Origin of the sequence: Rothia santali (assembly GCF_024199905.1) — a bacterium.
GTDB lineage: Bacteria > Actinomycetota > Actinomycetes > Actinomycetales > Micrococcaceae > Rothia > Rothia santali.
On the sequence record NZ_JANAFB010000005.1, the window covers coordinates 56,587 to 107,523 of the forward strand.

The 50,937-nt window shown below is 73.0% G+C and carries 42 protein-coding genes, 1 tRNA gene, 1 pseudogene and 1 riboswitch (1 of these 45 only partly in view); of the genes and pseudogenes, 18 read left to right on the forward strand and 26 right to left on the reverse strand.

The annotated features are described in order from the left end of the window. On the reverse strand, positions 1–724 hold the 5' portion of the coding sequence (locus NBM05_RS03375) for an IclR family transcriptional regulator (protein ID WP_254165118.1). 32 nt of this gene lie to the left of the window's left edge; the window shows 724 of its 756 coding nt (coding positions 1–724); its start codon is at positions 722–724; its stop codon lies off the left edge, out of view. A gap of 109 nt (positions 725–833) precedes the next feature. After that, entirely contained in the window at positions 834–1,925 is a 1,092-nt protein-coding gene (locus tag NBM05_RS03380; RefSeq protein WP_254165120.1) for a D-2-hydroxyacid dehydrogenase, read from the reverse strand. A gap of 103 nt (positions 1,926–2,028) precedes the next feature. Here NBM05_RS03380 and NBM05_RS03385 point away from each other — a divergent pair, with 103 nt between their 5' ends. Next, positions 2,029–2,925, forward strand: coding sequence for an NAD(P)-dependent oxidoreductase (locus NBM05_RS03385; RefSeq protein ID WP_254165121.1), 897 nt, complete (start codon positions 2,029–2,031; stop codon positions 2,923–2,925). 37 nt (positions 2,926–2,962) lie between these two features. Here the strand turns inward: NBM05_RS03385 and NBM05_RS03390 are convergent, their stop codons facing one another. Continuing rightward, positions 2,963–3,928: a GNAT family N-acetyltransferase gene (locus tag NBM05_RS03390; protein ID WP_254165122.1), complete on the reverse strand. Its 966-nt coding sequence runs from the start codon at positions 3,926–3,928 to the stop codon at positions 2,963–2,965. A gap of 16 nt (positions 3,929–3,944) precedes the next feature. Beyond that, positions 3,945–5,327: a glycine--tRNA ligase gene (locus NBM05_RS03395; protein WP_254165123.1), complete on the reverse strand. Its 1,383-nt coding sequence runs from the start codon at positions 5,325–5,327 to the stop codon at positions 3,945–3,947. Between the two features lie 100 nt (positions 5,328–5,427). Between NBM05_RS03395 and NBM05_RS03400 the strand changes: the two genes are divergently transcribed. Next, on the forward strand, positions 5,428–5,658 hold the full coding sequence (locus NBM05_RS03400; RefSeq protein ID WP_254165124.1) for an RNA-binding S4 domain-containing protein: 231 nt from the start codon (positions 5,428–5,430) through the stop codon (positions 5,656–5,658). A gap of 92 nt (positions 5,659–5,750) precedes the next feature. Here NBM05_RS03400 and NBM05_RS03405 read toward each other — a convergent pair whose 3' ends face one another. The 3 genes from NBM05_RS03405 to NBM05_RS03415 form a co-directional block, all read right to left on the reverse strand. Continuing rightward, the gene (locus NBM05_RS03405; protein WP_254165125.1) at positions 5,751–6,404 is read right to left on the reverse strand and encodes an alpha/beta hydrolase; all 654 of its coding nucleotides are present in this window, start codon (positions 6,402–6,404) and stop codon (positions 5,751–5,753) included. A gap of 137 nt (positions 6,405–6,541) precedes the next feature. Beyond that, a complete protein-coding gene (gene metX, locus NBM05_RS03410; RefSeq protein ID WP_254165126.1) occupies positions 6,542–7,717 on the reverse strand; it encodes a homoserine O-acetyltransferase MetX in 1,176 nt (391 codons plus the stop codon). Positions 7,718–7,733: 16 nt separating this feature from the next. After that, positions 7,734–9,110, reverse strand: coding sequence for a bifunctional o-acetylhomoserine/o-acetylserine sulfhydrylase (locus NBM05_RS03415; RefSeq protein ID WP_254165127.1), 1,377 nt, complete (start codon positions 9,108–9,110; stop codon positions 7,734–7,736). 133 nt (positions 9,111–9,243) lie between these two features. Next, positions 9,244–9,359, reverse strand: a riboswitch (SAM riboswitch). A gap of 165 nt (positions 9,360–9,524) precedes the next feature. On the opposite strand from NBM05_RS03415, the gene NBM05_RS03420 reads away from it, so the two are divergent. Both NBM05_RS03420 and NBM05_RS03425 read left to right on the forward strand, forming a co-directional pair. Continuing rightward, the gene (locus NBM05_RS03420) at positions 9,525–10,913 is read left to right on the forward strand and encodes an amino acid permease (RefSeq protein ID WP_254165129.1); all 1,389 of its coding nucleotides are present in this window, start codon (positions 9,525–9,527) and stop codon (positions 10,911–10,913) included. Next, complete coding sequence (locus NBM05_RS03425; protein WP_254165130.1) at positions 10,910–13,108, forward strand: S9 family peptidase; 2,199 nt, start codon at positions 10,910–10,912, stop codon at positions 13,106–13,108. Before NBM05_RS03420 ends, NBM05_RS03425 begins: the two co-directional genes overlap by 4 nt. A gap of 222 nt (positions 13,109–13,330) precedes the next feature. Here the strand turns inward: NBM05_RS03425 and gatB are convergent, their stop codons facing one another. The 9 genes from gatB to NBM05_RS03470 form a co-directional block, all read right to left on the reverse strand. Next, positions 13,331–14,833, reverse strand: a complete 1,503-nt coding sequence (gene gatB / locus NBM05_RS03430) for an Asp-tRNA(Asn)/Glu-tRNA(Gln) amidotransferase subunit GatB (protein ID WP_254165131.1) — start codon at positions 14,831–14,833, stop codon at positions 13,331–13,333. Then, a complete protein-coding gene (gatA, locus tag NBM05_RS03435; RefSeq protein WP_254165132.1) occupies positions 14,830–16,431 on the reverse strand; it encodes an Asp-tRNA(Asn)/Glu-tRNA(Gln) amidotransferase subunit GatA in 1,602 nt (533 codons plus the stop codon). Before gatA ends, gatB begins: the two co-directional genes overlap by 4 nt. A 9-nt stretch (positions 16,432–16,440) precedes the next feature. Next, the gene (gene gatC, locus NBM05_RS03440; protein ID WP_254165133.1) at positions 16,441–16,737 is read right to left on the reverse strand and encodes an Asp-tRNA(Asn)/Glu-tRNA(Gln) amidotransferase subunit GatC; all 297 of its coding nucleotides are present in this window, start codon (positions 16,735–16,737) and stop codon (positions 16,441–16,443) included. Between the two features lie 226 nt (positions 16,738–16,963). Further along, on the reverse strand, positions 16,964–17,701 hold the full coding sequence (locus tag NBM05_RS03445) for a transglycosylase family protein (protein WP_373689271.1): 738 nt from the start codon (positions 17,699–17,701) through the stop codon (positions 16,964–16,966). A gap of 389 nt (positions 17,702–18,090) precedes the next feature. Then, positions 18,091–20,319, reverse strand: a complete 2,229-nt coding sequence (gene ligA / locus NBM05_RS03450) for an NAD-dependent DNA ligase LigA (RefSeq protein ID WP_373689274.1) — start codon at positions 20,317–20,319, stop codon at positions 18,091–18,093. 2 nt (positions 20,320–20,321) lie between these two features. Beyond that, on the reverse strand, positions 20,322–21,500 hold the full coding sequence (locus NBM05_RS03455; protein WP_309248103.1) for a PP2C family protein-serine/threonine phosphatase: 1,179 nt from the start codon (positions 21,498–21,500) through the stop codon (positions 20,322–20,324). Beyond that, positions 21,497–22,636: an adenylate/guanylate cyclase domain-containing protein gene (locus NBM05_RS03460; protein WP_254165135.1), complete on the reverse strand. Its 1,140-nt coding sequence runs from the start codon at positions 22,634–22,636 to the stop codon at positions 21,497–21,499. Before NBM05_RS03460 ends, NBM05_RS03455 begins: the two co-directional genes overlap by 4 nt. Before the next feature lie 127 nt (positions 22,637–22,763). Further along, positions 22,764–23,261, reverse strand: coding sequence for a PH domain-containing protein (locus tag NBM05_RS03465; RefSeq protein WP_254165137.1), 498 nt, complete (start codon positions 23,259–23,261; stop codon positions 22,764–22,766). Further along, positions 23,258–24,220: a biotin--[acetyl-CoA-carboxylase] ligase gene (locus NBM05_RS03470; protein ID WP_254165138.1), complete on the reverse strand. Its 963-nt coding sequence runs from the start codon at positions 24,218–24,220 to the stop codon at positions 23,258–23,260. The genes NBM05_RS03465 and NBM05_RS03470 overlap by 4 nt, the downstream gene beginning before the upstream one ends. Positions 24,221–24,474: 254 nt before the next feature. Here NBM05_RS03470 and NBM05_RS03475 point away from each other — a divergent pair, with 254 nt between their 5' ends. The 3 genes from NBM05_RS03475 (at position 24,475) to NBM05_RS03485 (ending at position 26,674) form a co-directional block, all read left to right on the forward strand. Further along, entirely contained in the window at positions 24,475–24,759 is a 285-nt protein-coding gene (locus NBM05_RS03475; protein WP_254165139.1) for a YciI family protein, read from the forward strand. A 66-nt stretch (positions 24,760–24,825) separates the two neighbouring features. Beyond that, positions 24,826–26,457 carry an acyl-CoA carboxylase subunit beta gene (locus NBM05_RS03480; RefSeq protein WP_254165140.1) on the forward strand — a complete coding sequence of 544 codons (1,632 nt, stop codon included), beginning with the start codon at positions 24,826–24,828 and terminating at the stop codon, positions 26,455–26,457. Positions 26,458–26,482: 25 nt separating this feature from the next. After that, positions 26,483–26,674, forward strand: a complete 192-nt coding sequence (locus NBM05_RS03485; RefSeq protein ID WP_254165141.1) for an acyl-CoA carboxylase subunit epsilon — start codon at positions 26,483–26,485, stop codon at positions 26,672–26,674. 1,385 nt (positions 26,675–28,059) lie between these two features. Here NBM05_RS03485 and NBM05_RS15570 read toward each other — a convergent pair. The 3 genes from NBM05_RS15570 to NBM05_RS03505 all read right to left on the reverse strand — a co-directional run bounded on the left by NBM05_RS15570 (position 28,060) and on the right by NBM05_RS03505 (position 30,044). Continuing rightward, positions 28,060–28,863 carry a CHY zinc finger protein gene (locus NBM05_RS15570; RefSeq protein WP_309248104.1) on the reverse strand — a complete coding sequence of 268 codons (804 nt, stop codon included), beginning with the start codon at positions 28,861–28,863 and terminating at the stop codon, positions 28,060–28,062. A gap of 138 nt (positions 28,864–29,001) precedes the next feature. Then, a complete protein-coding gene (locus tag NBM05_RS03500) occupies positions 29,002–29,664 on the reverse strand; it encodes a DUF1345 domain-containing protein (protein ID WP_254165142.1) in 663 nt (220 codons plus the stop codon). Positions 29,665–29,882: 218 nt separating this feature from the next. Continuing rightward, complete coding sequence (locus tag NBM05_RS03505) at positions 29,883–30,044, reverse strand: hypothetical protein (protein ID WP_254165172.1); 162 nt, start codon at positions 30,042–30,044, stop codon at positions 29,883–29,885. 534 nt (positions 30,045–30,578) lie between these two features. Here NBM05_RS03505 and NBM05_RS03510 point away from each other — a divergent pair. Next, positions 30,579–32,087 carry a bifunctional 3'-5' exonuclease/DNA polymerase gene (locus tag NBM05_RS03510; RefSeq protein ID WP_254165168.1) on the forward strand — a complete coding sequence of 503 codons (1,509 nt, stop codon included), beginning with the start codon at positions 30,579–30,581 and terminating at the stop codon, positions 32,085–32,087. 105 nt (positions 32,088–32,192) lie between these two features. Here NBM05_RS03510 and NBM05_RS03515 read toward each other — a convergent pair whose 3' ends face one another. Next, positions 32,193–32,957, reverse strand: a complete 765-nt coding sequence (locus NBM05_RS03515) for an NUDIX hydrolase (protein ID WP_309248105.1) — start codon at positions 32,955–32,957, stop codon at positions 32,193–32,195. After that, positions 32,947–33,831 carry an endonuclease III gene (gene nth, locus NBM05_RS03520; protein ID WP_254165143.1) on the reverse strand — a complete coding sequence of 295 codons (885 nt, stop codon included), beginning with the start codon at positions 33,829–33,831 and terminating at the stop codon, positions 32,947–32,949. The genes NBM05_RS03515 and nth overlap by 11 nt, the downstream gene beginning before the upstream one ends. A gap of 205 nt (positions 33,832–34,036) precedes the next feature. Between nth and acs the strand changes: the two genes are divergently transcribed. After that, positions 34,037–35,974 carry an acetate--CoA ligase gene (gene acs, locus NBM05_RS03525; RefSeq protein ID WP_254165145.1) on the forward strand — a complete coding sequence of 646 codons (1,938 nt, stop codon included), beginning with the start codon at positions 34,037–34,039 and terminating at the stop codon, positions 35,972–35,974. Positions 35,975–36,024: 50 nt separating this feature from the next. Further along, the gene (aroQ, locus tag NBM05_RS03530; RefSeq protein ID WP_254165146.1) at positions 36,025–36,456 is read left to right on the forward strand and encodes a type II 3-dehydroquinate dehydratase; all 432 of its coding nucleotides are present in this window, start codon (positions 36,025–36,027) and stop codon (positions 36,454–36,456) included. A 114-nt stretch (positions 36,457–36,570) separates the two neighbouring features. On the opposite strand, the gene NBM05_RS03535 is transcribed toward aroQ, so the two are convergent. Next, on the reverse strand, positions 36,571–37,749 hold the full coding sequence (locus NBM05_RS03535) for a MarP family serine protease (protein WP_254165147.1): 1,179 nt from the start codon (positions 37,747–37,749) through the stop codon (positions 36,571–36,573). 316 nt (positions 37,750–38,065) lie between these two features. Between NBM05_RS03535 and NBM05_RS03540 the strand changes: the two genes are divergently transcribed. Then, a complete protein-coding gene (locus tag NBM05_RS03540; protein WP_254165148.1) occupies positions 38,066–38,743 on the forward strand; it encodes a Crp/Fnr family transcriptional regulator in 678 nt (225 codons plus the stop codon). Between the two features lie 63 nt (positions 38,744–38,806). On the opposite strand, the gene NBM05_RS03545 is transcribed toward NBM05_RS03540, so the two are convergent. Genes NBM05_RS03545 through NBM05_RS03555 form a run of 3 tightly spaced genes read right to left on the reverse strand, consistent with a single transcriptional unit; the run spans position 38,807 to position 40,461 of the window. Continuing rightward, entirely contained in the window at positions 38,807–39,790 is a 984-nt protein-coding gene (locus NBM05_RS03545) for an NUDIX hydrolase (RefSeq protein WP_254165149.1), read from the reverse strand. Continuing rightward, a complete protein-coding gene (locus NBM05_RS03550; RefSeq protein ID WP_373689272.1) occupies positions 39,777–40,268 on the reverse strand; it encodes a RidA family protein in 492 nt (163 codons plus the stop codon). Before NBM05_RS03550 ends, NBM05_RS03545 begins: the two co-directional genes overlap by 14 nt. Beyond that, on the reverse strand, positions 40,261–40,461 hold the full coding sequence (locus NBM05_RS03555; RefSeq protein WP_254165151.1) for a DUF4177 domain-containing protein: 201 nt from the start codon (positions 40,459–40,461) through the stop codon (positions 40,261–40,263). The genes NBM05_RS03550 and NBM05_RS03555 overlap by 8 nt, the downstream gene beginning before the upstream one ends. A 143-nt stretch (positions 40,462–40,604) precedes the next feature. Here NBM05_RS03555 and NBM05_RS03560 point away from each other — a divergent pair, with 143 nt between their 5' ends. From NBM05_RS03560 to NBM05_RS03590, 7 genes and pseudogenes are all read left to right on the forward strand, one after another. Then, on the forward strand, positions 40,605–42,767 hold the full coding sequence (locus NBM05_RS03560; protein ID WP_254165153.1) for a transglycosylase domain-containing protein: 2,163 nt from the start codon (positions 40,605–40,607) through the stop codon (positions 42,765–42,767). Between the two features lie 6 nt (positions 42,768–42,773). Then, positions 42,774–43,853, forward strand: coding sequence for a metallophosphoesterase (locus NBM05_RS03565; protein WP_254165155.1), 1,080 nt, complete (start codon positions 42,774–42,776; stop codon positions 43,851–43,853). Between the two features lie 62 nt (positions 43,854–43,915). Then, positions 43,916–46,018, forward strand: a complete 2,103-nt coding sequence (locus tag NBM05_RS03570) for an ABC transporter ATP-binding protein (protein ID WP_254165157.1) — start codon at positions 43,916–43,918, stop codon at positions 46,016–46,018. Beyond that, complete coding sequence (locus tag NBM05_RS03575; RefSeq protein WP_254165159.1) at positions 46,011–47,846, forward strand: ABC transporter ATP-binding protein; 1,836 nt, start codon at positions 46,011–46,013, stop codon at positions 47,844–47,846. The genes NBM05_RS03570 and NBM05_RS03575 overlap by 8 nt, the downstream gene beginning before the upstream one ends. An 86-nt stretch (positions 47,847–47,932) precedes the next feature. After that, positions 47,933–48,006: transfer RNA gene (locus tag NBM05_RS03580), tRNA-Pro, on the forward strand. A 244-nt stretch (positions 48,007–48,250) separates the two neighbouring features. Continuing rightward, positions 48,251–49,315: an NAD(P)-dependent alcohol dehydrogenase gene (locus tag NBM05_RS03585; RefSeq protein ID WP_254165161.1), complete on the forward strand. Its 1,065-nt coding sequence runs from the start codon at positions 48,251–48,253 to the stop codon at positions 49,313–49,315. A gap of 83 nt (positions 49,316–49,398) precedes the next feature. Further along, positions 49,399–50,463, forward strand: a pseudogene (locus tag NBM05_RS03590) (FAD-dependent oxidoreductase); the annotation flags it as partial. Positions 50,464–50,498: 35 nt separating this feature from the next. On the opposite strand, the gene NBM05_RS15960 reads toward NBM05_RS03590, so the two are convergent. Further along, a partial coding sequence (locus NBM05_RS15960) for an alpha/beta fold hydrolase (RefSeq protein ID WP_254165162.1) occupies positions 50,499–50,937 on the reverse strand: 439 nt, incomplete at its 5' end.

A 50,937-nucleotide genomic window follows, 5' to 3' on the forward strand; every position in this document is an offset into this window, starting at 1 on the left:
TGTTGGTCAGAGACGAGACCAGGGTGAGGAGCGCCTCGCCCACCTCGCGGATGCGCTCCGGCGTCGCCTCGGAGGCGAGGATCGAGGCGCCGACGGCCATCGGCGCGTCGGCCGGGTTCCACGGCGCGAGGGGCACGGCGATCCCGACGATCCCCGGGTGCACGCCCTCCTGGTCGATCGCGTACCCGCGCCCGCGCGCCCGCTGCAGGGACGCCAGCAGGTGGGGCGCGTCCTGGACCGAGTGCGGCGTGAGGCGGGGGAAGGCCGAGGGATCCGCGCAGCGGGCGGCGACCTCGGCGTCGTCGAGCTCGGACAGCAGGGCCTGGCCCACCGCGGTCGACGCCGCCGGGAAGCGGGAGCCGACGCCGGCGGAGAAGCGGAACGGCGCCCGGCCCTCGTGACGGGCCAGGTAGATGACGTCGGAGCCGTCCAGGATCGCGATCTGCACGACCTCCCGGGCGAGCGAGGGCGAGTCGCCGCACAGGTCGTAGAAGGAGCGCAGCTGGTCGAAGCCGGAGAGGTAGGCGCCGGCCAGGTCCAGGACGGCGCGGCCTAGGCGGTAGCCGTTCGGGCGCCGGCCGATCAGGTGGGCCTCCTCGAGGGCGACGCAGACCGCGAGCGTCGAGGACTTCGCGGCGCCCAGGCCCGCGGCCAGCTCGTGCAGCGGCACCTCCCGGCCGGGGGAGGCCGCGAGCAGGGCGAGCAACTGCGCCGCGCGCCCCACGGCCGGGGCTCCCCCGCCCGACGGCGCGGGCGCGGCGGCCGGCGTCGTCGCGCTCTCCGGCGGCGTCGGCGCGCTTCCCGGCCTCGACGCCGTCGTCGTGCTCTCCGGCCTAGTAGAACTCAACGGTGTCCACCACGTTGCGCAGCCGGCCGCCGTCGATGAAGGCCCGCAGGTTCTCGATGAACAGCTCCGTGATCCGCCGCGGCTCGTGCTCGCTGAGCGCCGCGTTGTGGGGGCTGATCAGCACCTGCGGATGGTTCCAGAGGGGGCTGTCCTGGGGCAGCGGCTCGCGGGCCGTGACGTCGAGGGCGGCGAATCCCACCGAGCCCGCCTCCAGCGCGCGCACCAGCGCCGGCTCGTCCACCACCGTGCCGCGCCCTACGTTGACCAGGACCGCACCCGGGCGCAGCGCCCCGAGCAGCTCGGCGCCGACCAGGCCCTCGGTGCTCTCGGTCCCGGGCAGCGTGACGACCAGGGCGTCGACCTCGCCCGCCACCCGCGCGAGGTCCTCCAGCGGGACCATGGCCTCGACGTGCTCGGCGGGGCGGCCGCTCCGGGAGGCGCCCCAGACGCGCGCCCCCAGGGCGGAGAACTTGGCCGCGGCGGCCCGGCCGATCCCGCCCATCCCGAGGATCAGGACCGTCATCTCGGACAGCTGGGACATGAGCCAGCGCCGCTGCGGCCAGTTCCGCTCCGCCCGGTCCCGCTCGAGCCGCGGCAGCCCCTTGGCGCCGGCGAGGACCCCGAACAGGGCGAACTCGGCGAGCGGCTCGCCGTGGATGCCGGCCGAGGTGGTGACGACGACGCGGTCCAGCTCCTCCCGGTCCAGCCCCGCGGCCTTCAGCTGCGCGCCGCCCCCGGCCGCCATCGTCTGGACCCACCTCAGGCGCGGGTTGGCGCGCACGGTGCGGCGCAGCTGGGCGGGGTCGGTGTCGGGGATGCCGTAGAGGACGTCGGCGGAGTCCACGAGCTCCTCGAACTCGCGCTGCTGCCGCTCGGACCGCTCGAAGGCCGGGTCCCCGCCGTGGTCGGCCGGGAAGCGCATCGGCCGGTAGAGGTCCTGACGCCGCAGCACCTCCGCGCGCGGCTCGGACTCCTCGATGAGGCGGCACAGCTCCTCGTCGACCCAGGAGCCTACGGCCACCCGGACCCTGCCGTCCCCGCCTCCGGGCTCGCCCCGCGTCGTCGCGTCGTCGGTCATCGTTCCTGCTTCCCCTCGTGAGACACCCATCACTGGAAGTGTAGACGCTGTTCAGCATTTTGAATATCATTCAAGAAAGAATCCGCTGCAGAAGGGCGCGAGGATGGGTGCTGCACACGAGGAGACGTCCGCTTCCCCCGCCGTGGGGGTGATCGGCCTGGGCGCCATGGGCTCCCCCATGGCGCGCCGCCTGGCCGGGGCGGGGCGCGGCCCCGTCATGGTGTCCGCTCGCAGGCCGGAGCAGGCGGAGGACGCCCTCGCCGCCGGCGCCCGCTGGGCGGCGAGTCCGCGCGAGCTCGGCGCCCGGTGCGACGTCCTGCTCTCGATGCTCCCCGACCTCCCCCAGCTGCGCTCCGTGCTCGAGGGCCCGGAGGGGTTCCTCGCCGGGGCGGCCGGGCGGGAGGTCCTCGTGATCGTCGGCTCGACGTCCTCGCCCACCGGGGTCCGCGAGCTCGCCGAGGATCTGGGCACCCGCGCGCGGGTCGTCGACGCCCCCGTCTCGGGCGGCGTCGAGGGCGCGGAGGCCGGGAGCCTGTCGATCATGGTGGGCGGCGAAGAGCACGACGCCGCACGGGCCCGGGCCGTGCTCGAGCCCTGCGGGACCGCCGTGCGGCTGGGCCCGCTCGGCGCGGGCCAGATCGCCAAGGCCTGCAACCAGCTCGTCGTGGGCGCCACGGCGCTGGCGCTCGGCGAGGCCGCGGCCCTGGCCTCCCGCAGCGGGCTCGACGTCGCCCGGCTCTTCGGCGTGCTGGCGGAGGGCTACGCGGACAGCCGGGTGCTGCGGACCCGGGGCGCGGCGATGGTCGCGGAGGACTACCGGCCCGGCGGGATCGCCGCCTACATGGTCAAGGACCTCAACTTCGGGGCCGACGTCGCGGGCGCGGCGGCCGTCAACCCGGCGCTGCTGCCCGTGCTCCTCGAGTCCTACGAGGAGCTGGTGCGCCGCGGGCTCGGCGACCAGGACCTCAGTGTGACCCGCAGGTACGTCGAGGAGCGCTGAGCCCGCGGCCCCGCCGTCTCGCGGTCTCGCGAGGCGCCTACTGCGCCTCCGCCACCACGAGGGTCTCCTCCTCGACGCCGGCGCTCCCCCGGTGCACGAGGGCGTCCGCGATCCGCGCGAGCACCTCCATGGAGTCGTCGACCTCGATGACCACCGGGTACTGGTACACCAGCAGCGCGATGAGCTGCTGGAGGGCCTCGCCGGCCTCCTGGTGCTCGACGTCGTACCCGAGCAGGACCTCGGTGGCCTCCCCGTCCGAGACCTCGCGGTCCGGGGCGTCGGCGTCCAGCGGCCGGTAGCTCACGGCGAAGGCCGAGATGGGGGCGCGCTGGCCCTCCCGCTCGGCCCGCACGACGTCGCGCCGGAGCACGATGGCGCCGTAGGCCTCCGCCTCGTCCGAGAGGAAGAGCCGGTTGACCTGCCCCAGCGTCTGCTCGGCCGGCGGGTCCCAGGCGTGCACGCGCCGGTAGAAGTCCCACAGGACCCGGGTCAGCTCGAGCGAGCCGGTCGCGAGGTCCTCCACGGCCTGGGTGGTGCGCCCGGAGGCGTCCTCGTGCAGCGGCTGCGGCGGGAGGGCTCCGGCCTCGATCCGCACCATGCGGGTGCGCTGGATCGAGGAGAGCCCGGCCCACTGGGCGAAGCCGGCGCCCGAGGAGCCCGGGACGACCTTGCTGCGCAGGGCGGTGACGCCGCTGGGCGCCTCCGCGGCGGCCTCGCGCAGCGCGGCCAGGATCCGCCCGCCGAGCCCGCGCCGCCGGTGGTCGGGGGCGACCTCCACGTAGGCCCACAGCCGCGAGGAGTGCAGGCTCGTCTCGTAGGCGGTGCCCGCCGCCACCGGGACGCCGTGATGCTCCACCACGACGGTGCGCTGCCACTGGTGGGAGGGCTCCTCCCCCAGCTTGGCGCGGAACACGGAGGCGTGGACGTTCTCGGCGTCGGGCCACAGCTGCATCAGCTGCAGGTCGTCGCCCTCCTGCCAGGGCCGGAGCTGGTAGTCGCTCATGCTCTCCGCCATCCGACTAGCCGACGAGCTTCCCGGCGAGGTACGCCTTGACCTGGTCCAGGCTCACCCGCTCCTGGGCCATGGTGTCACGCTCGCGGATGGTCACGGCCTGGTCCTCCAGGGTGTCGAAGTCCACGGTGATGCAGAACGGGGTGCCGATCTCGTCCTGGCGGCGGTAGCGGCGGCCGATCGCGCCCGAGGTGTCGTAGTCGACGTTCCAGGCGGTCCGCAGCTCGGCGGCCAGCTTCTCGGCCACCGGGGTCAGCTCCGGCTTCTTGGACAGCGGCAGGACCGCGGCCTTGACCGGCGCGAGGCGCGGGTCCAGCTTGAGCACGGTGCGGACGTCCACGCCGCCCTTGGTGTTGGGGGCCTCGTCCTCGGTGTACGCGTCCACCAGGAAGGCCATCATGGAGCGGGTCAGGCCGAAGGAGGGCTCGATGACGTACGGGACATAGCGCTCGCCGCTCGCCTGGTCGAAGTACTCCAGGCGGGTGTTCGAGTTCTCGTTGTGCACGCCCAGGTCGTAGTCGGTGCGGTTGGCGACGCCCATGAGCTCGCCCCACTCGCTGCCCTGGAAACCGAAGCGGTACTCGATGTCGATGGTCCCGGCGGAGTAGTGCGCGCGGTCGTCCTCCGGCACGTCGAACTTGCGCATGTGGTCCGGGTTGATGCCGAGGTCCACGAACCAGTTCCAGCAGTCCTCGACCCACCGGTCGAAGGCCGCCGGGGCGTCCTCGGGGTGCGTGAAGTACTCGATCTCCATCTGCTCGAACTCGCGGGTGCGGAAGATGAAGTTGCCCGGGGTGATCTCGTTGCGGAAGGCCTTGCCGATCTGGCCGATGCCGAACGGCGGGCGCTTGCGGGAGGCGGTCACCACGTTGTTGAAGTTCACGAAGATGCCCTGCGCGGTCTCGGGGCGCAGGAAGTGCAGCCCCTCCTCGTTGTCCACCGCGCCCAGGTAGGTCTTCATGAGGCCCGAGAAGTTCTGCGGCTCGGTCCAGTTGCCGGGCTGGCCGGTCTCCGGGTCGCGGACGTCCGCCAGCCCGTTCTCCGGCGGGTGCCCGTGCTTGGCCTCGTAGGCCTCGAGCAGGTGGTCCGCGCGGTAGCGCCGGTGCGTGTGCAGCGACTCCACCAGCGGGTCGGTGAAGGTCTCGACGTGCCCCGAGGCCTCCCAGACCGCCTTGGGCAGGATGATGGAGGAGTCGAGGCCGACCATGTCCTCGCGGGAGCGGACGAAGTTCTGCCACCAGAGCTGGCGGATGTTCTCCTTCAGCTCCGCGCCGAGCGGACCGTAGTCCCACGCGGAGCGGGAGCCGCCGTAGATCTCGCCGGCCTGGAAGACGAATCCGCGGCGCTTGGCCAGCGTGATGACGTTGTCCAGCGTGGACTTGGGTGCCATATGTGTGTTCACTCCATGGTTCTGCAGGTGCCACGCGAGGTGGCAGGGGGTGGTGATCTCCGGACCAGCCTACCGGGTCGGTGCGGATAGACTGGCTTCGATGAGCGAACAGCACCGAGATACTGTGGAAATCCGCGACGAATCGATCCGCCTGGGCCAGCTGTTGAAACTGGCCGGGCTGGTGGAGGACGGCCTCCAGGCCCGCGAGGTCGTGACCGAGGGGTACGTGACCGTCAACGGCGAGACGGTGACCCAGCGCGGACGGCAGGTCCGCCCGGGCGACGTCGTCGGCTTCGCGGGGGCCGAGGTCGAGGTGGTCGCGGCCGCCTGAGCCAGGCCCCGGCGCGGCCCCAGGCCGGGCCTCGGCACCGGGAGGCCGGTCCGTCGTCGGCCGGCGCATGCGCCCAGGCGCCGGCCGCCCGCCTAGCGCAGCACGTGCCGCAGGAACTCTCCCACGTGCTTCATCTCCTGGTTGCTGACCCCGTGGCCCATGCCCGCGTATAGGACCTTCGTCACGTCGCAGGTCTCGCGCAGCCAGTCGAGGGTGTGGGCCACCGCCTCCTCGGGGACCACGGGGTCCGCCTGGTCGCGCCCGTAGAACACGGGCATCCGGGGCTCGCGGGCGGTGAGGGCGGCGTCGTCGGTGAAGCCCTCGATCGGGGCGGCCGCGAACCCGGAGAGCCCGACGACGGCGCGGGCCAGGTCCGGACGCCGGCGCACCGCCGTGGTGGCCACCGCCATCCCCTGGGAGAAGCCCAGCAGCGTGACGTCCGAATAGCCGGCGCGCTCGGCCTCGATCCAGGCGATGACCGCCTCCGTGGAGGCCCGCAGCTCCTCGTCGGAGTACCCGACCCGTTCCGGAAGGCCCGTCAGCGCGAACCATTCGTAGCCGGCGCCGCCGGGCATCGCCCCCGGCGCCCGCAGCGAGGCGTAGGTGAACCCCTCCTCGGGCAGGGCGGGCAGCAGGCCCATGAGGTCGCCCTCGTGGGAGCCGTAGCCGTGCAGCATGACGACCAGGTGGGTGCCCGGGCGCTGGTCCTCGGGGCGCGAGTGTTCGACGATGAGCTTCTGATCCATGGGGACCATGCTACGAGGCGCGCCCCGGCGGGTCCCACTCGGCCGCGCCGGAGGCGAGAGGGCGCCCGGAGGCCGCGGCCGCACGGCGGAGGTGGTGGCCGATCCGGGAGCGGCCGGGAACCGCGGCCGCCGGCCCCTCAGAGCCCCGGGACGCAGTCCCGCAGGATCTTGCTCAGCTGCGAGGTCTCCAGGAGGAACCCGTCGTGGCCGTTGGGCGAGCTGACGTGCCGCACCTCGACGGGCTCCGGCAGCGCCTCCGCGAGCGCCTCGGACTCCTTCGGGTAGAACAATCGGTCCGAGTCGACGGCGACGATGACCCAGCCGCACCCGGTCCGCGCGAGCGCCTCGCGCAGGGTGCCGCGCCCCCGGGTGATGTCGTGGCTCATGAGCGCCTCGTTGACCACGAGGTAGGAGTTCGCGTCGAACCGCCCCGCCAGCTTGGAGGCCTGGTGGTCCAGGTAGCTCTCCACGCGGTACCGGCCCCGGCGCGCGGCCAGGGGCCCGGCCGGGTCCTCCTCGCCCTGCGGGTGCCGGCCGAAGCGGTAGTGCAGCTCGGTGTCCGAGCGGTAGGTGATGTGCGCGATCCGGCGGGCGAGCCCGAGCCCGTCCACGGGGAAGGTCCCGCCGTAGTAGTCGCCGCCCGCGTAGTGCGGGTCCTGGCGGATCGCCAGCGACTGGGTCTGGCCCCAGGCCAGCTGCTCCGCGGTCGCGGCGGGCCCGGAGGCGACCACGGCGCAGTGACGCACCCGCTCCGGGTGGGTCACGGCCCACTCGGCCGCGCGCCCGCCGCCCATCGATCCCCCGAGGACGAGGAACCAGGAGTCGATGCCGAGCGCGTCGGCGAGCCGGGCCTCGGCGTGCACCGTGTCGCGGATCGTGACCAGCGGGAAGCGCGAGCCCCACGGACGCCGCTCCGGGTCCGCGGAGGCGGGGGCCGGCGTCGAGGGCCCGGTGGATCCGTAGCAGCCGCCCACGATGTTGGGGCAGACCACGAAGTACTTGTCCGTGTCGATCGCGGCGCCGGGCCCGATGAGCCCCTCCCACCACCCGGGGGCCTCGGCGGCCTCCCGGGTGAGCTCCGGGGCGTCCTCGCCCGCGAAGCCGTGGGCGACGTGGGTGTCGCCGGTCAGGGCGTGCATCACCAGGACGGCGTTGCCGCCGTCCTCGGCCAGCCGGCCCCACGTCTCATAGGCCAGGGTCACCTCCGGCAGGACCGACCCCGACTCGAGCTCGAGGTCGCCGACCTGCTGGAACTGCACCACCCCGTCCTGTCTGCCCGTGCGGCGTCCGGACCCGGTGCCAACGATCGTCACGCGTTCTTCCTCCTGATCATTCTGCGGCCGCCACGGCGGAGGCCCGGCGCGCGGACAGCGCGTCGAACCCGTGCTCGAGGTCGGCCAGGATGTCGTCGATGTGCTCCAGCCCCACCGAGAGCCGGACGAAGCCGGGGGCGACGCCGGCCGCCCGCAGCTCGTCCTCGGACAGCTGCGAGTGGGTGGTCGAGGCGGGGTGGATCACCAGCGAGTGGACGTCGCCGATGTTGGCGACGTTCGAGTGCAGCTGCAGCGAGTCCGCGAAGGCCTGCGCCTCGGGCGCGCCGCCCTCGACCTCGAAGCCCACGATCGCCCCCACGCCGCGCGGCGCGTACTTGCGCCCGCGCTCGTACCACGGCGAGGACTCCACGCCCGCGTAGTGCACCCGGGTCACCTCGGGACGCTCCTCGAGCCAGCGGGCCACCTTCTGGGCGTTCTCCACGTGGCGCTCCACGCGCAGCGAGAGCGTCTCGATCCCCACGGAGATGTTGAACGCGTTGGTCGGCGAGATGGCCGGGCCCAGGTCGCGCAGCAGGGTGACCCGCGCGCGCAGGATGTAGGAGAGGTTGACGCCGAAGACGCCGTCGGCCCCCAGGTCCTCCGCGAAGACCAGGCCGTGGTAGCTCGGGTCCGGGGTGGTGAACTGCGGGAAGCGGTCGGGGTGCCGGCCGTAGTCGAAGGTCCCGGCGTCGACGATCGCGCCGCCCACGCTGTTGCCGTGCCCACCCAGGTACTTCGTGGCGGAGTGCACGACGACGTCGGCGCCCCACTCGATGGGCCGCACCAGGTACGGCGTCGGCACGGTGTTGTCCACGATCAGCGGCACGCCGACCTCGTGCGCGAGCTCGGCCAGCGGCTCGATGTCCAGGACGTCGCTGCGCGGGTTGGGCACGGTCTCGCCGAAGAAGGCCTTGGTGTTGGGCCGCACGGCCGCGCGCCACGCCTCCGGGTCGTCGAAGTCCTCCACGAAGGTGGTCTCGATGCCGTAGTTGGCCAGCGTGTACCGCAGCAGGTTGTAGGTCCCGCCGTACAGGCTGGGGCTCGCGACGACGTGCCCGCCCGCCTGGGCGACGTTGAGGATGGCCAGCGTGATCGCCGCCTGCCCCGAGGCGACCAGCAGCGCGCCGACGCCGCCCTCGAGCGCCGCGATCCGGTTCTCCACGACCTCCTGGGTCGGGTTGGTCAGGCGCGAGTAGATCGGGCCGAGCTCCTTCAGGCCGAAGCGGTTGGCCGCCTGCTCGGAGTCCTTGAACACGAACGACGTCGACTGATAGATCGGCAGGGCGCGGGCGCCGGTCGCGGCGTCGGGCTCCTGGCCGGCGTGGATCTGGCGGGTCTCGAAGCGCCACCCGGCGGGGTTCGAGGGGGTGGGGAGGTCGTTCTCGGTGGTCATGCGTCGCTCCTTCTCGTCGTGAGGGGCGAGGCGACCCGGCCGATCCTGAGCGGCGCCGGCGCCCGTTCGACCCGGAACCCTCTGGTTCACCGGGGAGTGAGGCGTCACGCCGAGGTGACAGCCGGGCACACCGCGCCCGCGCTTGCCGGGGCGGACTCCGCACCCGGCCAGGTCCTCACCCAGGGCACCCCACCGCGGTTGGAGGGTTGCCGGCCAGCAAGCTGGGGCTTGGCGCTGGCTCTCTTGACCTCCCCACAGTTTGGCCCGCGCGCCGCCCCCGGTCAAGGCGGCGCCCCGCGTGACGTTCGCCGGGAAATGTGACGCGGCGTCCCGGAGCGTACACTGTCCCCTTGGGTCCGGCGCCTTCCGCGGTGCCGGACGCCCCGCCGCCCGCACCGCCTCCGAAGGATCCGCATGGCCACTCCGACCGTGTCCGACACCGACCTCACCCCGCTCTCCCGGGGGCTGTCGCTGCGGCACATCCTGTTCATCGCCCTCGGCTCGGCCATCGGCACGGGCCTGTTCCTCGGCTCGGCCTCGGCCATCGAGTTCGCCGGGCCCTCCGTGCTGCTGGCGTACGTCATCGGCGGCGCCGCGGTGTTCATGGTCATGCGGGCCATGGGCGAGATGGCGCTCGCGCACCCGGTCTCCGGGGCGTTCTCGGAGTACGCGACCCGCTACCTGGGCCGCTGGGCGGGCTTCGTCACGGGCTGGTCCTACGCCTTCGAGATGGCGCTGGTCGCGATCGCCGACGTCACCGCCGTCGCGGTGTACATGAAGTTCTGGTTCCCCGGCTCCCCCAGCTGGGTCTGGGTGGCCTCCGTGGTGCTGGTGATCCTCGCCATCAACCTCTCCAAGGTCAAGCTGTTCGGCGAGATGGAGTTCTGGTTCACGATCGTCAAGGTCGCCGCGATCGGGGCGATGATCGTGGGCGGGATCGCCCTGCTGGTCCTCGGGGTGCAGCTGCACGCCGACGCCGCTCCCTCGGTCACCCACCTCTGGGACGACGGCGGGTTCTTCCCCAACGGCCTGGGCGGCTTCCTCGCGTGCTTCACCGTGGTCATGTTCGCCTTCGGGGGCATCGAGACCATCGGCATCACGGCCGGGGAGGCGAAGGATCCGCGCGTCTCGATCCCCAAGGCCATCAACACCGTGCCCGTGCGCATCCTGCTGTTCTACGTACTGACCATGGCCGTGATCATGTCCCTGTACCCGTGGTCGGGCATCAGCTCCGGCAACTCCCCCTTCGTCCAGATCTTCGCCGGCCTGGGGATCCCGGCGGCCGCGCACATCCTCAACGTCGTCGTGCTGACCGCGGCCGTCTCGGCGATCAACGCGGACGTCTACGGGGCCGGGCGCATGCTCTACGGCCTCGCGCGGCGCGGGCTCGCCCCGGCGTCGTTCACCCGGGTCTCCTCGCGCGGGATCCCGTGGATGACCGTGGCCTGCATGGGCGTGGTGCTCGTGGCGGGCGTGCTGGTCAACTACCTCTTCGAGGACGCGTTCCTGATCGTGGCCTCGCTGGCCACCTTCGCCACGGTCCTGGTGTGGATCATGATCCTGGTCACCCACCTGGCCTTCAAGCGCGAGCGAGCTCGGACCGGGGAGGGCGCCACCGGGTTCCCGACGCCGTTCTGGCCCGTGGCCTCGTGGCTCGCGCTGGCCTTCATGCTCGGCGTCGTGGTCCTGCTCGGCTTCTTCGAGGGCACCCGGCTGGCGCTGGTCGTGGGCGCGGCCTGGTGCGCGCTGCTCGCGGTGCTCTACCTCGCCCTGCGGCCGGGCCGCCGTAGAGTGGAGGGATGACTTCCACCGCCTCACCCTGGAACGACGCCGCCCGCGCCCCCTCGACCCGCCGGACCCCCGCCGAGCGCCGGCTGCACGGCGACGTCTTCACCGACGACTACGAGTGGCTGCGCGCTAAGGAGGACCCCGAGGTCCTCGCCCAGCTGGAGGCCGAGAACCGCTACGCCGAGGCGGTGACGGAGCCGCTGGGGAGCCTGCGCGAGGCGATCTTCGGCGAGATCAAGGCCCGCACCCGGGAGACCGACCTCTCGGTCCCGGTGCGCAAGGGCGACTGGTGGTACTTCCGCCGCACGGCCGAGGGCAGCGACTACCCCGTCTTCTGCCGCGTCCCGGCCGAGACCACCGGCGAGACCGAGCGCGACTGGACCCCGCCCGAGGTACCGACCGGGGAGCGGCTCGCGGACGAGCAGGTCCTCCTGGACGCCAACGCCCTGGCCGAGGGCCTGCCGTTCTTCTCCCTCGGCGCCTTCCAGGTCACCCGCGACGGCCGCCATCTCACCTACTCGGTGGACGACTCCGGCGACGAGCGCTACACCCAGTACGTCAGGGACCTGGAGCGGGACGAGCTGCTGCCCGACCGCCTCGAGGGCGTCTTCGGCGGCGGCTTCCTGACCCCCGACGCCGGGCACCTGGTCTACACCCTGGTCGACGACTCGTGGCGCCCCTACGAGGTCCGCGCCCACCGCCTCGGCGCCTCGGGCGAGGACCGGGTCCTGGCCCGGGAGGAGGACCCGACCCTGTGGCTCGGCGCCGGCCTGAGCTCGGACGAGTCCCACCTGGTGCTCGACGCCGGCTGCTCCGAGTACAACGAGGCCCGCCTGCTCCCGCTGACCGCGCTCGACGACGACGCCGCGGAGCCCTGGACCGTGATCGGCCGCGAGGACCGGGTCCTCTACGACGCCGAGCCCGTGACGCTGCCCTCTGGCCCGCACCTGCTGGTCACCCACGACCACGCCGCGCCCAACGGCCAGCTGCTCCTGGTGGGCCTGGAGGAGGCCCGCGCGGCCGGGAGCGTCGGGGACCTCGAGCGGGCGGGCGCGGTCCTGCTCGGGCCCAGCGAGACCCGGCGGCTGAACGGCGTCGGGCTCACCGGCACGCACCTGGTGCTGGACCTGCGCGAGGACACCCTGCCCAAGGCGGCCTTCCTGCCGCTGGGCGCGCTCGAGGGGGCGCTGCGCGGGGAGCCGCTGCCCGACGCCGTCGAGCCGGGCTTCGAGGAGGAGCTGTACTCGGCCGGCGTGGGGGCGTTCTCCGTCCACTCCCCCGTGGTGGGCCTCGCCTACTCGTCCTTCGTGACCCCCGGGCGCCGCTACGACTACTTCCCGGAGACCGGCGCGCTGCGCCTGCGCAAGGAGACGCCGGTGCTGGGCGGGTACGACCCCGCCCGCTACACCGCCCGCCGCGAGTGGGCGCGCGCGGAGGACGGCACGCGGATCCCCGTCTCGGTGCTGCACCGGGCCGACCTGGACCTCACGCGCGAGCACCCGGTGGTGCAGTACGGCTACGGCTCGTACGAGATCAGCATGGACCCCGGGTTCTCGATCTCGCGGCTGAGCCTGCTGGACCGCGGCGTGGTCTACGCGGTCGCGCACGTGCGCGGGGGCGGGGAGCTCGGGCGGCGCTGGTACACCGACGGCAAGAAGCTGCGGAAGCTGAACACCTTCACCGACTTCATCGCGGTGACCGACCACCTGGCCGCGCAGCCGTGGGCCGACGCGGGGCGCATCGCCGCGACCGGCGGCTCGGCGGGCGGCCTGCTCATGGGCGGGATCGCGAACATGGCCCCGGAGCGGTACTGCGGGATCCTCGCGGTCGTGCCCTTCGTGGACCCGGTGACCTCGGTCTCCGACCCGGAGCTGCCGCTCTCGGCGCTCGAGTGGGAGGAGTGGGGCAACCCGCTCGAGGACCCGGAGGCCTACGCCTACATGATGCGCTACTCGCCGTACGAGAACGTCGGCGCCCTGCGGTACCCGCCGATCGCGGCCGTGACGAGCCTGAACGACACGCGCGTGCTCTACGTGGAGCCCGCAAAGTGGGTCCCGCGGCTGCGCGCGCTCGGCGCCTCGGACGCGCCGGTGCTGCTGCGCACCGAGATGGAGGGCGGCCACGGCGGCGGCTCGGGCCGGTACACCCGGTGGCGGGACACGGCCTGGGAGTACGCGTTCCTGCTGGCCTGCCTCGGGGCGGCCGGGTAGGGCCGGCCGGGCCCGGGCGCGACCGGTCGGCCGGGGAGGGCCGCCCGGATCCGGTCAGTCGGGAACCCGCCGCCCGGGACGCGGCCCCGGCCCGGGCCCGGATCCGGCTGATCCAGCCGGGGCCAGGATCCGGCTCCCGACGACGAACGGCCCGGACCCTCCCGGGAGCCATGCAGCCCCCGGGAGCGTCCGGGCCGTCGCGCGTCGCGCCCGGCGGGAGGGCTAGCCCTCCACGCCCAGCTTCTGCAGGATCAGCTCGCGTACGCGACCGGCGTCGGCCTGCCCGCGCGTGGCCTTCATGACCTGCCCGACGACGGCGCCGGCGGCCTGGACCTTGCCCCCGCGGATCTTCTCCGCGACGTCGGGCATCGCGGCCAGCGCCTCGTCGACGGCGGTCGAGAGCGCGCCCTCGTCGGAGACCACCGCGAGCCCGCGCTGCTCCACGATCTCGGCCGGGGTGCCCTCGCCCTCGAGCACGTGCTCCAGGACCTTGCGGGCGATCTTGTCGTTGATCTCGCCCTTCTCGATCAGCTGGTTCAGCTCCACGACGGTGACCGGGGAGATGCCCAGCTCGCCCGGCTCGACCTCGCGCTGCTTGGCCAGGCGGGAGATCTCGCCCATCCACCACTTGCGCGCCACGGCGGCCGAGGCCCCCGAGGCGATGGTCTCCTCGATCTGGTCCATGACCCCGGCGTTGACGACGTCGCGGAACTCCTCGTCGGAGTAGCCCCACTCGGCCTTGAGCCGCCGACGCCGCTCGGCCGGGGGCTCCGGCAGCTCGGCGCGCAGCCGCTCGATCCACTCCGCGTCGGTCACCACCGGCACGAGGTCCGGCTCGGGGAAGTAGCGGTAGTCGTCGGCGTCGGACTTCGGCCGCCCGGAGGTGGTCTCGCGGGTGTCCTCGTGCCAGTGCCGGGTCTCCTGGACGATCTTCGCCCCGGAGTCCAGGACGGCCGCGTGGCGGCAGATCTCGAAGCGCACGGCGCGCTCGACCGAGCGCATCGAGTTCACGTTCTTGGTCTCGGTGCGGGTGCCCAGCGCGTCCGTGCCCTTGGGCATGAGCGAGACGTTGGCGTCGCAGCGGACGTTGCCGCGCTCCATGCGAGCGTCCGAGATGCCGAGGTTCTTGACGATCTCCCGGATCGCGGCGACGTAGGCGCGCGCGAGCTCCGGGGCCCGCTCCCCCGCCCCGCGGATGGGCCGGGTCACGATCTCGATCAGCGGCACGCCCGCGCGGTTGTAGTCCACGAGCGAGTAGGCGGCGCCCTGGATGCGCCCGGCCCCTCCCTTGTGGTTGAGCTTGCCGGCGTCCTCCTCCATGTGGGCGCGCTCGATGTCCACGGTGAAGACGGTGCCGTCCTCGAGCTCGATGTCGATCGAGCCGTTCTCCGCGATCGGCTTGTCGTACTGCGAGGTCTGGAAGTTCTTCGGAGTGTCCGGGTAGAAGTAGTTCTTCCGGGAGAACTCGCTGACCGGCGCGATCTCGCAGCCCAGGGCGAGCCCCAGCTTGATCGCGGACTCGACCGCGGTGCGGTTGACCATCGGCAGGACCCCGGGCAGGCCCAGGGACACGGGCGTGGTGTTGGCGTTGGGCTCGTCGCCGAACGCGTTGGGGGCGGCGTCGAACATCTTGGTCTTGGTGTTCAGCTCGACGTGCACCTCGAAGCCCAGCACGGGGTCGTACTTGGCGAGGGCCTCGTCGAAGGACAGGGTCGCGTCGCTCATTTGGCGGCTCCTTCGGTGCGTGCGGAGATCAGGGTCTCGGTGGCGGGCAGGCGGCCCAGCAGCGGGCCGCCCCACTGCGCCTCGAGCGCGGCCTCGAGGCCCGCGGCGGCGCGGTAGAGCCGGGCATCCTCGCGGACGGGGGCCACGAACTGGATGCCCACCGGCAGGCCGTTCTCCGGGGCCAGGCCGCCGGGGACGGAGATCGCCGGGACGCCGGCCAGGTTGATCGGGATCGTGGCGATGTCGTTGAGGTACATGGCCAGCGGGTCGTCGACCTTCTCCCCCGCCCGGAACGCCGTGGTGGGCGAGGTCGGGGAGACGAGGACGTCGACCTGGCCGAAGGCCTGCTCGAAGTCCCGCATCACCAGGGTGCGGACCTTCTGCGCCGCGCCGTAGTACTGGTCGTAGTAGCCGGCCGAGAGCGCGTAGGTGCCCAGGATGATGCGGCGCTTGGCCTCGGGGTTGAACCCGGCGGCGCGCGTGGCCGCCATGACGCGCTCGATCGTGACCGGGCCGTCCTCGGGCAGCGTGCGGGCGCCGAAGCGGACGCCGTCGTACTTGGCCAGGTTGGAGGAGACCTCGGAGGACATGATGAGGTAGTACGCGCCCAGCGAGTACTTGAGGTGGGGCAGCGAGACCTCCACGATCTCGGCGCCGGCGGCGCGCAGCGCCTCGAGCGACTCGCGGAAGCGCTGGGAGACGCCGTCCTGCAGGCCCTCGGCGTGCAGAAGCTCCTGCACGACGCCGACCCGCAGGCCGCGCAGCCCGCCCTCGGCCGCGCCGGCGGCCGCCTCGGCGGCGTACGGGCCCACGGGGTCCTTGAGCGAGGTCGCGTCGCGGGGGTCGTGGCCGCCCAGGACCTCGTGCAGCAGCGCGGCGTCGCGCACCGTGCGGGCGTGCGGGCCGATCTGGTCCAGCGAGGAGGCCATCGCGATCGCGCCGTAGCGGGAGACGGAGCCGTAGGTCGGGTGGACGCCGACCGAGCCCGTCACGGACGCGGGCTGGCGGATCGAGCCGCCGGTGTCGCTGCCGAGCGCCAGGGGCGCCTGGAACGCGGCCACGGCCGCGGCCGAGCCGCCGCCCGAGCCGCCGGGGATCCGGTCCAGGTCCCACGGGTTGCGCGAGACCCCGAAGGCCGAGTGCTCCGTGGAGGAGCCCATCGCGAACTCGTCGAGGTTGGTCTTGCCGAGGATCGGCATGCGGGCCTCGCGGACCTTGGCGATCACGGTCGCGTCGTAGGGGCTCAGCCAGCCCTCGAGCATGCGGGAGGCGGCCGTCGTCGGCATCCCCCGGGTGACGATGTTGTCCTTGACGGCGATCGGGACGCCGGCCAGCGGGTGCAGCTCGTCGCCGGCGGCGCGGGAGGCGTCGACGCCGCGCGCGGTGGCCAGGGCCTCCTCCTCGGCGACGTGCAGGAAGGCGTTGAGGCCGGTCTTCCCGCGCGAGCGGTCGGCGGGGTCGACGGCGTCGCCGTCGGTCGCCGCGATGTGCTCGAGGTGGGCGCGGGTCAGCTCCTCGGAGGAGACCTCTCCCGCGGCGAGCTTCGCGGCCGCCGCGGCGGCGGACAGCTGGACGAGTTCGGTGCGACTCACGGTCATCTGCTCCTCTTAGTCTTCGTTCAGGATGGCCGGGACCTTGAACTGCCCGTCCTCGGCGTCGGGAGCGTTCAGGAGGGCCTCCTCGCTGGTGAGGCCGTCCTCCACGACGTCGTCGCGCAGCACGTTGGACATGGCGATCGGGTGCGAGGTGGGCGGGACGTCCTGGATGGGCGCCTCGGAGACCGAGCGCACGGCCTCGACGATCACGTCGAGCTCCGCGGCCATGTGGTCCAGCTCCCGGTCGTTCATCTCGATGCGCGCCAGGTTCGCGAGGTGCGCGACCTGGTCACGGCTGATGGCAGACATGAGTACTCCTGCTCGGTTGGTGGTCTACGGCGGCCCGGCGGCGCGATCGAGGGCGGCCGGGACCCTCCGCCCAGTCTAGTCACGGGGTGCGCGGGGGCCGCATCGGGGGTGTGGACGGCCCGGCCGCGGAAACGGCCGTTAACGGCGTCGCACCCCGCCCTGCGAACAGGACGGGGTGCGACGGAGATCACGCGGGCTCGGCGTGCGAGGCCCGGGGATCAGCCACTTACGCGGCGGGGATCTCCAGGACCTGGCCCGGGAAGATCAGGTTGGGGTCGGAGACCACGGAGCCGTTGGCCGAGGCGAGGGACTCCCAGGAGACGCCGTGCTGGGCGGCGATCGAGGAGAGGGTCTCACCGGCGGCGACGGTGTGCTCACCGGCGGAGGCCTGGACCGGGGCGGCGGGGGCCTCGGCGACCGGGGCGGCGGCCTCGTAGGACTGCTGGACCGGGGCAGCGGGGGCCTCGGCCTGGACGGGAGCCTCGGCCTGGACCGGAGCCTGGGCGGGGGCCTCGGCCTGAGCCGGGGCCTCGTAGGTCTCCACGTTGGAGGACTGCGGGGCGACGGTCTCGGCCTTGGCCGGGGCCGGGGTCTGGGCGGGAGCCTCGTTGGCGGAGGCGCTCGCGCCGCTCAGGCCGACGCCGCAGGAGGGCCAGGCGCCCTTGCCCTGGCCGGCGAGCACGCGCTCGGCGACCTGGATCTGCTCGGACTTGGAGGCGTTCTCGGGGCTGCCCTGGCCGCCGAAGCCGGCCCAGGTGCTCGGGGTGAACTGCAGACCGCCGGAGAAGCCGTTGCCGGTGTTGATGCCCCAGTCGCCGCCGGACTCGCACTGAGCGACGGCGTCCCACTCGGCCTCGGTGGCGGCGTTGGCCGGCATCGACAGGGCGGCTGCGGCCGCACCACCGATGACGAGGGCGGCGGCACCGCGGCGGGCGTGACGACGGATGTTGGAAGTAGTGTTCACGATGCTCCTCGGGCCACCTACGCTCCACCCATCCCTGGGCTTCCGCGCGCCGTCGTCTACCCCTAGATGTATTGGGGGGTGTACTTCAGGTGTCTGCCCTGTAGACGACGTCCGGTGTTACGGCAGCACCTAGCATGTAGTCCGCGCACTTCCGCGCGGTGACGTCCGGGCCTCTGGGGGCCTCGGACGTTGATAACGATACAATAACGTTTTTGGAGTTGGCAACCAGATTTTTGCCTGATCCTCAACTTTTTTCGGCCCGCGTCACGAATGGGCATCCGTGGAGCTCGATGGGCACGAGTGCCAGACTATGGGCCCTGCGGATAGGGGGTCAACCCCCTCGTCTATGCTTAAGATCACAGAACGATAACGCTGTCAAGTCGAACGACTTATTTTTCATCTTGCTCTTGACTAGGTGAAACGGCGGCGGGGCCCTCGTTCAGCAACCGCGTGAAGCCGTCGTTGTCCAGGATGGTGATCTTCAGCTGCTCGGCCTTGTCCAGCTTGCTGCCCGCGTTCTCGCCGGCCACCAGGAAGTCGGTGTTCTTGGACACGGACCCCGAGGCCTTCCCGCCCCGGAGGATGATGGCCTCCTTGGCAGAGTCCCGCGTGTAGTCCTCGAGCGTGCCCGTCACCACCACGGTCAGGCCCGCCAGGACGCGCGGGATCGAGGCGTCCCGCTCGTCCTCCATCCGCACCCCGGCGGCCGCCCAGCGGTCCACGATCTCCCGGTGCCACGGCTCGGCGAACCACTCCGTCACGGCCGCGGCGATGGTGGGCCCGACGCCGTCGGTGTCCGCCAGCCGCTCCTCGCTCGCCTCCCGGATGCCCTCCATCGTGCCGAACTCGGTCGCGAGCGCCCGCGCGGCCGTGGGGCCCACGTGCCGGATGGACAGGGCCACGAGCACGCGCCACAGCGGCGTGTCCTTCGCCTTCTCCAGCTGCTCGAAGAACGTCCCGGTGTTCTTGGTCGGCACGGACGGCTTCTTCGGCGTTCCCCGCGTGTAGAAGTACGGGACGAGCTCGGTCTCCCCCGGCTGCGCGCCCTTCCCCCGCTTGGCCCGTTCGATCCTGACGTCCGCCAGGTCCTCCGGGGTCAGGTCGAACAGGCCCGCCAGGCCCGTCAGCGGCGGCGCCTCGGGCTCGGCCGGCTGGGTCAGCGCCCGCGCGCCCTCCTCGCCGAGCGCCTCGATGTCGAAGGCCCCGCGCCCCGCGGTGTGCGTCAGCGTCTGCCAGAGCTGCGCCGGGCAGGAGCGGGAGTTGGGGCAGCGGATGTCGACGTCGTCCTCCTTGGCCGGCGCGAGCTCCGTGCCGCAGGAGGGGCAGTGGGTGGGCATGACGAACTCGCGCTCCGAGCCGTCGCGCAGCGCGGTCACCGGCCCCACGATCTCGGGGATGACGTCGCCCGCCTTGCGGACCACCACGGTGTCCCCGATCAGCACGCCCTTGGCCTTGACCACGTCCTGGTTGTGCAGCGTCGCCATCTCCACCGTGGAGCCGGCGACCTTGACCGGCTCCATCAGGCCGAACGGCGTCACGCGTCCGGTGCGCCCCACGCTGACGAGGATGTCGCGCAGCCTCGTGTTGACCTCCTCCGGCGGGTACTTGTACGCCACCGCCCAGCGGGGCACGCGGGAGGTGTGGCCCAGCAGCTGCTGGGTCCGGAAGTCGTCGACCTTGACCACGATGCCGTCGATCTCGTGGACGAGGTCGTGGCGCCGCTCGCCGTACTCGGCGATGAGCCCGAGGATCTCGTCCTCGGAGCCGAGGAGGCGCGTGTAGGGGCTCACCGGCAGGCCCCACGCGGCCAGCAGGTCGTAGGTCTCGCTCTGCGAGGCGGCCTCCAGGCCCGTGCGGGAGCCGATCCCGTGGGCGAACATCGAGAGCCGGCGCCGGGCGGTGACCTGGGGATCCTTCTGGCGCAGCGACCCAGCCGCGGCGTTGCGGGGGTTGGCGAAGGGCGCCTTCCCCTCGGCCACGAGCCCCTCGTTGAGCTCCTTGAAGTCGGCCGAGGCGATGAACACCTCGCCGCGCACCTCGATCTCGCTCGGGTGGCCCTCGCCCGCGAGGCGCTGGGGGATCTGGGCGATCGTGGCGACATTGTGCGTGACGTCCTCGCCCGTGGTGCCGTCGCCGCGCGTCGCGGCGCGGACCAGCTCGCCGTCGCGGTACAGCAGGTTCACGGCCAGGCCGTCGATCTTCAGCTCGGTCAGCCAGGCCGGCGCGCTGCCGGGGCGGACGTTCTCGATCGAGGCCGCGGCGCGCTGCAGCCAGGCGCGCAGCTCGTCCACGGAGAAGACGTCCTCGAGGGAGTACATCCGCTCCAGGTGCTTGACCGGGGCGAAGGCCACGGAGACCTCGCCGCCGACCTCCTGGGTGGGCGAGTCGTTGGCGACCAGCTCCGGGTTCTCCGCCTCCAGGCGCTCGAGGTCCCGGTACATCGCGTCGTACTCGGCGTCGGAGATCGTGGGCGCGTCCTCGACGTAGTACGCGGTCCGGGCCGTGCGCACGCGCTCGACGAGCTCGGCGTAGCGCTCCTTGAGCTCCTCGCGGGGGATCTCCCGCTCGACGTCCCGGGTGGCCTGCTCTGCCCTGTGCTTCTCTTCGCTAGTCACGATTCCTATTGTGACCCATCGCGGGGCTCCTCCCGCGCACCGGCCGGAGGCTCGCCCGGCGTGGCCCGGGGCTCGCCCGGGGCGTCCTGCGCCTCCCCCGGGGCGGCCTGCGGGCTCCGACCGTCGGCGTCGACGGTGGTCTCCTCCGGGGCCAGCGGGCCGTCGGGGCGGGAGCCGCCGCGCGAGGGGTCGGAGAGGTCCTTGGCGTTCCAGGTGTCGAGGTCGATGACGCCCTCCTCGGCGGCCTGCTCGTGCACGCCGTCGGTGTCGCCGTCGCAGCCGTGGTTCCGGCAGGAGCCCTCCGGGACGGCGTCGACCACGATCACGGAGATGTTGTCCCGCCCGCCGGCGCGGATGGCGGCGGCCTGCAGCACGTCCGCGGCGTCCTTGGGGTGGGCGACGGTGGCGAGCACGCGCGCCATGTACTCGTTGGACAGCTCGCCGGACAGCCCGTCGGAGCACATCATGAGGCGGTCCCCGGGGTGCGCCGGGATGACCCAGAAGTCCGGCTCCCAGTAGTTCCCGGTCCCCAGGGCGCGGGTGATCACGTTGCGCCGCGGGTGGGTCAGCGCCTCCAGGGCCGTGATCTGCCCGGTGTCCACGAGGTACTGGACCTCGGAGTGGTCCACCGTGACCTGCTCCAGCTCCACGCCCTGCGGGGCGCTCTGGGACATCGAGGTCGAGTTCTCGGTGATCGGGGCGTCCTCCTCGCGGCGCAGCCGGTAGGTCCGGGAGTCGCCCACGTTGAAGATGATCCACATGTTCTGCTCGCCGATGCGGGTCAGCCACGCACCGGTCAGCGTCGTGCCCGCGCGCATGTTGCCCGCGGTCTTGATGTTCTCGTCGGCCTCGCCGATCACGTCCTTGATCTCGCGCAGGACGCCCATGATGCGCTCGTTGAGCCGGCTGGTGGCCCGACGACGCCGGCGGAACAGCCCGCGCTGCTCCTCCGGCTCCTCGGTCGAGTCCTCGACGGCGAAGGAGCGGGTCGCGAACAGCGGGGAGGCGGAGAGGGTGTTGACCGCGATCGAGCTGGCGACCTCGCCGGCCTCGTGGCCGCCCATGCCGTCGGCCACGACGCTGAGGTTCCCGGAGGTGACCAGGGAGTCCTCGTTGTTCTTCCGGTGGCAGCCGCGGTGGGTGGTCGCTCCCAGGCAGGTGGCCAGCTCGACGGATTCGGTCATTCGAAGTCGATCTCCAGTTCGGTTCCCACGCCCTGAGTCACCGACACGGGCTGGACGTCCCCGAAACCACGCACGTTGCGCGTCCCCTGGGGGAACATCACGAACCGTTCGTCGCCTTCGAGCACGTTGGCGGTTGAGGCGTCCGTCAGGACGGAGCCGGGCTCGGCCAGCGCCACCAGGCGCGAGGCGAGATTCACGGTCGGGCCGTAAACATCTCCCAGCCTAGGCAGAATTCTGCCCCAGACAAAGGCAACGCGCGCGTTCGGCAGCTCGGTGTCCTCGCGGATGATCTTGGACAGCGCCAGGGAGATGCGCGCGCCGGCCTCGGGCGACTCGGTGAGGAACAGGACCTCGTCGCCCACGGTCTTGATGATCCGGCCGCCGCCGACCGCGATCACCTCGGCGCAGCGCTGCTCGAAGTGCTGGACGAGGCTCGCCAGGGTCTTCTCGCTCATCTGGCGCGAGAGGGAGGTGTAGGAGACCAGGTCCGCGAAGCCGATGCCGCGGACCAGCGGCAGGGCGCGGAAGTCGGCGTCCTGGTCCTCGTCGGGGTCCTCGGAGGGCTTCTCGACCTTGAGCGCGAGCCGCACCACGGCGGCGTTGAGCTGGCGCCGGTAGCCGTAGCGCATCAGGCCCTCGAGGTTGTCGATCAGCTCCGGGAGCATGTTCAGCAGCTGGCGCCGCGCCTGGGCGTCGGTGATGTCCCGGGCCGCGACCATGTCCTCCACGATCGCCTCGATCTGCCAGGCGACCATGCGGTCCATCATCTGGCCCACCGAGCGGACGATCGACAGGGCGCCGTCCTCCGTCACGAAGCCGTCGCGGACCATCTCGGAGACGGTCGCGAGCGCGTCGGAGTCGGCCTCGGTGAAGTAGACGTCGTCGTCCTTGAGGTTGGGCATGCCCAGGGCCCGCCAAATCTTCCGGGCGGAGAGCAGCGAGATCTCCGCCTCCTGCGCGGCCTCCCGCCGGCGCATCCACCGGTTCTCCCCGAGCAGCGCGCGCTCCAGGGCCCCCACCGCCGCCTTGGCTTCCTCCGACCGGTACAGGTTGAGCTGGGCCGGGTTGTGCAGATTCAGCTGGCTCGTCTGGGGCCCCGTGTACACCGGGCGCTCGTCGGGGCTCTCCTGCGTCACGGGCCGATCCACCTCATTCGTCACTCGTCATCACCACGCGGGTTCCCGGCAGGACCGCCCTCGTCCGCGCGGGCCTCCGCCCGGCGGCTCGATCATGCCTCAGCTCACACGTCTGGCACTGGGAAGCTTACACCGGGGCCCGCGGGTCGCGGAGTTCGCCGAGGTAGCGCCCGCGGTATTCATCACACATTCGGACGAAACGCCCAGGCTCCTTCTGGTAGGTCAGGTCGAAGCTCTGCCCCCGCGCCCGCACCCGGACCGTGCCGAACCCCGTCCACCGGGCGTAGGGACCGCGCGGGCCCCTGACCTCCTCGACCGTCTCCCACGGGATGGCCAGCGGCAGGCGCCCGCCCAGGCCGCGGAAGATGACGACGCGGCGGCTGGTCAGCGCGTAGCCGGTCACGGCCCAGCGGTACCCGCGGACCAGGGCGTAGACCACGGCGGCGACCAGGACGATCGGCGCGGCCGCCGACCACCCGGCCGAGAGCGAGCCCAGCACCTGCAGCATGCTGGCGAGGAAGACGCCGAGCAGCAGCACCGCGAGCGGCCGCAGCAGCTTCATGGGGTGGGCACGGTTGCAGGTGACCACCTGCTCGCCGGCCATCAGGGGCGCGCGGTACCTCACGGGCGGCCCCCCTCCGTCTCGGCCCGCGGGGCGGGCGACGCCGCGTCGGGCGCGGTGGGGCCCTCGGCACCCGCCCCGGGGCCCCAGGTGCCCGACTCGGGACGCAGGTGCACGACGTCGCCCACGGACACCGCCACGAGCTCGCCGTCGTCGGCGCGCACCACGAGGGCGCCGTCCGCGTCGACGTCCTGGGCGAGCCCGATCAGGTCCGGCTGCCCCTCGGAACGCTGGACGCGGACCCGGCGGCCCAGGGTGTCCAGGGCGCCGCGCACGGTCTCCAGCAGGGCGGGCGCCCCCGGCGTCGCGGTCAGCACGGACCCGCCGGCGGCCTCGAAGTCCGCGACGAGCCGCCTGAACCGCTCGATGACGCCGATCAGCAGCTCGGTGCGGTCGACCTCCCCGCCGGCCTCGATCAGGAGCGAGGTCGCCGCCTCGGAGGGCAGGTCCTCGGGCCGCAGGCCGGTGTTCACGCCCACGCCCACGACGACGCCGAGGCGGCCCGCGGCGTCGTGCGCCGCGCGGGCCAGGATCCCCGCGATCTTGCGCCCCCCGACGAGCAGGTCGTTGGGCCACTTGAGCTCGGCCGGCAGGCCGGTCTGCTCGCGGATCGCCCCGCGGACCGCCAGGGCGAGCAGGAGGGTGAGCCAGTGCAGGGACTCGGGGGGCAGCGTGGGCCGGGCCGCGTCCTCGCGGGCGGGGAGGACGGCGAAGGAGACGATCGCGGAGCTGCCGCGCGGCGTCGTCCAGGTGCGGTCCCGGCGGCCGCGCCCGGCGGTCTGGTGCTCGGTCAGCAGCGCGTGCAGGTGTCCCGGGGCCCCCTCGGGCCCCTCGGCGAGGCGGCGGACCAGCTCGTCGTTGGTGGAGGTGAGGCTGTCGATCACCTCGACCGCGGCCCCGGAGAGCCGGGGATCCTGCGTCGGCCCCGGGATCAGTCGCCCCGTCTCGAGTGGTGCTGGCATGGCCGTCCTTTCCGTCCTTCCCCGGGTCCTGCGGCGTGCGCCGCGCGTGGTGCCCGCGGCGGTCGCCGCGGAGGGTGCGGGATGCGTCCGCCGCGGGCCGGTGCCGGGCGGTCGTGCCCGACGCCGGTGCCGGGCGCGCGTGCCCGGGCCTGCCGCCGGGCCGTCGCCCACAGGCGCGGCGGCGCAGCGCGCGGCGGGCTCCCCGTGGGCTAGTTTAGAGGTGCACGACCGACGACGAGCGCGAGGACCCTTCGATGCCCCAGCATTTTGCCGTGACCTACTCCTACGGACCGGCCGAGGAGCAGGCCAAGCACCGCCCCCAGCACCGGGCCTACCTCGGCGCGCTGGTGGAGCGCGGCTGCCTCAAGGCCTCCGGGCCGTTCACCGACGAGCAGGCGCCGGGGGCGCTGCTGATCTTCGAGGCCGAGTCGCCCGCCGAGGTCCAGGAGCTGCTCGACGCGGATCCCATGGTCACCGGGGGCGCGGTGACCGGCGTCGAGATCCGCAGTTGGAATCCGGTTCTGGGTACAGTAGGTTAGCCGCTGTCTCCGGCACATCGCCGTGCCGGACCCCCGCATCCCGAGCCATCTCGCACTGAGGACGTCATGACCGAAGAACTCTCCCGCACTGCAACAGGTGACGCTCAGGCGGCGCCCGGTCCGGACCTGACCACCACCGCCGGCAAGATCGCGGACTTCTACGCCCGGCGCGAGTCCTCGTGGCTGCCCACGGGCCAGGCCCCGGTGGACCGCCAGCACTCCCGCGGGAAGAACACCGCCCGCGAGCGGATCGAGATGTTCCTGGACGAGGGCTCCTTCGTGGAGTTCGACGCCCTGGCCACCCACCAGTCCACCGCCTTCGGCATGCAGAAGAAGAAGCCGCTGGGCGACGGCCTGGTCTCCGGCTACGGGACCGTGGACGGGCGCCTGGTCGGCATCTACTCCCAGGACTTCACCGTCTTCGGCGGGTCCCTGTCCAAGGCCAACGGCGAGAAGATCGTCAAGGTGCAGAAGTTCGCGCTGCGCAACGGCTGCCCGGTCATCGGCATCAACGACGGCGGCGGGGCCCGGATCCAGGAGGGCGTGTCCTCGCTGGCGATGTTCGCCGACATCTTCCGGATGAACGTCCGCTCCTCCGGCGTCGTGCCCCAGATCTCCGTGATCATGGGGCCCTGCGCGGGCGGCGCCGCCTACTCCCCCGCGCTGACCGACTACGTGATCATGGTCGATAAGAGCTCGCACATGTTCATCACCGGGCCGGATGTCATCAAGACCGTGACCGGCGAGGACGTGGACATGGAGACCCTCGGCGGCGCGACGTCGCACAACTCCGTCACCGGCACCTCCCACTACCTCGCGGAGGACGAGGAGGACGCCTTCGACTTCCTGCGCGAGCTGCTGGAGTTCCTGCCCTCCAACAACCTCCAGGACGGGCTGACCCTCGACCACGACCAGGACCCCCAGATGTCGGTGGACGACCTGGACCTGGACACCCTGATCCCTGATTCTGCCAACCAGCCCTACGACATGCGCGCCGTCATCGAGACGGTCGTGGACGACGGCCACTTCCTCGAGATGCAGGCCCTCTACGCGCCGAACGTCATGATCGGCTACGGCCGGGTCGAGGGCCGCACGGTCGGCATCGTCGCGAACCAGCCGCTGCAGTTCGCCGGCACCCTGGACATCGCCGCCTCGGAGAAGGCCGCCCGCTTCGTGCGGCACTGCGACGCCTTCAACGTCCCCATCCTCACCTTCGTGGACGTCCCCGGCTTCCTGCCCGGGACCGAGCAGGAGTTCAACGGGATCATCCGGCGCGGGGCCAAGCTGATCTTCGCGTACGCCGAGGCGACCGTCCCCCTGGTCACCGTCATCACCCGCAAGGCGTACGGCGGGGCGTACATCGTGATGGGCTCCAAGAAGCTCGGCGCGGACGTCAACCTCGCCTGGCCCACGGCGCAGATCGGCGTCATGGGCGCCCAGGGCGCGGTCAACATCCTGTACCGCCGCGAGCTGGCCGCCGTGGCCGAGGCGGGCGAGGACGTCGAGGCCAAGCGGGCCGAGCTGATCCAGAAGTACGAGGAGGAGCTGCTCAACCCGTACCAGGCGGCCGAGCTGGGCTACATCGACTCGGTCATCGCGCCCTCCGAGACCCGCGTGAACATCATCAAGTCCCTGCGCGCGCTGCACGACAAGCGCGCCGCGATGCCGGCCAAGAAGCACGGCAACATCCCGCTGTAGGCCCGGACCCGTGAAGGAGTCAGCCATGGAACCGAACGACGCGCAGCGCCCGCTCTTGTCCGTCGTCAAGGGCGAGCCCAGCGAGGAGGAGCTCGCGGCGCTCACGCTGGCCGTGCTGTCCCGCCGGGGCGGCGCGGACCCCGGCGCGGGCCCGCCTCGAGCAGGCGACCGCACTCGTAGGCCTCGCAGACGGAGGGCGCGTGCGGTATCGCGGTGAGCGGCTCGACCCCCAGGGAACGCGCGACGTCGGCGTCGGTGACGTCGACGTACCGCGGGCCCACGGCCACCGGGATCAGCGGCAGCAGGGGCGACCAGCGCCGCAGCAGCTCCCGGCCGCGGCGGAGGCCGCGCAGCGTGAAGGGGACCAGCACCACCAGCGCGGAGCACCGGGACAGCCACCGCCCCTCCGAGGGCCCCGCGGGGGCGAGCTCGGCCGCGCTGCCGAGGTCGACGATCGCGGAGGCCTCCCGGCTGAGGAGGGTCGCCAGGTCCCACGGGGCGACCGGCCCGGCGGCGCCCCACGCGGGGAGTGGGCCGGCGTCGGGTGCGGGAGACGACGCCCGTTCGAGGGGGGAGATCGGCAGATCGGAAGCCGGGGCCGGGGCGCCGGGGAGCAACTCGTCCCCGGCCGTGAGGATCGGCAGCCCCTGCGCCGCGGGCAGGGAGCGCAGCAGCGCCGCCGGGTCCGGAGTCCGCGGCAACCGGGCGACCTCGGCCCAGCGCAGGCCGGGCGCGGGCGTCGGCGAGACGCAGGAGTCCAGGCCGATGCTGGACGGCACGGCGTCGACCACCACGACGGGCTCGCCGCGGTCGAGGAGGCGATCCGCCAGCCACAGGCAGACCGAGGAGGTCCCGATGCCGCCGCTGATCCCCACGACCCCGATCCGCGGCATGGTCGCGGGCGCCTCCTCCCGCGCCGCCAGGCGGTCCGCCAGCCAGCCGCGTCCCTGCGGCAGCACGACGACGGAGGGCGCGGCCCACCACCGCGCGAGCTCGCTCGCGACCTGCCACGGGTCCGCGCCGTGCTCCCGCCCGGCCACCACCACGGCCGGCCCCGGTCCGGGCCGTCCCGGCTCGCGGCCGAGGTGCGCGAGGAGCTCGGGCACGCATTCGGCCTCGATCACCAGGGAGTCCAGCGGCCCCCACAGGGGCGGGGCCCCCGACTCGTGGAAGCGCAGGGGGCGCTCCGCCGCCTGGGCGACGTCGGCCACGGTGCGCCGGAAGACCGGGTCACGGCCCCACGCCAGGACCGGCCCGCCACCCGGCTCCGCGGATTCGGGACGGTTCGGAGGAAGGGTCTTCGGCCCGGTGGAGGTCGCGGAGCTCGCGGCGCCGCGGATCGGAGGATGGAGGGGTCTGCTGAGCGGGTGCGATTCGATGGGCATGGGGTCAGCATGTCGGTTGGCCGAGAGGGTGGAGCGTCCTCGTCGAGGTCTTGGGCGGAGGATGTGGACGCTTGCCTATGGGTTGGCCGAATCGCCTCGTCTGGGGACGGCGTCGGGAGCCGCAGGGGCCCCGCCCAGCGGTTCTCCCCGCCTGCGGACGCGACGGCTCCCCGCGGGCGCGGACCGGGCCGGCGGCGCGCCGCGGCCGTACGGCGGCTCAGTCGTCGAAGTACAGGTGCCGATGCAGCGAGCAGCGCTCGTTGAACCGCGCGCCGCACCGGGGGCACGCGGGCGCGCCCAGGTACTCCGAGACGGCCAGCTCGGACCGGCACACCCCGCACAGGATCGCCTTCTCCGCGAGGCTTCCCGCGGGCCAGGTCCGCGCGCGGTGCCCCGCCGCGGCCTCGTGGCACGCGTGGCACGGGTAGAACTCGCCGCAGCAGGCGAAGCGGATGGCGACGACGTCGACGTCCCGGTGGTAGTGGACGCACCGGGTCTGCTCGTCGATGGTGGGGCCCAGCACGCGGGGCGCGGTCGGGCCGGAGCTCGCGGCCGGGCCGGGGCGCGATGCGGCGCGCTCGAGCATCTGCTCCGTCCGCGCGTACTTCGCCACCAGTCGCTCCCGCACCTCGGGGTCAAGCCGCGCGAGGCGCGAGGGGTCGGTGTTGTCCCGCAGGTCCGCCCGCTTGACGATCGCGGCGAGCGCGTCGTCGCTCACCCGGGCGCAGTAGCGCTCCGGGGCCTCCCCCGGGCGCTTGGTCATCGCGTCCACCGCGGCGCAGATCCTCTCGGGGAAGTCCCCGCGCAGCTCGGCGAGGCTCACCCCGGTGTCCTCCACGACGTCGTGGAGCCAGCCCACGACCTGCGCATCCGTGCGCTCCGCTCCCTCCCGCGCCAGCTCCGCCGCGTAGCCGGCGACCCGGCGCGGGTGGTCGATGTACTCGGCGCCGGCCTGGTCCCGCTGGCCGGCGTGCGCGCGGCGGGCGAGCGCCTCCGCTCGCCGGATCGGCTCCTCGTCCATGGGCTCCCCTCCCTGGGCGGACCATCGGCGACGCGACTCCCCCGCCGTCCGCCGGGCGGGGCTCTCGGAAGATCACTCTACGGGGGGCCGGCAGCGCCTCGCCCCGTCTCCAGCGGTCGGCGCCGCGGGCGCCCTCCCTCAGCCCCCGAGCCCCCCGAACAGGAGCGAGACCATCATCGCGATGATCACCGAGTTGAAGGTGAAGGCGATGATGACGTTGGTCGCCCCCAGCCGCCAGGCCCGGCGGGAGGAGAAGCTCGCGGAGACCGTGGCGGCCATCGTCGACATGAACACGGCGAGCACCACGAAGTCGCTGAGCCTCGTCCTCTCGGCGTAGGGGATGACGATGTGGCGCTCGGAGGACAGCAGCGCCAACCGCAGGTAGGCCTGCGCGAAGGAGAAGACCATCAGCACCCACGAGGTCGCGACCGTCAGCAGCGCCAGCGCGACGTAGACGGGCTCCGCCCGGAACTGCTCCCGCTGCGCGATCACCAGCGTCACCGCCACCGCGACGACCGCCGCCGTGACGGTCGTGTTCGCCGTGTCGAAGCCGCCGCCCAGCCGCCGGAGCCATCTGCCGCGGGTCCTCTGCTCCCGCCGGGAGTGACGCTCGAGCTCGTCGCCGCCGAGGCGGCTGTAAGCCCACAGGCTCCAGAGGACGTAGGTGCCCCCGTAGACCGGCCACGAGATGATGTAGGTGACCACGACCGCGTCCCAGGAGTCGGTGATGCGGAAGTCCGTGAGGCCGGCCAGCGCGACCGCGGCGACCGCCGTCACGGCCAGCGAGATGATGCCGGACATCCAGGATCGGAACGCGTCGGTCCGCATCTCGGCTCGTCTCACGGTGCGCACCCGCCCTTCCCGGACCCTCTGCCCCGGCCCTGGCCCACTCGGCTCCTCGGCCTCGGCCACTCGACGCCGGCCGCCTCAAGCCCTCAAGCCCTCAAGCCCTCAAGCCCTCAAGCCCTCAAGCCCAGCGTACCTACCCGGCACCGCGATCCGGGGCGCGACGAGCGGATTCAGGCCGCCCCGCGGTCCGGCGGGCCCCGGTGGGTCCGCTCGCGCCGGAGCCGGTCAAGCCGGCGTCGTCGGCGCGAGCTGTCCCGCAGGATCGAGGTCATGCCGACGAGCCAGACGACGAGGACGACGAAGCAGATGATCACGGAGGTTACGAGTCGCATGAGGTCCTTCAGGGTGAGGGCGCTGACACTGCGATCTTCATCGCCGCAACCGTTACCCACCAGTCTGCTGTACGGGTAACGTTTCGGTGGCGTCGCGGGCCCGGGCGACGACGCCGGCTCCGGCCCCTCGCCCGGCACGCGCCCGGCACCGCCGCGGACCCGCCCCGCACCGCCGGGACCCGCCCGGCGCCTCCCGCCCGACCGGCCGCCGCCGGCGTCGTCCTCGCAGGAGACAAGCTGGTACATCGTCTGGGACAATGGGAGGATGCACATCGTCCTCGGCCCTTCCCCGGAGCCGCGACGCCCCGACGAGGACGCGACGCAGCCGCTCTGGCGCGCCGTGTCGCTCGACGCCGGCCGCGAGGTCTCCGCCCGGGACTTCCCCCGCCCGCACCTGGCCGACGTCGTCCGCTCCGTCCTGGAGGACGCCGAGCGCCCCGACCGGATCCGCTGGGTCTGGGCCGACACCCGGGAGGTCTACCCCGAGCTGCTGGACGCCGGCATCGAGCTCGCCCGCGGCTGGGACCTGGGCCTCTGCCAGCGGATCCTGCGCGGGGCCGCGAGCCTGCCGGGCTCCGGCGTGGAGTACGAGCCGGCCGCCGGGATCGAGCCCGCCGCGGAGGAGCCCCCAGGTCGCGTGCCCCGCCCCGGGCCGACCCCGGTCAGGCCTCGCTCTTCGCCGCCCCCGCCGCGGCCCCCGCGCCCGCCGGACCCGACGTCGCGGCCCTGGTCCGCGAGCTCGAGGCGCAGCTGCGCGCCGTCGCCGGCAGCCCCCGCTCCCACCGCCTGAACCTCCTCCTCGCCGCCGAGTCCCAGGGTGGCCTGATCGCCGCGGAGATGCACCACGAAGGCCTGCCCTGGAACCGCGGCATCCACGAGCAGCTCCTGGAGCAGATGCTCGGCCCCCGCCCCGAGGAGGGCCGCCGGCCGGCCCGGATGCAGAGCCTCGCGGAGCACGTCGGCCGCGTCCTGGGCTCCGAGCGGCTCAACCCCGACTCCCCGCAGGACCTGCTGCGCGCCCTGAACTCGGCGGGCGTGCGCGTGGGCACGACCCGCAAGTGGGACCTCATGGCCTGGGCCGCGCAGGGCGGCGCCCAGACCGAGGAGCGCCGCGAGCTGATCCGCCCGGTCCTGGAGTACAAGCAGCTCTACCGGCTGTGGACCGCCAACGGGTGGCACTGGCTGGACGAGTGGATCCGGGAGGACAGGTTCCACGCCGCGTACGTGGTGGGCGGCGTCGTGACCGGCCGGTGGGCCGCGCACGGCGGCGGGGCCATGCAGATCCCCAAGACGGTGCGCGACGCCGTGCGCGCCGAGCCCGGCCACGTCCTCACCGTCGCGGACGCCTCCCAGGTCGAGCCGCGCATCCTCGCGGCCATGTCCGGGGACCGGGCGCTCGCCGTCGCGGGGCGCGGGCACGACCTGTACCTCGGGATCGCCGAGATCGGCCAGCGGACCGGCTCGGCCCTGAAGGACCGGCAGGCCGCCAAGATCGCGCTGCTGGGGGCCATGTACGGTGCGACGTCGGGGGACGCCGCGGCCATGATGCCGCACCTGCGCCGCCTGTTCCCCACCGCGATCGAGCTCGTCGAGAGGGCGGCCGCGGCGGGCGAGCGCGGCGGGCAGGTCTCCACCTGGCTCGGTCGCACCTCTCCCGTCCCCGACGAGGCGTGGTTCGCCTCCGTCCGCGACGTCGGGACGGCGCAGGCCGAGTCGAGGTCGCGCACGCTCTCCCGGTCCCACGGCCGGTTCACCCGCAACTTCGTGGTGCAGGGCACCGCCGCCGAGTGGGCCCTGTGCTGGATGGGCGAGATCCGGCGCCGCCTGCGCTCGGGCGGCGCGGACGGCGCCGGGATGCGGACGCGCATGGTCTTCTTCGTCCACGACGAGGTGGTGCTCTACGGCCCCGAGGAGGAGGCGGAGGCGGTGCACGGGATCGTCGCCGACGCCGCGGAGGCCGCCGGGCGGCTGCTGTTCGGCGACGCGCCCGTCGACTTCCCGCTCACGGTGGCCGCGGTCGGCTCCTACGCCGAGGCGAAGTGACCGGCGGCGCCGAGGGCCCGGAGCGGGGCGGCGTCGAGGACGACGTCGGGGCGAGGGCCGGACCGGCGTCGAGGTCGGCGTCGAGGTCGGCGCCCAGACCGGCCTCTAGAGCGGCGCCGGGATCCGCCGGGAGGTGTCCCACGGGACCGCCCAGCCGGTCTCGGTCAGGATGCGGTCCAGCAGCACCCCGGTGAACCCCCAGATCGTGACGTCGCCGCGCTCGGAGGCCACCGTGAAGGCCGGGGACCGGTAGGTGCGCCCGCCGCGCGAGACCGTCGCGTAGTGCCGCCGCTCAGGGTCCACCAGGTCCAGCACCGGCACCCGGAAGACCAGCGAGGACTCCGCGTGGTCGACGGCCTCGACCGGGCTCGGGCTGGCCCACCAGCCGATGACCGGGGTGACCCTGAAGTTGCTGACCGGCAGCGGCACCGGCGCCAGCGTCCCGAGGACCTCGACGCCGTCCCGGTCCAGCCCGGTCTCCTCGACCGCCTCGCGGAGGGCCGCCTCCACGTGGGGGTCGGGGGCGGCGTCGTCCCCCGGGTCCAGCTTGCCGCCCGGGAAGGCGGGCTGGCCCGCGTGGTGGCGCAGCGAGCCGGCGCGCACCACGATCAGCACGTCCAGCTCCGCGCCGATCCGCTCGGCCGTGCCCGCGAGGGCCGGGGAGCGGGTGCGGGCGGCGTCGTCGTCGAGCGCGCCGAAGAGGATCAGCACCGCCGCCTCGCGCACCGTCGCCGGGTCCATCCCGCCGATGCGCCACGGCTCCCGGTCCTCCATGACGACGCCGTCCCCGCGCCGCGCGAGCCGGGCGAGCGCGTCCCGGGCCCGGAAGACGGCGCCGGGGGCCGCGCCGGGGCGCGGATCAGGCGCCAAGGCCGTACCCCTCCGCCCGGAGCTGCCGCCGCGTCGCGCCCTCGAGGAAGCGCCGGTGCAGGTCCTCGCGCCCGGGGGCGAACTCGTTCCGCTGCAGCCGGGCCGCCGCGGCCTCGTCCGTCTCCCCCGCGCCGTAGGAGGGGCACAGGTCCGCCACGGGGCACACCCCGCAGGCCGGGACGCGCGCGTGGCAGATACGCCGCCCGTGGTAGATCAGGTGGTGGGACAGGTCGGTCCAGTCCCGGGGCTCGAAGAGGGCCGCGACGTCGGCCTCGACCTTCACGGGATCCGTCTGCTCGGTGAACCCGAAGCGGCGCGCGAGCCGGCCGAAGTGCGTGTCCACGGTGATCCCGGGCCGGCCGAACGCGTTGCCCAGCACCACGAAGGCGGTCTTGCGCCCGACGCCGGCCAGGCCCGTCAGCGCGTCCAGGTCGCCGGGCACCTCGCCGTCGTGCTCGTCGACCAGCTGGTTGGCGAGCGCGATGATCGAGCGGGTCTTGGCCCGGTAGAAGCCGAGCGGGCGGACGATCTCCTCGACGGCCTCGTGCCGCGCGGCCGCGAGCGCCTCGGCGTCGGCGTAGGCGGCGAAGAGCGTGGGGGTCACCGAGTTGACCTTCACGTCGGTGGTCTGCGCCGAGAGCACGGTCGCGACCAGCAGCTGGTAGGGGCTCTGGAAGTCGAGCTCGGCGACGGCGTACGGGTAGGTCTCCCCCAGGATGCGGTCGATCCGGCGGGCCCGGCGGATCAGCCCGAGCCGCGTCTCGGCGGCCCCGGTCCGACGACGCCGCGCGGCCCCCGCGCGCGCCTTCCCCTCGGGGACGTGGCGGATCTCCAGGCTCACGCCCGTGGTGCTCTCCGGCTGCGATGCGCTCATGGTCACCCAGCGTACCCGTGGGACGGCGCCGGGCACCGGCCGGGCGCCCCCGCGCGGGCCCGTTTTCACGGGCCGTGAAACACGGTGCGCCCCGGTGAGCCGCGTCACGCCCCTCGGTTAGAGTGGTGCGGGTGAGACATGGGGCACACCCGACCCCGGGCCCCCGGCCCGCCGGCGGGCCCCGGCATCGAGAGGAAAGGGAATCATGAGCGACACCCACCGGACGTTCCCGCCCAGCGAGGAGTTCGCCGCCCAGGCCAACGCCACGGCCGCGCTCTACGACGAGGCGGCCGAGAAGGGCCCCGAGTTCTGGGCCGAGCAGTCCCGCGCGCTGCTGGACTGGGACACCGAGTTCACCGAGACCCTCGACTGGTCCAACCCGCCCTTCGCGAAGTGGTTCCAGGACGGCACCCTCAACGCGGCCTACAACGCCGTGGACCGCCACGTCGAGGCCGGCCACGGCGACCGGGTAGCGCTGCACTTCGAGGGCGAGCCCGGCGACCGCGCCGAGTACACCTACGCCGACCTGCAGGCCGCGGTGTGCCGCGCCGCCAACACCTTCGAGCACCTCGGCGTGCAGAAGGGCGACCGGGTCGCGGTGTACCTGCCCATGATCCCCGAGGCCGTCGTCACCATGCTGGCGTGCGCCCGCATCGGGGCGATCCACTCCGTGGTCTTCGGAGGCTTCTCCGCCGAGGCCCTGCGCTCCCGGATCGACGACGGCCGGGCCAAGCTCGTGGTGACGGCCGACGGCTCCTACCGGCGCGGCCAGCCGACCACCCTCAAGCCCGCCGTGGACCGCGCGCTGGGCGACGGGGAGTCGAGCGTCGAGCACGTCCTGGTGGTCCGGCGCAACGGCGAGGACGTGGACTGGACCAACGGCCGGGACCTCTGGTGGCACGAGACGGTCGGGCAGGCCTCGAGCCAGCACGAGCCCGTCCCCCACGGCGCCGAGGACCCGCTGTTCATCCTCTACACCTCCGGCACCACCGGCAAGCCCAAGGGCATCCTGCACACCACGGGCGGGTACCTCACCCAGGCGGCCTTCACGCACCGCAACGTCTTCGACCTCAAGCCGGAGACGGACGTCTACTGGTGCACCGCCGACGTCGGCTGGGTCACCGGGCACACCTACATCGTCTACGGCCCGCTGCTCAACGGCGCGACCCAGGTGATCTACGAGGGCACCCCGGACTCCCCGCACCGCGGCCGGTTCTGGGAGATCGTGGACCGCTACGGCGTCAGCATCCTCTACACCTCCCCCACCGCGATCCGCACGATGATGAAGTGGGGCGAGGAGATCCCGAACGGGTACGACCTGGGCTCGCTGCGCCTGCTCGGCACCGTGGGCGAGGCCATCAACCCCGAGGCGTGGACCTGGTACCACCGGGTCATCGGCCACGGCCGCTGCCCGATCGTGGATACCTGGTGGCAGACCGAGACCGGCGCGATCATGATCTCCCCGCTGCCCGGCGTGACCGAGGCCAAGCCGGGGTCGGCGCAGCGGCCGCTGCCCGGCATCTCGGCCGGCGTCGTGGACGAGATGGGCGGGGAGCTCGACGCGGACCAGCAGGGCCTGCTGGTCCTGACGAAGCCCTGGCCCTCGATGCTGCGCACCATCTGGGGCGACGACCAGCGGTTCGTGGACACCTACTGGTCCCGGTTCGACGGCGGCGTCTACTTCGCCGGCGACGGCGCCAAGCGCGACGCCGACGGCGACATCTGGGTGCTCGGCCGCGTGGACGACGTCATGAACGTCTCCGGGCACCGGCTCTCGACGCCGGAGATCGAGTCCGCGCTGGTCTCCCACCCGGCCGTCGCGGAGGCCGCCGTGGTCGGCGCCGCGGACGAGACCACGGGCCAGGCCGTCTTCGCCTTCGTGATCCTCTCCGACGCGGCCGCCGAGGAGGGCCGGGACGCGGAGGAGCTGAGCCAGGAGATCCGGGCCCACGTGGGCGAGGAGATCTCGCCGATCGCCAAGCCCAAGAAGGTGCTGATCGTGCCCGAGCTGCCCAAGACCCGCTCGGGGAAGATCATGCGGCGCCTGCTCAAGGACGTGGCCGAGGAGCGCCCGGTGGGCGACGTCTCGACCCTGGCCGACCAGACGGTCATGGAGCAGATCACCCGGTCGCTGCAGCGCTGAGGACGCGCCGCGCGGCACCGATGCGGGGTGCCGCGCGGCACAATGGGGGGATGAGCAAACCGATCTTCGTCCTCAACGGCCCCAACCTGAACCTGCTCGGCACCCGCAGGCCCGAGGTGTACGGGCGCACCACCCTGGCCGACGTCGAGCGCTCGGTCCGCGAGCACGCCGAGCGCCTGGGCCTGGGCATCGAGTTCATGCAGTCGAACCACGAGGGCGCCCTGGTCGACGAGATCCAGCGGGCCCGCGAGGAGGCGGCGGGGATCGTCATCAACCCGGCCGCCTACACGCACACCTCGGTGGCCCTGCACGACGCGCTCGAGGCCGCGGAGCTGCCCGTCGTCGAGGTCCACCTCTCCAACGTGCACCGCCGCGAGGAGTTCCGGCACCGCTCGTTCGTCTCGCCGCAGGCGGAGGTCGTGATCGCCGGGGCCGGGCCGCAGGGGTACCTCATGGCGCTGGACTACCTCGCGAGGCGCTGAACCGTCGCGCTGAACCGCGGCGTCCGGACGGGGCGCCCGCCCTCCGGACCGGGCGCTCCGCCCTCCGTCCGGATCCGGTGGGCCCGGCCGGATCCCGCGGGCGCCGCCGGCCGGTCAGCCCCTCGTGCAGGCCCCGGTGTTGACCGGCACGGTGAGCGAGCCGAGCTGCTGCAGGACCGGGTCCAGCTCGGTGAGGGACAGCGCGTAGCCCGTCTGCCCGCCCGAGGCCTTGGCGAAGATCACGCCGATCACCCGCCCGTCCTGGTCCAGCAGCGGGCCACCGGAGTTGCCCTGCTGCACGTCGGCCGCGAGCTGGTACACCTCGCGGGGGATGCTGGCCTGGCCCTCCCGCGAGACGGTCGAGGTGTACCCCAGCCCCTGCACCGTGGCGGAGGAGGACTTGAAGGGGCCGCCGAGCGGGTACCCCATGAAGGTCGTGAGCTCGCCGTCCGCGGCGTAGCCCCCGGTCTCCAGCGGCGCGACGGGCAGGTCCGGGGCGGAGATCACGGCCAGGTCGGTGTCCGGGTCGAAGTACACGACCTCGCCCCGGTAGGCCCGCCCGCCGGGGGTCTCGACGAGCGGCTCGTCCACCCCGGCGACGACGTGGGCGTTGGTCACGACGAGGCCGTCCGCCGCCGCGAAGCCCGAGCCGGACTGGTTCTGGCGGCAGGCCTCGGCCGTGCCGTTGATGCGCAGGACGGAGTCCGAGGCGGCGGTGAGCGCGTCGTTCTGGACGGACTCGGAGGGGGCCTGCTGCTCGGGGAACAACCGGTCGGCCACCTCGGGGATGCCCGACTGCGCGAGCACCGCGGCCCGGGCCTGCGCGATGGCCTGCTGCACCCTCGCGGGCGTCCAGGATTCGAGCGTGGAAATCACTTGGGAATTATTAATTGCCATGGTGATCGATGCAACTCCGAGTTGTCCCGCCGAGAAACTCAGGATAATGATCACCAATGCGCAGGTAAGCACGTTCAACAATGCGCCGGCGATCCGCTCGATCAGGCCGAGCCCCGTCCGGTCCGAGATTCTGCGGAACGGCCGGGCGATCATCGCCCCGAGCACCTGCCCTACGGCGATCAGGACCACGATGCTGAGCACGGCCACGAGGATGCGCCACCAGCCGCTGGCCGCCTCGACCAGCAGGGGCGCGAGGTAGAAGGCCGCGACGGCGCCCGCCGCGAAGCCCAGCACCGACCCCAGGGTCATGAAGAAGCCCCGCACGTACCCCCCGATGAGGTAGAGCGCGAGGACGACGAGCAGGATCCAGTCGAGCACGGTGAGGTTCTGGAGCATCGCGGCCTATCTGGTGGGCGCCCGGTGGGGGCGCGTGGCCCGGCTCAGGGGCGGCTGTGCGCCCCGGGAGCGGGCGGTCGTCGTCGGTGAGTGCCCCAGTCTAGGCGGGTTTCCTGACAGCCAGCTTGTGCCGCGCTGAGCGACGAACGGCGCGGATGCGGCCGATTCCGGCGCGCATGTGGCATATCCAACCTTTAACTTATACAGTGGTATCGAAATGAAGGTTGCCGGACCCGATTCGAGGGCGAACGAACCAATCGCTGTGCGCGAATCCCGTCGATTCGACAACTCAACCCACGCCTGCATGAGGAGAATTATGGATATTGAGGTTCTGCGCCGAGCACCCCTCTTCGCTTCCCTGGACGACGAGGCCTTCGCGGCCCTGACCGAGGAGCTCACCGAGGTCGACCTGTCCCGTGGCGCGTCGCTGTTCTACGAGGGCGACCCCGGGGACCAGCTCTACTTCGTCGTCTCGGGCAAGATCAAGCTCGGTCGCACCGCCTCCGACGGGCGCGAGAACCTCGTGGCCATCATGGGCCCGGGCGAGATCTTCGGCGAGATGGCCCTGTTCGACCCGGGCCCCCGCTCGACGTCGGCCACCGCCGTCTCCGAGGCCCGCCTCGCCGGGGTCAAGCACTCCAGCCTGAAGAAGGCCATGGAGCGCAGCCCCTCGATCTCCGCCCAGGTGCTCCAGGCCCTGGCCCGGCGCCTGCGCCGGTCCAACGAGAACCTCGCGGACCTGGTCTTCTCCGATGTGCCGGGCCGCGTGGCCAAGGCCCTGCTGGACCTCGCGGACCGCTTCGGGCGCCCGGCGACCGACGGCATCCTGGTCGCCCACGAGCTCACCCAGGAGGAGCTGGCCCAGCTCGTCGGCGCCTCCCGCGAGACCGTGAACAAGGCCCTGGCCGAGTTCGTCCAGCGCGGGTGGATCCGCCTGGAGGCCCGCGCCGTCGTGATCATGGACCTGCAGCGCCTGCGCCAGCGCAGCCGCTGATCCGTCCGCCGCGATCAGTACGCGGAAGGGGCCGGGGATGACTCCCCGGCCCCTTCCGCGCGTTCAGGCGCCCTTCTCTCGCGCCCCGCAGGAGTCGCGGGGCGGCGTGAACTCGAGGAACAGCCCGCCCTCGGCGCGCACCAGCTCCGCCTTCTTCACACCCACGGGGCGCTTGCGGGTCAGGAACGCCACGGTGGTCTCGCAGCGGCTCAGGGACTCGAGGATGCACATGACCCCGGGGGTCATGAGGTCCACGGCCCGCTCCCCGCGCGTCTCCGGCGTGCCGATCTCCTCGCCGAGCGCCGTCGAGTCGGCCTCGCGCAGCAGCGCGCGCACCCCGACCCAGCGCCCCCAGATCCCCTTGGAGTCGAGCAGCCGCGGCCGCTGCCCCACGGGCACGGCCGCCGCGAAGTAGTGGGTGTCGAAGCGCCGGTGGCTGAAGTCGGGGGACTGCCAGCGGCCCAGCGGCTTCAGCAGGTCCGTGCGCAGCTTGAGCCCGCCCCGGCGCAGGTGGTCGGCGAAGCTGAGCTCCTGGCCGGCCACCGCCTCGCGGCTGGCCATGGTCTCGCTGGCCTCGCTGTGCTCCACGGTGGCCAGCTGGTCGGGTCCGGCCAGCAGGATGCCGATCTCCTCGAAGCTCTCGCGGATCGCGGCGACCACCGCGCCGCGGGCACGGTTCAGGTCCTCCCCGCCGAACTTCCGCGCCCACTGCTCGGGCGTGGGCCCGTACCATCCGATCGGGTCGCCGTCCCGGGGCTCGACGACGCCGCCTGGGAACCCGACCTTCCCCAGCGGCGAGGACGGGGTCGGCCGGTAGGTCAGGAACGTCTCGAGGCCGTCCTCGCCCTCCCGGGTGAAGACGACCGAGGCCGCGGTGCGGAGGGGGCAGCTGGGGACCAGCTCCCCCTCCTCGAGCCAGGCCCGCGCGGCCGCCGCCTCGTGGGGCGGCAGCGCGAACCGGCGCGGGGCTCCCGAGCAGGCCGGGCGCCCCGCGTCGCCGCTCGCGGGGCCCGCGGGGGGCCCTACGGCGAGGTCATGCGTATTCAACGATCAGTTCCACTTCCACGGGCACGTCCAGCGGCAGGACGGCGACGCCGACCGCCGAGCGGGAGTGCACCCCCGCCTCCCCGAACGCCTGCCGGTACAGCTCCGAGGCGCCGTTGAGCACGAGCGCCTGGTCGGTGAAGCCCGGGTCCGAGCTGACGAACCCGGTGACCTTGACCACTCGTCGGACCCGGTCCAGGTCGCCGATGGCGGACTTGACCGCCGCGAGGGTGTTCAGCGCGCAGGTGCACGCCTGGCGCTGCGCCTCCTCGAGGCTCACGGCCCCGGGCTCGCCGGTCGCCGACACCTTGCCGGTGACCTCGACCTTCCCGTCCCGAACGGGGATCTGGCCCGAGGTGTACACGTAGTTCCCCGAGGTGACCGCGGGGACGTACGCGGCCACGGGGGTCGCGACGTCGGGGACCGTCAGCCCGGCCTCCGCGAGGCGCGCCTCGACCTGCGACGCGGCCACCTCAGGCATCCTTCCGGCGCTTGAAGTAGGCGATCGGGTTGGCCTGCGTCGGCGCGACCATGTTGCCCGAGGGCGCCTCCCCCGCCGGGGCCGAGCCGGGCAGGACGGTCACCAGCTCCCAGCCGTCGTGACCCCAGTTGTCGAGGATCTGCTTGGTCGCGTGGATCATCAGCGGCACGGTTGCGTATTCCCATTTCTCCATGTGCCCCAGCCTATCCGCGGGCCCGGGCGCGCGCTATTCCCCGCCGGCCTCCCTGAGACGGGGACCGGGCGCCCGCGTCATACGGGCCGGTGTACGGGCCCGTCGGCAGGGCGCTCTCAGGATTGGCTTGTATCCTGGTGCGCATGGCTTCATCGACCACACCCCCTCGGAAGCGCGGACGGCGCACTCTGAGCGACCTCACCCAGTTCATCGCCCTGAGCATCGTGGCGGGGTTCGTGACCGCGGGTCTGCTGATCCCGCCGACCGCGGCCGTGGGGCTGACCGCCAACGCCTCGATCAACTGGTTCAAGGGCCTGCCCGACGACCTCTCGGAGGGCCCCCTCTCCCAGCCGTCGGTGGTCCTGGCCAGCGACGGCGAGCAGATCGCCACGTTCTACTCGGAGAACCGGGACGAGGTCCCGCTGGACCAGATCTCCCAGAACATGATCGACGCGCAGCTGTCCATCGAGGACGACGACTTCTACGAGCACGGCGGCGTCGACGCCATGGGCATCGGCCGCGCCATCCTCAACAACATCGTCAACCCCAACAGCCGTCAGGGCGCCTCGACGATCACGCAGCAGTACGTCAACAACCTGCTGATCGACTCCGCGACCCAGAGCGGCGGCGACCCGTACGAGACCATGGGCGCCAACAAGGGCCTGATGGACAAGGTCAAGGAGATGAAGCTCGCCATCTCGATGGAGCAGAACAAGTCGAAGGACGAGATCCTCAACGGCTACCTGAACATCGTGAACTACGGCGGCAGCAACTACGGCGTGCAGGCCGCCGCCCAGCACTACTGGGGCGTGGACGCCTCGCAGCTGAACATCCAGCAGTCGGCCCTGCTCGCCGGCATGGTCCAGTCCCCCGCCTACTACGACCCGGTCGCCAACCCCGAGGCGGCCACCGAGCGCCGCAACACCGTGCTCTACACGATGCTGCAGAACGACCGCATCACCCAGGCTGAGTACGACGCCGCCGTCGCCTCCGGCCTGGACCTGGACGTCCACGACATCCGCTCCGGCTGCTCCGCGGCCGAGGAGGCCCCCTACTTCTGCGACTACATCCAGAACCTGGTGCTGCAGGACGACTCCTTCGGCGACACCCCGGAGGACCGTCAGGTCCAGCTCACCCGCGGCGGCCTGACGATCCAGACGACCCTGGACATGAAGGCCCAGCGGGCCGCGCAGGAGCAGGTCGAGCGGACCCAGCCCCTCGAGTCCAACACCGATCGGGTGAACACCTCGCTCGTCTCGGTCGAGCCGGGCACCGGCAACATCCTCTCGATGGCCCAGAACTCCAACTACGCGGGCGAGGAGGGCACCAGCAACACGCTGTACAACTACAACGTGGAGAGCGCGCTCGGCGGCACCGCGGGCTTCGCTCCCGGCTCGACCTTCAAGCCCTTCACCCTCGCCGAGTGGATCAAGGAGGGCAACGGCGTCAACGCCCGGGTGGACGCGCGGCGGCTGAGCTACCCCGCGGGCACCGAATGGAACGCCTCCTGCGTGGACGGCGGCAAGGTCGTCAACCCGGGTGCCAACGGCGCCTGGTCCTTCCAGAACGCGACCCCGGGCTACCAGCGGCAGATGACCGTCAACGAGGGCATCTACAACTCGATCAACTCGGCGCTGTACGCCACGGCCGAGTACGTGGACCTGTGCGGCATCGGCGACACCGCCGAGGCCCTCGGCGTGACCGAGCCGTCCCAGGACAACGTCGGCCAGCGCCAGCGGATCGCGACCGAGCAGTCGCTCGCCTCCCTGATCGGCACCTCGCAGGTCACCCCGATCTCCATGGCCAACGCCTTCGCGACCTTCGCCTCGGACGGCATGTACTGCCAGCCGCGCGCGATCGAGAGCGTGACCGACCGGCGTGGCCAGGCGATCGAGATGCCCGCGAGCCAGTGCAACCGGGCCCTGGACGAGGACGTCGCCCGCGGCGTCAACTTCGTCCTCAAGGAGGTCCTGAAGCGCGGCTCCGGCTATGAGCGCGACATCGACCTCGACGACGCCTCGGCGGCCAAGACCGGCACCACCGACAACTCGACGCAGACCTGGATGGTGGGCTACACCCGCGGCATCTCCACCGCGTCGTGGGTCGGCAACGCCGACGAGCAGGGCCGTTCGCTGAACAACCTGAACATCGGCGGGCAGTCCCGCGACTACGTCGACGGCTCGTCCTTCGCCGGCACGCAGTGGCAGCGCTACATGAACACCGTCAAGGGCGACCACAACACCGACAAGTTCACCGACCCCTCGGAGAAGGTCCGCGGGGACGACATCGAGTCGGACAAGGCCTAGCCGCCCATGGCCGGTGATCCTCGACCGGCCGCCCCCTCCGGGGGGCGGCCGAGCGCCCGCGCGCTGATCGGCGGCGGGCTGGCCGTCCTCGGGGCGGGGGCCGCGGCGTCGGCCGCCGCGCTGGCCTACGGGCACCTCGTGGAGCTCAACCGCTTCCACGTCCGGCGGGAGACCCTGCCCGTGCTGCCCCCGGGCTCCCCCGACGTGCGCGTCCTGCACCTGTCGGACCTCCACATGATCCCGGGCCAGCGGCGCAAGGTCGACTTCGTGCGCGGGCTCGCGGCGCTGGAGCCGGACGCGGTGATCAACACCGGGGACAACTTCAGCCACCTCGAGTCCCTCCCCTGGCTCCTCGAGGCCCTGGACCCGCTGCTGGACCTCCCGGGCGCCTACGTGCCCGGGTCGAACTGCTACTTCGCGCCGAAGCCGAAGAACCCCGCGCGGTACCTGTGGCTGCACACGGGCGGGGAACGGCGTCGGGAGGATCCCGCGGCGGTCCTGCCCTTCCGGGAGATGCACGCGGCCTTCGACTCCCGCGGCTGGCGGGGGCTGGTCAACACGACGGGGGAGCTCACGGTCCGGGGGGTGCGGCTCGACCTCTCCGGGGTCGACGATCCCCATCTCGGCTACGACCGCCACCCCGGCTTCGCCCCGGCCGCGGACCGGGCGGCGGGGTCGGCCGCGGACCAGCCGTCCGGGACGCCCGCGGGCCGGGACGCCCGCACGTCGGCGGACCGGGCGGGCGCGCCCCCGTCGGTCCGGGTCGGCGTCGCCCACGCGCCGTACCTGCGCACGCTGCGGCGCTTCGCCGAGGACGGCGCCGAGGTCGTCTTCGCCGGTCACACGCACGGCGGCCAGATCTGCCTGCCCGGCGGGCGGGCGCTGGTCTCCAACTGCGATCTCCCGCCCTCCCGCGCCAAGGGCGTCTCCCACGACGAGGGCGTCCCGGTCCAGATCTCGGCCGGCCTGGGGACCTCCCGCTTTGCCCCCGTGCGGCTGTTCTGCCCGCCCGAGGCGGTGCTGGTGACGCTGACCGCTCGGCCCTCAGACGAATCCGCGCCCTCGCGGTCCCACCCCTCCCGCTGACGGAGTAGCCTGGACGGGTGCGTTCATCCCGTCCGGGCAGGACGACCCCTGCCGACCGTCTGATGTCGGAGTACATGGCGCCGATCCGCGCCAAGCTCCTCGGGGGGATGGCGTGCGCCCTCGCCGGGGCCGTCATGGCCCTCGCGATCCCGCAGGCGCTGCGCCACCTCGTCGACGACGTCCTGGGGCCCGACGCCGGGGCGGGCGCGGTCTGGCTGAGCGCGGGCGTCATCGCGGGCCTGGGGCTGCTGCAGGTCTTCTTCCAGTGGCTGCGCCGCTTCCTGATCCTCGTGCCGTCGACGCACATGGAGCTGCAGATGCGCATGGCGCTGTTCGACAAGCTGCTGCGCCTGCCCAGCTCGTTCCACGACCAGTGGCCCTCCGGCCAGCTGCTTCAGCGCTCGATGTCCGACCTCTCGCTGACCCGCCGGTGGATCTCCTTCGGCCTGGCGCAGACGGTCACGACCGTGGCGACGATCGCGCTCGGCGTCGTGCTGATGTTCACCAGCTCCTGGCTGCTGTCCCTGATCTACCTGCTCGCGGTGCTGCCCGTGGTGTGGGTCGTGGCGCGCACCGTGCCGCGCGCCCGGACGCTCACCCGCCGGACGCAGCAGCAGGCCGGCGACCTCGCAACCGGCGTCGAGGAGGGCGTGCGCGGGATCCGGGTGCTCAAGGCCCTGGGACGCGGCCGGCACTCGCTGGAGCGGTTCGGCGAGCGGGCCGAGGGGCTGCGGCGGTCCGAGGTCGACCGGGCACGCACGCTCGCGGCCCTCTCGGCGCGGACCTGGCTGCTGCCGGAGATCGCCATGGCCGTGTGCCTCGGGCTGGCAGGCTACCTGGTCGCCCGGGGGACGATCAGCACGGGCGCCGTTGTGGCCTTCTTCGCGACCGCCGTCATCGTGACCACGCGCGTGCGCGACGCCTCGGGCATCCTCACGATGTACCTGGGCGCGCGCGTCGCGCGGGACCGGCACTACCAGGTGCTGCAGGCCGAGGGCGCGGAGGAGGTGCCGCTGACCGACGCGGCGCGGGGCGAGCGCGCCGGGACCGGTGGCACCGAGACCGCCGGCGCGGCGCGGCTGGAGCTGCGCGGCGTCGGGTTCGCCGTGCCCGCCGAGGGCTCCTACGCCGCGATCGACCGCGGGGAGCAGACCGGCGAGGACCTGCCCGCGGGCGCCGGGTCCGCCCCCGGCACGAGCATCCTGCGGGACGTCGACCTGACGGTCGAGCCGGGTCGGACCCTCGCCCTGGTGGGCGGCACCGGGTCCGGCAAGTCGATACTGCTCTCGCTCGTCCCCCGGCTGCGCGAGGCCACCTCGGGCACCGTCCTGGTCGACGGGCGGGACGCGGCCGCGATGAGCCTCGACGAACTGCGCGCCGAGATCTCCGTGGCCTTCGAGGAGCCCACCCTCTTCTCCGCCTCAGTGCGCGAGAACGTGCTCATGGGCCTCCCCGACCCCGCCCACGACGACGCGCGGGACCCCTACGCGCCGATCCGCCGCGAGCGCGCCCTCGCCAAGGCGCTGGAGACCGCGGCCGCGGAGTTCGCGCTGGCGCTCCCCGACGGCGTCGAGACCCGCATCGGCGAGGAGGGCCTGAGCCTCTCGGGCGGGCAGCGGCAGCGGATCGCCCTGGCCCGCGCGATCGCGCCCCACCCCCGGCTGCTCCTGCTCGACGACCCGCTCTCCGCGCTCGACACCCAGACCGAGGCGGCGGTGGTGGGGAACCTGCGCCGCACGCTGCGGGACACCACCACGATCATCACCGCGCACCGGGCCTCCACGGTGGCGCTGGCGGACCGGGTCGCGCTGCTGCAGGAGGGCCGGGTCGTGGCGGCGGGGACCCACGCCGAGCTCATGCGCCTGCCGGAGTACCGGCACCTCATGGCCACGGGGGCCGCGGCGGAGGAGATCTCCCCCGCGTCCCCGGGATCCGCGGAGGGTGCTCCGCCGGCGGCCCCCGGGGCCGAAACCCCGGTGCGCGACGCCGGAGGCGAGTCCCCGTCAGGTGAGGCCGGGGCCGGGTCCCCGGTGCGCGACGCCGGACCTCACGACGCCGCGGGCCCCGCCAGCGAGGCGCCCGCCTCCGAGCCCTCCCGCCCCGGACCGCGCTCGCCGCGCAGGTCGCGCCGCGAGAACGCGCGCCGAGGAGGCACCGATGACTAGCCACATGATGCCGGGCCGCGGCGTCAGCAACGAGGACGCGATCCGCCTCGACCCGGCCGCCCGGCGCGCCGTCCGCAAGCGCACCTTCCGCCTGCTGCGCTCGATGCTGCGCCCGGTGATCTGGCCCTCGCTCGGCACCCTGCTGCTCGTGGTCCTGGCCCAGGTGCTCGGCGCGCTCGGCCCCGCCCTGACCGGCTGGGGCATCGACCGCGGCTTCCCGGCCATGGCCGCCGGCGACCCCGCCCCGCTGCTGTGGATCGCCGGCTTCTTCGTGGTCTCCTCGGCCGTCTCGGCCCTGTGCGTCTACCTCAACGAGACGATCACCGCCAAGATCTCCCAGGCGGTCCTGCTGCGCCTGCGCCGCCGCACCTACGCCCACGTCCAGCGCCTGAGCCTGCAGTTCCACGAGACCTACACCTCGGGCCGCGTCATCTCCCGCCTGACCTCCGACCTCGAGGCCATGCGGCAGTTCCTCGACTCCGGCCTCTCCCAGATCGCCTCGGCCCTGGTCTCGATGGTCGCGATGAGCGTGCTGGTGGTCGCCCTGGACTGGCGCACGGGCCTGATCCTGCTGGTGGCGATGGTCCCCATGGTCGCGATGACGCTCTGGTTCCGCAGCGCCTCGGAGGTGCAGTACCGGGCCCAGCGGGTCTCCTCCGCGCGGCTGGTCGGGCGGTTCATGGAGACGGTGACCGGCATGCGCGCGGTCTCGGCGTTCAGGAACCAGCCCCGGGCCCGCCGCTCCTACCTGGGCAGCGCGGACGAGTACCGGGTCGAGAACCTCAAGGTCGTGCGGATCTTCGGCATCTACATGCCGGGGGTCATGCTGCTGTCCAACCTCACGGTGGCCGCCGTGCTGCTCTTCGGCGGGTTCAACGTCCTGAGCGGGACGCTCGCCGTCGGGACCCTCCTCTCGCTGGTGCTGTACACCCAGCGGATCTTCGGCCCGGTCATGGAGCTGTCCAACTTCTACAACACGCTGCAGTCGGCCGCCGCCGCGCTGGAGAAGGTCTCCGGCCTGCTGGAGGAGGAGCCCGACGTCGCCGACCCCGAGCGCCCCCGCTCCCCCGGCGGCGTCCCGGGCGCCCGCGGCCGGATCGAGTTCGACGACGTCGCGTTCGGCTACGGCGCCGACGTCGACCGCCCGGCCCTGCACCCCCTCAGCCTGGACATCCCGCCGGGCCAGAAGGTCGCGCTGGTGGGCCGGACCGGCGCCGGGAAGTCGACCATCGCGAAGCTGCTGGCGCGCTTCTACGACGTCGGGACCGGCGCCATCCGCCTCGACGGCGTGGACCTGCGCGAGCTGACCGACGCGGACCTGCGCCGCGAGGTCACCATGATCACCCAGGAGGCGTTCCTGTTCTCGGGGACGGTCGCGGAGAACATCGCGCTCGGCCGCCCGGAGGCGAGCCGCGCCGAGGTCGAGGAGGCCGCGCGCCGGCTGGGGGCCGACGAGTTCATCCGGAGCCTGCCCGAGGGCTACGAGACGGACCTGCAGAAGCGCGGCGGCCGGGTCTCCTCGGGCCAGCGTCAGCTGATCTCCTTCGCCCGGGCCTTCCTGGCGGACCCGTCCGTGCTGATCCTGGACGAGGCCACCGCGTCCCTCGACCTCCCCTCGGAGCGCCGGGTCCAGCGCGGCCTGGAGGAGCTGCTGAGGGGGCGCACCGCCCTCGTCATCGCCCACCGCCTCTCCACCGTGCTCGACGCCGACCGGGTGCTGGTGATCGACGAGGGCCGGGTCGTGGAGGACGGCAGCCCGGCCGAGCTGATCGCGGCCGGCGGGCGGTTCGCGCAGCTGCACCGGACGTGGGAGGAGTCGCAGGGCTGAGCCCGCGGTGCGCTCAGTTTGCCGCGGCCCGCCGGGTCCGTTATCCTTGAGAAGTTGCTTGGCGCGATCAGCGGACAGGTCAACATCGGGATGTGGCGCAGCTTGGTAGCGCGCGTCGTTCGGGACGACGAGGTCGCAGGTTCAAATCCTGTCATCCCGACCCACCGGAAGGCCCCGGATCGCTCACGCGGTCCGGGGCCTTCGTCGTTCCACCGGCCCCTCCGCCCCCGCCGAGACGCCCCGTCGGGGCCTCCGCGCCCATCCTGCGCAAGCCTGTTCCCTCCCTTGACCTTCCGCCCCGCTTTATTCCCGGCTTTTCCGACGGCGAACCCCGCTGGCACCGGCTCACATATAAGCGTAGGTATATACGAGACCCCAGTTTCGTCAGGCATCAGGAGGAACCCATGCCCATCACCGTCAAGGCGCTCCAGAAGACGGGCCCGGACCAGCCGTTCCGGGTCGCGCAGATCGAGCGGCGCGACCCGCGCGCGGACGACGTCGTCATCGACATCAAGGCCGCGGGCATCTGCCACAGCGACATCCACACCATCCGCAACGAGTGGGGCGAGGCGCACTTCCCGCTGACCGTGGGCCACGAGATCGCCGGCATCGTGGAGGCCGTGGGCTCCGACGTCACCGACTTCAAGGTCGGGGACCGGGTCGGCGTCGGCTGCATGGTCAACTCCTGCGGCGAGTGCGAGCAGTGCCGGGCCGGGCAGGAGCAGAACTGCCTACGCGGCAACATCGGCACGTACAACGTCGAGGACGTGGACGGCAGCATCACCCAGGGCGGCTACTCGGAGAAGGTCGTGGTGAACCAGGGCTTCGTCCTGCGCATCCCCGAGGCCCTCGACTTCGACGTCGCCGCTCCCCTGCTCTGCGCCGGCATCACCACCTACGCGCCGCTGGCCACCTGGAAGGTCTCCGAGGGCCAGAAGGTCGCCGTGCTGGGCCTGGGCGGGCTCGGCCACATGGGCGTGCAGATCGCGGCCGCCAAGGGCGCCGAGGTCACCGTGCTCTCCCGCTCGCTCAAGAAGGAGGAAGTGGCCAAGGAGCTCGGCGCGAGCCGCGTGCTGGCCACCGCCGAGGACGGCTTCTTCGAGGAGCACCGCGGCGAGTTCGACCTGATCCTCAACACCATCAGCGCGGACATCCCGGTCGACTCCTACCTCGGGCTGCTGAAGCCCCACGGCGTGATGACCGTGGTCGGGCTGCCGCCGGCCGCCCAGCCGCTGCACTTCGGCTCGCTCATCCTGGGCGGCAAGGTGCTCGCCGGCTCCAACATCGGCGGGATCGCCGAGACCCAGGAGATGCTCGACTTCTGCGCCGAGCACGGCCTGGGCGCCAAGATCGAGAAGGTCGGCGTGCACGAGGTGGACGAGGCCTACGAGCGGGTGGTCGCGGGCGAGGTGCACTTCCGCTGCGTCATCGACACCTCGACGTTCGACGACGCCGAGGTCGAGGCCTGACCCGGCCATGACCGCCATCCCCTGAGGAGCCCCGCCCCGGCAGCAGTCGGGGCGGGGCTCCTCGCCCATCTCCAGGAGGAACCATGAGCGAGCAGCAGAGCGGCGACCCGCGGGACGCGCGGTCGCGAGGCACCGGGGCGAGCCGGAACGGATCGCACGACGGCGAGGCGCGGGCCGCGGAGGCCTACGACGTCGTCGTGATCGGCGGCGGCCCGGTCGGCGAGAACGCCGCCGACTACGCCATCCGCGGCACCGACCGCACCGCCGCCCTGGTCGAGGCCGAGCTCTACGGCGGGGAGTGCTCCTACTGGGCCTGCATGCCCTCCAAGGCGCTGCTGCACCCGCTCGACGTCGTGGCCGAGGCCGAGCACCTGGGCGGGATCGAGCGCCCGGTCCGGGTCTCGCCCCGGGAGCTCATGGCCCGCCGCGACGAGTGGGTCTCCCGGTACGACGACGCCGGCCAGGAGCACTGGGTGCGCTCGGCCGGGATCACCCCGGTGCGCGGGCGGGGGCGGCTGGCCGGGCCCCGCGTCGTCGAGGTCGAGGGCCCGGACGGCTCGGTGCGGCGGCTCGAGGCCCGCGAGGCCGTGATCGTGGCGACCGGCTCGAGCCCGGCCGTCCCGGAGCCGTACCGCGGGATCGCCGCGTGGGGCTCCCGGGACGCGACCGGGGTGCGCGAGGTCCCGGAGCGCCTCGCCCTGGTCGGGGGCGGCGTGGTGGCCTGCGAGTCGGCCCGCTGGCTGAGCGCGCTGGGCTCCCGGGTGACGATGATCGTGCGCGGCGACGCGCTGCTGGGCTCGGCGGAGCCCTTCGCCGGGGAGGCCGTGGCGGAGTCCCTGCGCGAGCAGGGCGTCACGATCCTGTTCGGCGCGCAGGCCCGCGGCGCCGAGCGGGAGGGAGCGGATCCCGACGCCGGCGTGGGCGTCCCCCACGGCGGCCCGGTGACTCTGGAGCTGACCGGGTCCGATGGCGACTCGTCGCTCACCGTGGACGAGGTGCTCGTGGCGACCGGCCGCCGGCCGGCCCTGGACGATCTGGGCCTGGACGCCGTCGGGCTGGATGCCCGGGACCTGCGGGGCTGGACGCACCCCGGCGGTGACTCGCCGCTGCCGGAGTGGCTGTACCTGGTGGGCGACGCGAGCGGCGAGGCGCCGCTGACCCACTGGGGCAAGTACCGCGCCCGTCAGGTGGGGCTCGCGGTCGCGGCGGCCGCGGCCGGGACCAGCGCGCGGACCGGGCGCTCGCCGAAGAACTCGTGCAGGTCCGCCGCGACCCGGTCGGGCGCCTCGGCGGGCAGCAGGTGGGCCGTGTCGAGGTAGACGATCGACTCCGCGTCCCGCACCCCGGCGGCGACGGCGGCGAGGGTCTCGGGCGGGGTCGCCTCGTCGTACTCCCCGGCGACGGTCAGGACCGGCACGGCGATCTCGCCCAGCCGGTCGCGCAGGTCGAAGGCGGCCAGCGCGCGGCAGACCAGGCCGTAGCTGTGCCGGTCCGCCGACTGCAGCGCGTGCAGCAGGTCGGTGGCCACCTCGCCGCGCCGCTCCATGAACCCCGGCGCGAACCAGCGCTGGGCGGATCCCGTGACCTGGGTCGGCGTGCCCGCGGCCTCCACGAGCTCGGCG

Bases quoted from the DNA above. Each gene is read 5' to 3' on its own strand.
- gatA (WP_254165132.1), bottom strand. From the start codon at position 16,431: ATGACCGTGAGTCGCACCGAACTCGTCCAGCTGTCCGCCGCCGCGGCG.
- NBM05_RS03405 (WP_254165125.1), bottom strand. From the start codon at position 6,404: ATGGATCAGAAGCTCATCGTCGAACACTCGCGCCCCGAGGACCAGCGC.
- NBM05_RS03425 (WP_254165130.1), top strand. From the start codon at position 10,910: ATGACTTCCACCGCCTCACCCTGGAACGACGCCGCCCGCGCCCCCTCG.
- aroQ (WP_254165146.1), top strand. From the start codon at position 36,025: ATGAGCAAACCGATCTTCGTCCTCAACGGCCCCAACCTGAACCTGCTC.
- NBM05_RS03575 (WP_254165159.1), top strand. From the start codon at position 46,011: ATGACTAGCCACATGATGCCGGGCCGCGGCGTCAGCAACGAGGACGCG.
- NBM05_RS03500 (WP_254165142.1), bottom strand. From the start codon at position 29,664: ATGTCCGGCATCATCTCGCTGGCCGTGACGGCGGTCGCCGCGGTCGCG.
- NBM05_RS03570 (WP_254165157.1), top strand. From the start codon at position 43,916: ATGTCGGAGTACATGGCGCCGATCCGCGCCAAGCTCCTCGGGGGGATG.
- NBM05_RS03540 (WP_254165148.1), top strand. From the start codon at position 38,066: ATGGATATTGAGGTTCTGCGCCGAGCACCCCTCTTCGCTTCCCTGGAC.
- NBM05_RS03395 (WP_254165123.1), bottom strand. From the start codon at position 5,327: ATGGCACCCAAGTCCACGCTGGACAACGTCATCACGCTGGCCAAGCGC.
- NBM05_RS03550 (WP_373689272.1), bottom strand. From the start codon at position 40,268: ATGCCTGAGGTGGCCGCGTCGCAGGTCGAGGCGCGCCTCGCGGAGGCC.
- NBM05_RS03555 (WP_254165151.1), bottom strand. From the start codon at position 40,461: ATGGAGAAATGGGAATACGCAACCGTGCCGCTGATGATCCACGCGACC.
- NBM05_RS03475 (WP_254165139.1), top strand. From the start codon at position 24,475: ATGCCCCAGCATTTTGCCGTGACCTACTCCTACGGACCGGCCGAGGAG.
- NBM05_RS03415 (WP_254165127.1), bottom strand. From the start codon at position 9,110: ATGACCACCGAGAACGACCTCCCCACCCCCTCGAACCCCGCCGGGTGG.
- NBM05_RS03480 (WP_254165140.1), top strand. From the start codon at position 24,826: ATGACCGAAGAACTCTCCCGCACTGCAACAGGTGACGCTCAGGCGGCG.
- NBM05_RS15570 (WP_309248104.1), bottom strand. From the start codon at position 28,863: ATGGACGAGGAGCCGATCCGGCGAGCGGAGGCGCTCGCCCGCCGCGCG.
- nth (WP_254165143.1), bottom strand. From the start codon at position 33,831: ATGAGCGCATCGCAGCCGGAGAGCACCACGGGCGTGAGCCTGGAGATC.
- NBM05_RS03560 (WP_254165153.1), top strand. From the start codon at position 40,605: ATGGCTTCATCGACCACACCCCCTCGGAAGCGCGGACGGCGCACTCTG.
- NBM05_RS03535 (WP_254165147.1), bottom strand. From the start codon at position 37,749: ATGCTCCAGAACCTCACCGTGCTCGACTGGATCCTGCTCGTCGTCCTC.
- gatC (WP_254165133.1), bottom strand. From the start codon at position 16,737: ATGTCTGCCATCAGCCGTGACCAGGTCGCGCACCTCGCGAACCTGGCG.
- NBM05_RS03420 (WP_254165129.1), top strand. From the start codon at position 9,525: ATGGCCACTCCGACCGTGTCCGACACCGACCTCACCCCGCTCTCCCGG.
- NBM05_RS03455 (WP_309248103.1), bottom strand. From the start codon at position 21,500: ATGACCGAATCCGTCGAGCTGGCCACCTGCCTGGGAGCGACCACCCAC.
- NBM05_RS03400 (WP_254165124.1), top strand. From the start codon at position 5,428: ATGAGCGAACAGCACCGAGATACTGTGGAAATCCGCGACGAATCGATC.
- NBM05_RS03505 (WP_254165172.1), bottom strand. From the start codon at position 30,044: ATGCGACTCGTAACCTCCGTGATCATCTGCTTCGTCGTCCTCGTCGTC.
- NBM05_RS03380 (WP_254165120.1), bottom strand. From the start codon at position 1,925: ATGACCGACGACGCGACGACGCGGGGCGAGCCCGGAGGCGGGGACGGC.
- NBM05_RS03470 (WP_254165138.1), bottom strand. From the start codon at position 24,220: ATGCCAGCACCACTCGAGACGGGGCGACTGATCCCGGGGCCGACGCAG.
- NBM05_RS03485 (WP_254165141.1), top strand. From the start codon at position 26,483: ATGGAACCGAACGACGCGCAGCGCCCGCTCTTGTCCGTCGTCAAGGGC.
- NBM05_RS03565 (WP_254165155.1), top strand. From the start codon at position 42,774: ATGGCCGGTGATCCTCGACCGGCCGCCCCCTCCGGGGGGCGGCCGAGC.
- NBM05_RS03585 (WP_254165161.1), top strand. From the start codon at position 48,251: ATGCCCATCACCGTCAAGGCGCTCCAGAAGACGGGCCCGGACCAGCCG.
- gatB (WP_254165131.1), bottom strand. From the start codon at position 14,833: ATGAGCGACGCGACCCTGTCCTTCGACGAGGCCCTCGCCAAGTACGAC.
- acs (WP_254165145.1), top strand. From the start codon at position 34,037: ATGAGCGACACCCACCGGACGTTCCCGCCCAGCGAGGAGTTCGCCGCC.
- NBM05_RS03390 (WP_254165122.1), bottom strand. From the start codon at position 3,928: ATGAGCGACTACCAGCTCCGGCCCTGGCAGGAGGGCGACGACCTGCAG.
- NBM05_RS03385 (WP_254165121.1), top strand. From the start codon at position 2,029: ATGGGTGCTGCACACGAGGAGACGTCCGCTTCCCCCGCCGTGGGGGTG.